We start from the raw sequence: 41268 nt of genomic DNA, 5'->3' as shown, positions 1-41268 counted from the left end.
GCCCTGTCCGGCGGGCCGGGCGGAGGCGGCGGCACCGGGGGCGGAACGGCCGACAGGGCCACCGGGGCATGCGGCGCCCGTGGCGCCGGCCCGGCGGGCCGCGCTCGCGGGGTGCTGCCCGGTGGTGGATGTGCCCTCGGACGGCTGGTCGTCGCGGTTCGCGGGGCCGGTGGGGACCTGGGGGCTCCTGGGCTCCGGGGCCTCCCGCCGGGGGCGCGTGCGTTCCTGGGGCCGGGCAGCGAGCGGCTGCCGGCCTTCGTGGGAGGTGGGCTGCTCCGTCACGCGTGGGATTCCGTCCGTCCGGGCCGGTGGGGCGATGCGATCGCTCTGTCAGGCGCTATACCCGTTCTGGGAGCGCCATGGACAAGGGACGTCGGATCCGTGCTCACCTCGGGCACGGTTCCACCCCCTTGCGGATGACTAACGGTCAGTTCATGTCCGTTGCTCGGGCGTTGCTCCTGGCGACTCCTGGCGCGGGCCGCGGTGGCGTCCGGCGGAGGACGATCCTACGGTTTCCTGCCGGGGGTGCATCAAGGGTCTCATGGAGCCGTGCGCGCCGGGGTGCGATCCCAGTCGGCGGGCAGCGCCGGAACGCCCCAGCGCGGGTCGGGCCGCCAGTCCTCCCAGCCGTCCGCGAACGGCGTCCCCCAGGCCCGGATCAGCTCGACGGCGGCCGCGCCGGCCTCCCGAACCCGCTCCGCCTGTCCGGCGTCCATCAGCCCCGTGCGCTGCGCCTGGGCGAACTCGTCCTCGTCCCGCCACAGCCAACTGCGGTCCGGGTAGACCGAGATGTCCAGGAAGTGGTCCTCGGAGTCCACGCCGCCGGACCACCGCACGTGCGGCGCCTCCAGGTTGACGTACCAGCTGCGGAACTCCCAGCCGTGCTCCCAGAACAGCCACACCGACCACGGGTCGCCGGGCCGCGCCAGCTTCAGCACGCCCATGCCGGCCCACGGCGCGCGGGCGGTGGTGCGGGGCGCGGTGTAGCGGGTCGCGAGCGGCTCGTCGTGCACCGGGCTGCCGTCCAGCAGCACCGGCTTGACGCACTCGGTGCCCGGCGCCATCCAGACCGCGAGCAGCTCGTCGGTGTCCTGCACGACGGTCACCGGACGGCAGATGTGGACATGCCCGTCCCCGTTGTCGCGGTAGCGCCACAGGATCCGGTCCCCCGGCGCCCACCGCGCCGCCTCCGGTGCTCCAGGCTCCGCCTCTGTTCCTGTCGTGTCCGCTGTCATGCGCAGATCTTAGGGCCGCCCCACCCGGTACGTCCGCGACTCCGGTCACCGACGTCGCAGGTCACGGGTGCGGCAGCCACGGGTCACGGGCGGGTCATACGCAGGACGTCCAGGGCCCGGTCCAGCTCCTCCAGCGTCAGGTCGCCCCGCTCCACGTACCCCGACTCCAGCACCACCTGCCGGATGGTCTTCCGCTCCGCCAGCGCCCGCTTCGCGACCTTCGCCGCCTCCTCGTATCCGATGTACCGGTTCAGCGGTGTGACGACGGACGGCGAGGACTCCGCGTACTCCCGCGCCCGCTCCGCGTTCGCGGTGATCCCGTCGACCGTCCGGTCCGCGAGCAGCCGCGCCGCGTTCGCGAGGAGCCGCACCGACTCCAGCAGGTTCTTCGCCATGACCGGGAGCATCACGTTCAGCTCGAAGTTCCCGGCCGCGCCCGCCGTGGCGACCGTCGTGTCGTTGCCCGTCACCTGTGCGGCCACCATCAGAACCGCCTCGGGGACCACCGGGTTGACCTTCCCCGGCATGATCGACGAGCCGGGCTGGAGATCGGGGAGGCTGATCTCCGCGAGGCCGGTGCGGGGACCCGACGCCATCCAGCGCAGATCGTTCGCGATCTTGGTGAGGGACACCGCGACGGTACGGAGCTGGCCCGAGGTCTCGACCAGCGCGTCCCGCGCGCCCTGCGCCTCGAAGTGGTCCCGCGCCTCGGTCAGCGGCAGGCCCGTGACCCGCGCGACCTCCGTGATGACCGCTGCGGAGAACCCGGGCGGCGTGTTGATGCCGGTCCCCACCGCCGTACCGCCCAGCGGCAGTTCCGCCAGCCGTGGCAGCGCCGCCCGCAGCCGCTCCGCCCCGTAACGCGTCTGCGCGGCGTAGCCGCCGAACTCCTGGCCGAGCGTCACCGGGGTCGCGTCCATCAGATGCGTCCGCCCCGACTTGACGACCTCCGCGAACTCGGCCGACTTCCGTCCCAGCGACATGGCCAGATGTTCCAGGGCGGGGATGAGGTCTTCGGTCACGGCCGCCGTCGCCGCGATGTGGATGGAGGACGGGAAGACGTCGTTCGACGACTGCGAGGCGTTGACGTGGTCGTTCGGGTGCACGGCACGGCCGTCGAGGCGTTCGCTCGCCAGGGTGGCCAGCACCTCGTTCATGTTCATGTTGGACGAGGTCCCGGAGCCCGTCTGGAACACGTCCACCGGGAACTGGTCGTCCCACCGGCCCGACGCCACCTCTCCGGCCGCCTCCCGCACCGCCTCCGCGATGTCCGGGTCCAGCACGCCCAGCTCGGCGTTCACCCGGGCCGCCGCGGCCTTGACCTGGGCCAGGGCCGCGATGTGGGCGCGCTCCAGGCGCTGCCCGGAGACGGGGAAGTTCTCCACCGCCCGCTGGGTCTGGGCCCGCCACTTGGCGTGGGCGGGCACGCGTACCTCTCCCATGGAGTCGTACTCGGTCCGGTACCCGTTCCGGTCCTGCTCCTGGGGCTCGCCTGCGTCACTCATGATCGACCCTCAACTTTTCCGTGTTGTCCGGGAGTTGTGAGCACTTGTCCTGTTCCCTCTATTCCCAAGTGCGTTACCAGCCAGTAAAAACCGTGGGTAACCCCACTTCCAGGAGGCGCAATGGCGCGCACCAGACCACGACTCGGATGGGCGGTCGCGACGGCCGCCGCGTTCGCGGCCGTGCTCGGCGGGATGTCCGCTCCCGCCGCCACGGCCGAGTCCCCTCGGACGTCCTCCCGCACCGCCGGCTCCGCTCCGCTCCCCGCCGAGTTGGAGAAGATCCGCGCCGCCGAGGCCGTCGCCCTCTACGGCAGCCCCGGCGAACGCCCGGTCGAAGAGCGGAAGAGCGCGCTGATCTCCCTCGGTGACAGCGAGATCAGCGGCGAGGGCGTCGGTACGTACGAGCCCGGCACCGACGGCCCCGACAACTGGTGCCACCGCTCACCCGACGCGGCCATCCACCGCACCGGAATCCCCGCCGACATCACGTACAACGTCGCCTGCTCCGGCGCGTCCAGCGTCAACATCCGCATCGGCGGCTCCCCGCAGTACGCGGACGAACTGGTCCAGAGCGACAGCCTCGCCGTCAAGGCGCGCAACACCCGGGTCAAGATGGTCCTCCTGGTCGCCGGCGCCAACGACGACCTGCAGTTCGGGCCTGTCATGACCGACTGCGTGACGCGGTACGTCCTGCTCCAGGGGGCATGCGAGCCGAAGTACGCGCCCGGCTGGCAGTCGCGTGTCGACGGCCTCGTCCCCAGGATCGAGCAGACCGTCCGCGACCTGCGCACCGTCATGCGCGACGCGGGATACGGCGACGGTGACTACAAGCTGGTCGTCATGAGCTACCCGAGCCCCATCGGCCCGGACTTCCGCGACAACCCGAACTTCCCCGGCAAGCTCGTCTGCGGCGGCCTCGGATACGACTCCGACACCGTCTGGGGCCGCAACACCGCCGTCCCCGCGTTCGAACGCGGCGTCCGCCGGGCGGCGGCGAGCACCGGTGCGACGTACCTCGACGCGTCCCGGCTCTTCCACGGGCGTGAGGTCTGCATGGACGAGACCTGGGCCCGCGGCCTGTACATCGACGTGACCAAGTTCCCCTGGGACGAGAACTCCGTCCGCCAGTCCTTCCACCCGAACAGGGCCGGGCACGGCGCCTTCGCGTCCTGCCTGACGCAGCTGTACGCGGCCGGGGTGCGGGAGGCGAGCTGCGCGGACCCGGCGTCGACGGGGAAGCCGGTGCTGTGGGCCGGGGCGTGGGACGACAAGTTCGCACCGCTGAGGAACCCGGCGACGGGCAACTGCGTGGACGTCGAAGCGGCGACGAGCCGCAACGGCACGGGGGTCCTCGGCTGGCCCTGCCACGGGGGGCGCAACCAGGACTGGTGGTACGACGCGGAGCGCGGCTCGCTGCACACCGCGCTCACCCACGACCGCTGCCTGGACGTGCCGTCGGCCCGCTACGAGCCGGGCGCGGCGCTCATCGTCTGGAACTGCTCGGGCGCGCCGAACCAGAGGTTCACGCGCACGGAGGACACCCTGCGCCCGTCGGCCGCACCCGACCTGTGCGTGACCCTGGCGTCGGCCAGGTCCCCGCTGAGGCTCCAGCCCTGCGAGCTCGGCGCGGCGGGCCAGCAGTTCACCTAGCGGGCACCCTCTCCGGGCCGGCGGGCGGTGCCCCCCCCGGCCCGGGAAGGGGCGGGGCGGGGACTACCGGCCCGGACGCACCGGGATCGACGTGAACGTCGGCTGCGGCGCCGGGTCCTTGAAGAAGTCGTTGCCCTTGTCGTCCACGACGATGAACGCAGGGAAGTCCTCCACCTCGATCTTCCAGACCGCCTCCATGCCCAGCTCCTCGTACTCGACGACCTCGACCTTCTTGATGCAGTCCTGGGCGAGGCGTGCCGCCGGCCCGCCGATCGAGCCGAGGTAGAAGCCGCCGTGCGCCCCGCACGCATCGGTCACCTGCTGGGACCGGTTGCCCTTCGCCAGCATGACCTTCGAGCCGCCCGCCGCCTGGAACTGCTCCACGTACGAGTCCATGCGGCCCGCCGTCGTCGGGCCGAAGGAGCCGGAGGCGTAGCCCTCGGGGGTCTTCGCGGGGCCCGCGTAGTAGACCGGGTGGTCCTTCAGGTACTGCGGCATCTCCTCGCCCGCGTCCAGCCGCTCCTTGATCTTCGCGTGTGCGATGTCGCGCGCCACTACGAGCGGTCCGGTCAGCGAGAGCCGCGTCTTGACCGGGTACTTGGACAGCTCCGCGAGGATCTCGTCCATCGGCTGGTTCAGGTCGATCTCGACGACGTCCCCCGCCTCCTCGGCGAGGTGCTCGTCCGTCGTGTCTGGCAGGAACCGCGCCGGGTCCGTCTCCAGCTGCTCCAGGAACACGCCCTCGGCGGTGATCTTCGCGACCGCCTGGCGGTCGGCCGAGCAGGAGACCGCGATGGCCACCGGGCAGGACGCGCCGTGCCGCGGCAGGCGGACCACCCGCACGTCGTGGCAGAAGTACTTGCCGCCGAACTGCGCGCCGATGCCGATCTTCTGCGTCAGCTCGAAGACCTTCTCCTCCAGCTCCTTGTCACGGAAGCCGTTGCCGAGGACCGAGCCCTCCTCGGGCAGCTCGTCCAGGTAGTGCGCGGAGGCGTACTTCGCGGTCTTGAGGGCGTACTCGGCGGACGTGCCGCCCACCACGATCGCCAGGTGGTAGGGCGGGCACGCGGCCGTGCCGAGCGAGCGGATCTTCTCCTCCAGGAACTTCATCATGGAGGCCTCGTTCAGGACCGCCTTGGTCTCCTGGTAGAGGAACGACTTGTTGGCGGAGCCGCCGCCCTTCGCCATGAAGAGGAACTTGTACGCCCCGCCGTCCGTCGCGTACAGCTCGATCTGCGCGGGCAGGTTGGAGCCGGTGTTCTTCTCCTCCCACATGGTGAGCGGAGCCATCTGCGAGTAGCGCAGGTTCAGCCGGGTGTACGCGTCGTAGATGCCGCGGGACAGGGCCTTCTCGTCCTCGCCTCCGGTGAGGACGTTCTGGCCGCGCTTGCCCATCACGATCGCCGTGCCGGTGTCCTGGCACATGGGCAGCACACCCGCCGCCGCGATGTTCGCGTTCTTCAGCAGGTCCAGCGCCACGAACTTGTCGTTGGCGGAGGCCTCCGGGTCGTCGATGATCTTCCGGAGCTGGGCCAGGTGGGCCGGGCGCAGATAGTGCTGGATGTCGTGGATCGCCGCCTCGGCCAGCTTGCGCAGTGCCTCCGGGTCGACCTTGAGGAACGTCCGCCCGTCGGCCTCGAAGGTGGACACGCCCTCCTTCGTCACCAGGCGGTAGGGCGTGGTGTCCTCTCCCAGGGGGAGCAGATCGGCGTACGCAAACTCTGGCATGACGGCCATTCCTCACTCGGCAGACAGCGGCGCGGCCTCCCTTGGCAACGCGTCCACAAGCCTAGAACGCTCACGGGCGGCACAGCTTGTGAGGTAGGGCTCACCTGTCGGTGAGGTCGGGCCACCCCGGCTCGTACGGTACTAGTCGCGATCTATCGCGTTTGGCTAACCTGGGCGGGTGGACCTCGAAAAGCAGCCCCAGAAGCAGTCCGAGACGCCCGCCGGGACGCCGGCCCCGCAGCCCGACCGGGCCCCGGCCCCGGCTCCGGCCGCGGCGATCCGGGCCTCGGACGCCGACCGCGACCGGATCGCGGACATCCTCCGCGAGGCCATGGCCGAGGGGCGGCTCGACGCGGCCGAGCACGCGGAGCGTATCGACGCCGTGTACCGGGCCAAGACGATGGGCGAACTGGAGCCGCTCGTACGGGACCTCCCGGCGGCCCGGCCGGGCCCGGCCGCGGCGCCGGCGCCGCAGTCGTACGGCTATGCCGACGAGGCGGCGGACGCTACGGCGGAGAAGCTGATCGCGGTCTTCTCCAGCAACACCCGCCGGGGCCGCTGGCGCATCGGCCCCCGCACCGCCGCGTTCTCCCTGTTCGGCAACATCGAGATCGACCTCACCGAGGCCACCTTCACCCAGCGGCTCACCACCATCAACGCCACCTCGATCTTCGGCAACGTCGAGGTGTACGTTCCCGAGAACATCACCCTGCGCGGCAACGGCACGGGTGTGCTCGGCAACTTCGAGGTGGTCAGCCTGGAGGCGTCGGACCCGGAGGCGCCGGTCGTGGTCCTCAACGGCTATTCGGTGTTCGGGAACGTCGAAGCCAGGCCCAAGCGCGGCAAGTGGATCAAGGACCTGCTGCCCCGCAGCATGCGCAAGCACCTGGACAGCTGAGCGGAGTCCGTGCGGGAGCATCGAGTTTCGGCCGTCCCGCCGTCCGGCCCCTGGAACCTCACGCCACGCAGTGCATAGGCGTGCGTACAGCGGGTAGGGCTTGCAGCATCGTCTCTCTCGCTCCCGTAAGCCGTCGTCAGGAGTAGACCGTGCTGCAACTGCCGCATCAGACCCTCCAGATCGCCGCCGTCCCGGCCCAGCGCGTTCCGGCGCGGGAGGATGACGCCGGCCCCTGGCACACGGAGGCGGTGTGCCGCCGGGATGAGGCGGGACTGTTCTTCGCGCCGTCGAAGGAGCCGACGGCCGCCCGGCTGGCCCGGGAGGAGGCCGCGAAGCGGGTCTGCGCCCGCTGCCCGGTCATGGTCGAGTGCCGCGAGCACGCGCTGCTCCAGCCGGAGCCGTACGGGGTGTGGGGCGGGCTGACGGCCGCCGAGCGCCGCGTGGTGCTGGCCCGCCGCAGGCGCCGTGAGATCGAGCTGAAGAAGGCCGCGTCGGCGGAGCAGCGGATCGCCGCCGCCGGCTGACCCGCGCGGACGGCGACGGACGCGGGTACGGCCTGTACGAGAAAGGGGCGCTCCCACCGCACTGGGGGCGCCCCTTATTCGTCACATGCCGACCGGGCTGATGATCAGAGCGCGCAATCGTTCCTGCGTCTCGCCGCGTTCCTGTGCCTCGCCGTGCGTCACTTCGCGCGGTCGAAGTCGATCTGGCTGTACGCGCGCAGCTTCGACAGCCGGTGCGTGGAGTCGATCTGCCGGATCGTGCCGGACTTCGAGCGCATGACGAGCGACGAGGTGCTGGCGGTCTCCGCGCGGTAGCGCACCCCGCGCAGCAGTTCGCCGTCCGTGATGCCGGTCGCGACGAAGAACACGTTGTCGCCGCTGACCAGGTCGTCCGTGGTCAGCACACGGTCCAGGTCGTGGCCCGCGTCGAGGGCGCGTGCCCGCTCCTCGTCGTCCTTCGGCCACAGCTTGCCCTGGATGACACCGCCCAGGCACTTGATCGCGCAGGCGCTGATGATGCCCTCGGGCGTACCGCCGATGCCCATGAGCATGTCCACGCCGGTGCCCTCGCGGACGGCCATGATCGAACCGGCCACGTCGCCGTCCGAGATGAACTTGATCCGGGCGCCGGTCTCCCGGATCTCCCTGACGATGCCCTCGTGGCGCGGGCGGTCCAGGATGACGACGGTGACGTCCTCGGGCGCGGAGTTCTTCGCCTTGGCGACCCGGCGGATGTTGACCGAGACGGGGGCGTTGATGTCCACGTAGTCGGCGGCCTCGGGGCCGGTGACCAGCTTGTCCATGTAGAAGACCGCGGACGGGTCGAACATGGTGCCGCGGTCGGCGGCGGCGAGCACGGCGATCGCGTTGGGCATGCCCTTCGCGGTGAGCGTGGTGCCGTCGATCGGGTCCACGGCGATGTCGCACTCGGCGCCGGTGCCGTCACCGATGCGCTCGCCGTTGAACAGCATCGGAGCTTCGTCCTTCTCGCCCTCGCCGATGACGACGACGCCGTTCATCGAGACGGTGGAGACGAGGGTGCGCATGGCGCGTACGGCGGCGCCGTCGGCACCGTTCTTGTCGCCGCGGCCCACCCAGCGGCCGGCGGCCATGGCGGCGGCCTCGGTGACCCGGACCAGCTCCAGGGCCAGATTGCGGTCGGGGGCCTCGGGAGAGACCTCGAGTTCGGTCGGCAGTTGATGCTCGGTCATCGGAGCGCACCTTTCTGTACGGCGACGGCCGGAGGTGAAGAGGGTGCTGTGACTCTATCGCCAGGTCGACAAATTGAGCAGAGGGGCCCACGTATGAGCACGCCGCCCTGATGCGACCATAGGGGGCGTGGCAGGTATGCGAGGCAAGCAGACGGTGCGTGGGATGTTCCAGTCGATGGCGGTCATCTGCGCCGCCGCGGCGGTGATCTACATGTTCGTCCCGCACGACGAGAACGTGGACCCGATCCAGCCCGTGGACTACAGCGTCGAGCTGGTGACGGCCCAGCGGGCGGCACCCTACCCGGTGGTCGCGCCCGAGGGCCTGCCGGAGGACTGGCGGGCGACCTCGGTCTCGTACCGGCGCACGGCCGACAACGCCTGGCATCTGGGCTACCTGACACCGGAGCGCGAGTACGTGGCGGTGGAGCAGGCGACGGCGGCGGAGGCGGAGAAGTACATCGCCAGGGTCACGCGCGGAGCGTCCGCCACGGACGGGCGGGAGCGGATCGCGGACCGCGAGTGGGAGCGCTGGGAGGGCGAGAAGTACGACGCGCTGGTCCTCCGCGACGAGAAGGCGACCACGGTGGTCATGGGTACGGCGTCCTTCGAGCGCCTCACGGAGATGGCGAAGGCGCTGAGGCCGGGCGCCGCGCTCTAGCCGTGCTGTCCGGCGCCCGGAGGGCGGCCGCCCCGAAGCGCTCCGGGCGGGGGTGCCCCCGAGGCGCGGCAGCGGGAGCCTGGAGGCGGTGTTCCCGGCGCGGCGGAGGGCGGGAGCAGGGGCCGGTCCCGCATCCGGCGGGCGGCGCGGCGGAAAAGGGGAGCGGCCCCGGCACCCGGAGGGGTGCGCGAGGCCGCCGGTTGCGCGGGGCGGGGCGTCAGACGGTCGTGACGACCTCGTCGTACGCGAGCCGCGGCGCCCGCGGGAACGCCGCGTTCTCCCCCGGCTTCCCGATGTTCACGATCATCAGCGGCGTGTGGTCCCCGTCCAGGAACTCCTTCTGGACGCCCCCGAAGTCGAACCCGGTCATCGGCCCGGCGGCCAGCCCCGCCGCCCGCACCCCGACGATGAAGTACGCGGCCTGCAGCGCCGCGTTCATGCCGGCGGACGCCTCACGGGCCGGGCGCTCACTGAAGAACGCGTCCTTGGCCTGCGGGAACGCGGGGAACAGCCGCGGCAGCTCCTCATGGAACTCGTTGTCCGCCGCCAGGATCGCGGTGAGCGGCGCCGTGGCGGTCTTGGCCCGGTTGCCCTCGGCCATCAGCGGGACCAGCCGCTCGCGGGCCTCGGCCGAGCGGACCAGGGTGATGCGCAGCGGCGTCTGGTTGAACGCGGTGGGGCCGTACTTGACCAGGTCGTAGATGGCCTGGACCTGCTCCTCGGTCACCGGCTCGTCGGAGAAGGTCTGGGCGGTACGGGCCTCACGGAAGAGGAGGTCCTGGGCGGTGGGGTCGAGTACGAGAGACATACGGGGACAAACCTTCCGAGTGGTGAGGAGTCGTGCCGACGACTCCACCGTACGGCGAGTTAGGTGAAACTTCAACTAAACCCTGGGGTGCCCTGCCTCACGCCCCTCTGCGGGGCCCCTACTCGTCCTCGCCCGCTTCCGCCTCCTCCGAGGCCAGCGCCGCGTCCAGGCGGGCGCGGGCACCCTCCAGCCAGTGACGGCACACCTTCGCGAGTTCCTCGCCCCGCTCCCAGAGGGCGAGCGACTCCTCCAGCGTGGTGCCGCCCGCCTCCAGCCGGCGGACGACCTCGATCAGCTCGTCGCGCGCCTGCTCGTACCCCAGCGTGGTCCGCCCGTCGGCGCCCGCCACGCCGCCCGCCCTGTCCGTGCTCTCCGTCGTGTCAGCCGTCATGCGGCCACCCTACGGCCGTCCACCGACAACCCACCCGGCGCGGCTCGGCCAAGCCGCGCCGCCCCTGCGGGCAGGCCCGGCGGACACGCCCCGACTGCCCCCCACGCCGCCGCGACGCCTTGCTCCCCGCACTCCCCCTGCTCCTCCTGGTCCCCCTCAGGCCTCGCCGTCCACGCGCCGCACCGTGAACTCCCCCTCCGCCACCCGCGCCCGCAGCTCCTCGCCCACCGGCGCGTCCTCCGGTGCCCGCACCACCCCGCCGTCCGCACGCTGCAGCACCGCGTACCCCCGTTCCAGCGTCGCCGCGGGCGACAGGGCCACCACGCGCGCGTGGGTGTGGGTCAGTTCCGAGTCCGCCCGGTCCAGCAGATGCCCCAGCACCCGGCGGCCGCGCGCCAGCAGCGCGTCCACCTGCGCCTCCCGCTCCTCCACCATCCGTTGCGGGTGTTCCATCACGGGCCGGGCCAGCGCATGCGCCAGCCCCCGTTCCTCCCGCTCCAGCAGACCCCGTACGCAGCGCAGGGCGCGGTCCCGGAGATGCCGCACCCGCAGCAGCTCCTCGCCCACGTCCGGGACGACCTTCTTCGCCGCGTCCGTCGGCGTCGCCGCCCTGAGGTCCGCCACCAGATCCAGCAGCGGCGAGTCCGGCTCGTGCCCGATGGCCGACACCACCGGCGTACGGCATTCCGCCACCGCCCGCACCAGCTCCTCGTCCGAGAACGGCAGCAGGTCCTCCACGCTGCCCCCGCCCCGTGCCACGACGATCACGTCCACGTGCGGCAGCCCGTCCAGTTCCTTGACCGCCCGCACCACCTGAGGCACCGCGTGCACCCCCTGCACCGCCACGTTCCGCACCTCGAACCGCACCGCGGGCCAGCGCCGCCGCGCCACCTCCAGCACGTCCCGCTCGGCCGCCGACGCCCGCCCGCACACCAGCCCGATCAGCTGCGGCAGAAACGGCACCGGCTTCTTCCGCTCCGCCGCGAACAGCCCCTCCGCGCCCAGGGTCCGCTTCAGCCGCTCCAGGCGGGCCAGCAGCTCCCCGATGCCCACCGGGCGTATCTCCGCCGCCCGCAGCGACAGCTGCCCCCGCGGCGCGTACCACTCCGGCTTCGCGTGCACCACCACCCGCGCGCCCTCGGAGACCACGTCCGCCACCGCGTCGAACGTCTGCCGATAGCAGGTCACGCTCACCGAGATGTCGTGCGACGGATCCCGCAACGTCATGAACACCACCCCGGCTCCCGGGCGCCGCGACAACTGGGTGATCTGGCCCTCCACCCAGACGGCACCGAGGCGGTCGATCCACCCCCCGATGAGCCGTGACACCTCACCGACGGGCAGCGGAGCTTCGGCAGACGTGGTCCTAGGCATAGGGGGAGCGTACGCGCCGTCACTGACAACTCCCGGTGCCCACCCGCGCGGGGGACGCCCGGGCGCTACCCGGGCGGGGGGATCCTCGGCCGTCGCCGCCCGCCCTTACGATGGGGGGCATGACTCCTACGCCTCCTGCCCGCCGGGTCCTCCTCGCCGCTCCGCGCGGATACTGCGCGGGCGTGGACCGTGCCGTGATCGCCGTGGAGAAGGCGCTGGAGCAGTACGGCGCGCCGATCTACGTACGGCACGAGATCGTCCACAACAAGTACGTCGTGCGGACCCTGGAGAAGAAGGGCGCGATCTTCGTCGAGCAGACGGATGAGGTGCCGCCGGGGGCCATCGTCATGTTCTCCGCGCACGGCGTGGCACCGGCCGTGCACGAGGAGGCGAGGCGGGGCCGCCTCGCGACCATCGACGCGACCTGCCCGCTGGTCACGAAGGTCCACAAGGAGGCCGTCCGGTACGCGAACGAGGACTTCGACATCCTCCTGATCGGCCACGAGGGCCACGAGGAGGTCATCGGCACCTCCGGTGAGGCCCCCGACCACATCCAGCTCGTCGACGGACCCGGCGACGTGGCGAAGGTCGAGGTCCGCGACCCGTCCAAGGTCGTCTGGCTGTCCCAGACCACGCTGTCGGTCGACGAGACGATGGAGACGGTCGACGCGCTGAAGGACAAGTTCCCGCAGCTCGTCTCCCCGCCCAGCGACGACATCTGCTACGCCACGCAGAACCGCCAGCTGGCCGTGAAGCAGATGGGCGCGGACGCGGACCTGGTCATCGTGGTCGGCTCCCGCAACTCCTCCAACTCCAAGCGCCTGGTGGAGGTCGCGAAGCTGGCCGGCGCGAAGGAGGCGTACCTGGTCGACTTCGCGGAGGAGATCGACGAGTCCTGGCTGGAGGGCGGCGTCTCGACGGTCGGCGTCACGTCCGGCGCGTCGGTGCCCGAGGTGCTGGTGGAGGGCGTCCTGGAGTGGCTGGCCCAGCGCGGCTTCGAAGACGTCGAGATCGTGAAGGCGGCGGAGGAGTCGATCACCTTCTCGCTGCCGAAGGAGCTGCGCCGCGACCTGCGCGCGGAGGCCGCCGCCCTGACCGAGCAGTAACAGGATGAGCGCCACCCCGGCGCCGTAACGTGGAGTCCATGAACGTCTTCGGAGTGGACATCGGCGGTTCGGGGATCAAAGGCGCTCCCGTGGACCTGGACCGCGGCGATCTGGCCGAGGCCCGCCACAAGGTACTGACCCCGCAGCCCGCGACGCCCTCGGACGTCGCGGGCTGCGTCGCGGAGGTCGTGGCGCACTTCGACTGGTCGGGGCCGGTGGGGGTGACCTTCCCGGGTGTGGTGACCGGTTCCACGATCCGTACGGCCGCGAACGTCGACAAGTCCTGGATCGGCGTGGACGCGGCAGCGCTGCTGGGCGACCGGCTGGGCGGGCTGCCGGTGACCGTCCTGAACGACGCGGACGCGGCGGGCGTCGCGGAGATGACCCACGGCGCGGGGCGGGGGCGCGGCGGGACGGTGATCATGCTGACCTTGGGCACGGGCATCGGCAGCGCGGTCTTCATCGACGGCCGACTCGTCCCGAACACCGAGCTGGGCCACCTGGAGCTGAACGGCAAGGAGGCCGAGCGGCACGCCTCCGTGAAGACCAAGGACGACAAGGACCTGAGCTGGCCGGAGTGGGCGCACCGGGTCCGCAAGTACCTGGCGCACCTGGAGATGCTGTTCAGTCCGGAGCTGTTCATCGTGGGCGGCGGGGTGAGCCGCAAGGCGGAGAAGTTCCTGCCGCTGATCAAGAACGTCCGCGCGGAGATCGTCCCGGCACACCTCCAGAACAACGCGGGCATCGTGGGCGCGGCGATGGCGACGAGGGCCCGCTGACGCGTACGCCGAGGGGCGGCCCGCCTGCTCCGGCCCGAACCCCGGCGGCGGTTTGGCGGCCCCGGCCCCGCGCGGAACCCGCCCCGGCGGGTCAGCCCGGCCGCCGCGGTCCCGCGGCCCGCCCCCGCCGCCCCATCACCCGCACCTTCCGCACACACGTGATCACACCCGCCACCAGCGTCCCCCCGTAGAGCCACCCGGCCTGCACCGCCAGCGCGGTGACCACGGCCATGGTGTGCCCGCCCACCCCGCCCTCGCCACCGGACACGGGGATCACGCCCACGGCGAAGGCGATCGGCACACTGATCGGCGCCGTCACGAGGTCCGCCGCCCGCACCCACAGCGCGGTGAGCGCGCTGACCGGCAGGAAGAGCAGTCCGTACACCAGCGGCGAGCCGTCGAAGAGCAGCAGGTCGAGACAGCCGAACAGCAGCATCGCGGCGGACGCGAACAGCCCGGCGCCGAGCCCGGTCAGCCGGGGTTCGGGCAGCCGCCGCACCGCGGCCACCAGGCCGGGCAGCCCCTGGGTGCGCGGGGGCCGGACACCGGTCGCGCCGCCTCGCCGCGGCCGGGCGGTCGCGGCGCCGGGCCTGCGTGGCAGAAGAGAGGGAGAGGGGGACCGCACGGAGGAGGACTGCGGCGGCCGTACCGGAGGCTGCGGCCGGGCCACCGGGGACTGCGGCGACCGCGGGCGGCGAGGGGGACTGCTCCTTTGCTGCTCCACGGGGACAACGTAGGCCGGGAGCCCGGGAAAAACCGGTACGAGACACGCGTGAGGGGCGACCTTGGCGCGAAGTTCCCGCGGTGTTCCCCGCCCTGGCCGTCACCCCGGTCCGCGGTCCGGCGCCCCGGGCTTGGCCGTTCCCGTCCCCGCGCCCGTAGACTGAGGGGTCGGCCCCATCACCCACACCTCAGGAAGTCGCCAACGTGTCGCTCACGATCGGAATCGTCGGTCTGCCGAATGTCGGCAAGTCGACCCTGTTCAACGCCCTGACCAAGAACGACGTGCTGGCGGCCAACTACCCGTTCGCCACGATCGAGCCGAACGTGGGCGTGGTCGGCGTCCCCGACGCCCGGCTCACCAAGCTGGCCGAGATCTTCGGCTCCCAGCGCATCCTCCCGGCGACCGTCGACTTCGTCGACATCGCGGGCATCGTGCGCGGCGCGAGCGAGGGTGAGGGCCTGGGCAACAAGTTCCTGGCGAACATCCGCGAGTCCGACGCGATCTGCCAGGTCATCCGTGCTTTCCAGGACGAGAACGTCGTGCACGTCGACGGCAAGGTCTCGCCCAAGAACGACATCGACACGATCAACACCGAGCTGATCCTCGCCGACCTCCAGACCATCGAGAAGGTCCTTCCGCGCCTCCAGAAGGAGTCCCGCATCAAGAAGGACGTGGCGCCGAAGGTCGCCGCGGTGGAGAACGCCAAGGAGATCCTGGAGACCGGCACCACGCTCTTCTCCCAGGGCATCGTCCAGGGCGGCGAGAAGGCGGAGCTGCTCCACGACCTGCACCTCCTGACGACGAAGCCGTTCCTGTACGTCTTCAACGTCGACGAGGCCGAGCTGACGGACGAGGCCTTCAAGGACGAGCAGCGCGCGCTGGTCGCCCCGGCCGAGGCGATCTTCCTGAACGCCAAGCTGGAGGCGGACCTGGCCGAGCTGGACGAGGAGGACGCCCTGGAGCTCCTCCAGTCCGTGGGCGCCGAGGAACCCGGCCTGACCACCCTGGCCCGCGTCGGCTTCGACACCCTGGGCCTCCAGACCTACCTCACGGCCGGCCCCAAGGAGGCCCGCGCCTGGACCATCAAGAAGGGCGACACGGCACCCGAGGCGGCCGGTGTGATCCACACCGACTTCCAGAAGGGCTTCATCAAGGCCGAGGTCATCTCCTTCGACGACCTGGTCGCCTCCGGCTCCGTCCCCGACGCCCGCGCCGCCGGCAAGGCCCGCATGGAGGGCAAGGACTACGTCATGCAGGACGGCGACGTCGTGGAGTTCCGCTTCAACGTTTGATCGCATGTATGGAGGCGGCCTGACCTGCGGGAATGTGAGTCAGGCCGTCGCGCTGTCCGCGACAGTCCGCAGAGCGGTTCGACCTGGCCCGGCTGCATTGTGCATTGCGGACCGCGGCGGCGGCCCGGACTCAACCGGCCGTCGCAAGACCGGGGCCTGGTGGTGGATGCCTCGGTGTTCGCATGGCGCGTGACGTTCATGGGCGCCACGGCCGTGGTCTGGCCCCGTCTCTCGCCGGCCGTGCCACCGTCGAGGCGCAGGCTGCCGCCCCTGCCCTTCTTGCGGGCCCGCCCTCTTCGTCGTTCCGGTGAAGGATCGACGTCGGGGTGTCCACGGATGCTGACGCATTGACGTAATGTTTGCGTCAATCTATGGTGAGGACATGCTCTTCCCCACGCCCGCTCTCACCGCCGAGGACCAGCGCGTTCTCGGTGAGATCGAAGACCTTCGTCACTCGTTGCGCCTCCAGGTCCGGTCCACTCCGGCGAAGTGGACCGAAGGGCTGCGTAAGTTCTTGACTGCGGATGCGGTGGCGGCCTCCAACTCGATCGAGGGTTTCAAGGTGTCCACGGTCGACGTCGAGGACCTGCTGGAGGGCGAGCGGGATGTCGACGTCTCCGAGGAGGATCGCGAGGAGACGCTGGCCTATCAGCGGATGATGACCTATATCCAGACGCTGCATGACGTCGCGGACTTCCGATACAGCAAGGAGCTGCTCAACGCGCTCCACTGGATGCTGCAGGGGCACCGGCACACCCCGCGGAAGCCGGCCGGGCAGTGGCGCCGTGGAGCGGTGTACGTGACAGACGCCCGCGACCCCAGCATCGCGGCATATGCGGCACCGGACGCAGCCGAGGTGCCTGCGTTGACGAGTGAACTGGTCGAGTGGCTGAACACGGACGACGGCCCGCACCCCCTGGTGCGGGCCGCCATGGCGCATCTCCACCTTGTTGCCATCCACCCATGGGCGGATGGCAACGGCCGTATGTCCCGATCCCTCCAAACGCTCATGATCGCGAGACAGGGAGAACTGGCTCCCGAGTTCTCCTCGATCGAGGCTTGGCTGGGGCGCCCCGGCAATACCTGGGAGTACTACCGCGAGTTGCAGCGTCGGGGGGCGACCTACCGCCCCGACCAGGATGTCTCCGGTTGGATACGTTTCAACCTCACCGCGTACCACCAGCAGGCGCAGACCGTAAGTAATCGCCTGGATCGTTCGAGTCGGGTGTGGCTCCTGCTGGGTGAGTTCGCGGAGGAGCGGGGGCTGGACGAGAGGGTGGTTTCCGCCCTGCACGATGTGGCGATGTCCGGGCGGGTGCGTCGTACACGCTACGAACGAACGGAGGACCTGAGCCTGCAACGGGCCCAACGCGACCTGCGGGACCTGGTCGCGGGCGAGGTCCTGACGCCGGTCGGCCGCACCCGTGCCCGCTTCTACACCGCCGGACCCGCCTTTCCGGGGTCGGCTCTGGAAGCAGCCCGGACGCCGTTGGCGCTGGCTGATCCGTACACGCGCTGAGGACATCTCGCGAACTGTCGAATCAGTTACGACGGGCGGTGCGGAACAAGTGCACTCGCGGCACGCGTAACTCGTTGCTCGCTCCGCTACTCATGGCCGGCGGAACTGGACCCCGTTGTCCTCCCGGAGTCAGATCGGCCAGATCTTGTACGAGCCGGGCGTTGTGCCCAGTGCGCGGTGCCCGTGGCGCGTGCAGGGGTGGGAGTCGCTCACTGCGCAGTCTCCCCGTGGGCCCCGCCGCCTCGGACCCCCGGCCAGTCCGCAGCCAGTCCGCGGGACACCCGTAAACGGCAGTCGGGAGCCAACGCACGCCAACGAGGAAGTCCGAGGTCAGGGCCCGGCGCGGGGCTCTGCCGCAGGCCAGGATCAGACCTCAGGCGTTCCGCTCAACGTGTAGTCGTGCACATACTCTCGTTAGGTGGTGAGTCAAACGTGCAAGTCAGAGGGGGGCGGGCTCTGAGGAGTCCGACCCCTTCGTCATCACCGTGCTGGATGGGTGCTGGATTTCTGACGCGGAGTCAGCGGGTGATCAGGTCTCGTAAACGGTGGACCGGTGTCCCACGTGAACGACCCAGACCACCAGCTCCCCGTTGTCGATCGTGTAGACGACGCGGTAGTCGCCGACCCGTAGCCGTCGGCGGTCCGGCTGGGACACGAGTGCGGTGGTGTTGAAGCCGAGCGGATCGCTTTCCAGTTCGGTCAGTTTGGCCAGAATGCGCAGCGCCATCTCGCGCGGGATCTTCCGAAGCTCGGCCTGCGCCTCGGGGCGGAAGACGGTTCGGTACTCACTCACCGCGCGCCAGCGTCTCCCTCATGATGTCCTCGATCGGGATGCCGGGTGCGGGGTTGGCCATGCGCTCGTCGATGATCCGATTGATCTCGCGCTCTTCCCACTCCTGGTACTTGCGCAGTACCTCGATGGAGACGACGGCGGCGACTTCCTTGCCCCGGCGCGTGATCACGGTGGGTACGTCGTCGCGATCGGCGCGCTCCACGACCTCGGCGAGGTGGGCGCGCACATCGCGGATGGACTCTATGGGCAGCGGCTGCGTCATGCGCCCAAGTGTACCGAGTGTCCCATGTGTACACAATGGGTCTCCGGCTTGGGTGACGGCCTTCGTCGCGGTCGCGCGTGCTGGATGTGCTGGATGAACTCGCACCGTGCTGGATCGGTTCTGGTTGGGGGCTCCGAGAACAGCGTTTTCACAGGTCGGGGCGCTGCGCTGAAGGTTCCGCTGCAATGTCTGAGCGGGGCCCGGCGCCCGGGGCCGCGGAGGCCGTGACCTGATGGGCGCGGCCCCGTCATGGGGCTCGCGTCCGGTCTGCCCGGGCCGCGCGGCCGAACAGGGCAAATCCTGGCGGAAGCCGATGCTCCGGCGTGCTGGGGTGGAAGGGAGGGGGTGCTCGATGAAGGGGGCGCCCCCATGCCGCAGGTGAATGTGTCCGTGGCCGTGCCGCGGAGTGCCGGTGACGTCTTCGCCTTTCTCGTCGACGGGTGCAATCTCGCGCGGTGGCATTCCGGGGTGGCGGAGATCCGGGCCGAGCGGGGCGGGGGCGAGACGTATCGGTACCGGTTTCCCGGGCGGAGGCGGGAGACCCGGCTGGAGCGGCGGGTGGACCCCCGGGGCCGACGGGTGAGCTTCGTGGGGGAGCGGCTGTGGACGCCGCTGGGGAGCCAGGTGCCGCAGCACGATTTCCGGGTGGCGCCGCGCGGGGACGGGTGCCATGTGGACATCCGGGTGAGTGTGCGGCTGTGGGGCGGGATGGTCGCTCTGTGGCCGGTGGTGGAGATGGGGTGGCGGCGGGACCTGCCCGAGGACGCCCGGCGGCTGCACCGGGTGTTGTCGGAGGGGGGCGGGCCGCGGTGACGGCGGCGGGGCCCGGCGGGTCGTGACCGACGGCTCGGCGGCTCAGGCGCGAAGCCCGGTCGGCCCTGCGGGGCGGCCCGGCTGACGCGCAGCGGGCCTCGGACGGGTGTCATGCGGACGGACGGCGGCTGCGCGGTGGGCGCCGGACCGACGGCCGTGCGGGGCGGGCCCGGTGGCTCGTGCGGGACGGCCCGGCGGCTCCGTGGCGGCGCCGCCGGGCGGTCAGCGGGCCTGTGACGCGATCCAGGTCTCCAGCTGCTCGCGGGTCGTGGACGGGTCCGCGACCAGCTTGGCCAGAGGGTCGTCGTCGAGGGTGGCCGTCGACACGGCCGGGCAGCGATGGCAGGCGGCGACGCCCGACTGGTGCCACCACTTGCACTGGGCGCGCAGATGGCAGCGCGGTACGGGGCGGCCCTCGGCGCCCGACGGGGGCGGGACGGCCGTCACGCGGTCCACCAGGCCGCAGGAGGTGCCGACCCGGTTCCCGCAGTCGCTCACGCAGTGCGACGCGAACCGCAGCACCCGCGTGGGCGGCACGCCCTCCGGCAGCGCGTCCACCACCTGCGCCGCAGGCACCGGCTCCGCCAGATAGCTCACCTGGCCCTCCGGCCCGGACCGCACGCCCAGGACCACCGACTCCGCGCGGTCCGGAGCCCCACTGGGGCACCAGGCCACGGGTGGTTCCGCGCCCAAGGTGTCCTCCTCCATCGTCAGCAGAGGGTGCCGTTCGACTGCGGGGACGCGATGAAGCCCACCGGATTGCCCTGCGCCACCGTCCCGCCGCGGCTCTCCTCCCGGGCCACGGCCTGTTCGAGGCTCCGCGCGAGCTGCTCCGCCGTCGTGATGCGTTCGACAGCCGTGCTCCTCGCCTCCGGCGGTGCCGCCGAGGCGGCGGGGGCGGCGAAGGCCGTCGAGGCGAGACCGCCGGCCAGGGCCGCGGCCACCACGGCCGAACGCAGCGTGGACTTCTTCATTCCGGTCAACTCCCTTGTTGTGTAAAGGAATTGGTGCGGATACACCGTGCCTCCGCCGGGGGTGTTCTGGCAACATTCCGGCGGCCCGGCTTGTTTCGGGACGCTCATGGGACGATGGCGCGATACGTCGTTGCGCCAGGGGGTGTTGATGTCCGCGGCGGGGAACCGGCAGCCGGTGCGGGGCGGGGGCGCGGCTCCCGCAGCCGGGCGGGCCGCCCGGGAACTGCTCGGGGAGGCGCGGCAGTTGTACGGTGCCGCCCGAACACTCATGGACGATCACCGGGGCGCGGTGGACGCGGTGCGGGCCGCGCACGGCGCGCTGAACGACGAGCTGGTGGGGGAGGAGCTGGCCCGCATCCCCGTGCGGCGGATCCAGGAGGCCACCGAGGGGCGGGTGCAGGTCGCCCGGCTGGAGGCCGCGGGGTACGCCACCCTCCTGGACGTGCACGGTGCCTCCCCGCACCGGCTGGAGCGGGTACCCGGGCTCGGCCGGCAGGGCGCACGGCGGGTGCGGGCGGCCACCGACCGGCTCGTCGACGCGGTGCGGGACCTCGCCGTCGTACGGCTCGACCCGGACGACCCGCAGCCCCGCACGACCGCGCTGGCCCGCGCCCTCTACCCGCTGGTGAAGGCCGGACCGGACGCCCGACGGGCCATGGCCGCCGCCGAGGCCCTCGTGGGGGACATGGACGCGGACGCGCTGCTGTCCCGCGCCGGGGCGGCGGGCAGCAGGATGCGGATGCTGTTCACGCGGAGGGAGGGGCGGCGGGCCGCCCTGGAGGCTCTGGCGCGGGTGCGCGACCTGCTGGAGGACGCCGCGCGGGACGGCGTACCGCTGCTGGTGGGGCAGGTGTCCGTGGACCTGCTGCGCGTCCCCGACGAGGTCGAGGCCTGGGTGGACTTCGAGGCCCGGTCGGGCGACTACTACGCGGCGCTCGCGCCGGTCGCGGAGGCCGAGCTGCGGGGCGGGCGGGCCGCCCCGCACAGGCCGGCCGCCGCCGAGGGCTTCCTGCCGCCCGAACTCGCGGAGCGGGTGCGCGCGCAGGAGCTGGACGACATCCACCTGCGGGTGTCCCTGCGCGGTTACCAGGCCTTCGGCGCCCGGTTCGCGCTCGCGCAGCGGCGGGTGATCCTCGGGGACGAGATGGGCCTGGGCAAGACCGTGCAGGCCGTCGCCGCGATCGCCCACCTCGCGGCGCAGGGCGAGACCCACTTCCTGGTCGTCTGCCCGGCCAGTGTGCTGATCAACTGGATGCGGGAGATCCAGACCCGCTCCACCCTCAGGCCCGTCAGGCTGCACGGGCCCGAGCGGGGCGAGGTGTTCACGAGCTGGCGCGAGCACGGCGGGGTCGCCGTGACGACGTACGAGGCACTGCGCGGGTTTCCCGTGCCGGAGAAGTCCGAGAAGCCGGACAAGTCCGAAGGTCCGGAGCGGGGCGAGCAGGGCAGACCGGCCCTGCTGGTCGTGGACGAGGCGCATTACGTCAAGAACCCTCAGTCCCGGCGCTCGCAGGCGGTCGCCGCGTGGAGCCGGCGCTGCGAGCGGGTGCTCTTCCTCACGGGGACACCGATGGAGAACCGGGTGACCGAGTTCCGCAACCTCGTCCGGCCGCTCCAGCCGGAGCTGCTGCCGCAGTTGGCCGGGGTGGACGTGGTGGCCGTCGTGGACGGGTCGCAGGCGTTCCGTACGGCGGTCGCCCCGGCCTATCTGCGGCGCAACCAGGAGGATGTGCTCACCGAGCTGCCCGGGGTGGTGCGTGTGGACGAGTGGGAGGAGCTGAGCCGGAGCGACCGGACCGCGTACGGGACGGCTGTTGCCTCCGGGCGATTCCCGGCGATCCGCCGGGCCGCGTACGCCCGTCGGCGGGACTCCGCGAAGCTGGCGCGGCTGCGGGAGATCGTGGCGGACGCGGCGGACAACGGGCTGAAGGTGGTCGTCTTCTCGTACTTCCGGGAGGTGCTCACGGCGGTACGGAACAGCCTCGGGCCCAGCCGTACGCTCGGCCCGCTGTCGGGCAGCCTGTCGGTCGAGGAGCGGCAGGAACTGGTGGACGCGTTCGCGGCGCGGCAGGGGCACGTGGTGCTGCTCGCCCAGATCCAGGCGGGCGGCGTCGGGCTGAACCTGCAGGCCGCGTCGGTGGTGATCCTCTGCGAGCCGCAGACCAAGCCGACCCTGGAGTACCAGGCCGTGGCCCGCGTCCACCGGATGGGGCAGGTCCGGTCGGTGCGGGTGCACCGGCTGCTGGCGACGGACAGTGTGGACGAGCGGCTGGTCACCGTACTGGAGGGCAAGTCGCGGCTGTTCGACGCGTACGCGCGGCGCAGCGATGTGGCGGAGGCGCTGCCGGAGGCGGTGGACGTCTCGGACGGGGCGCTCGCGCGACGCATCGTGGAGGAGGAGCAGGCCCGCCTGGGGGTGGAGGGCCGGGCGTGAGGGAGCCGCTGCGCGCGGTGACGCCCCGGGCTCCGGCAGCAGGGCGTCCGCGGCGATGGTGACGTCGAAGGGCGCGGTCCGCTGCGGCGTCCCCCCGGAGGATCCCGTCGGGCGCAGACGCGTCGGCCGCCCGGTCCGTCTCGTGGACGTGGACGACGGGCGCTCCGCGCTCCTCCTCCACGCGCCAGGAGTGCGGGATGCCTGCCGGCGCGTGCGTGCGGAGCTCGACCACGGGTCCCGGTCCACGGCCCCGGGCGGGACCACCTGCACGGCCGGCGGGACCTCCTCGGGCGCGTACCGGGTGCCGCCGGGATCGTCAGGCGCGGTGGTGACGAGGGCGTCCGGCTCCGGGCGGTTGCGCTGGTCGAGGCGCATGGTGGTCTCCCGGTCGCCGTCCGGGTCTTCCGGCGCCTCGTTCATGAGTGTGGTCGCAGCGCCGTGACGAGGCGCCCGTGCCGCGATCGCTGCGGGTGACCGCGAGAACGAGAGCTCCGTCGATCAGCTCGGTGCGGTGCGGCGCCTGCGGAAGTCTGCCCGGGCCCCGGCGAACCAGCCTCCCGGGCGCGGACGCATCCGGTCGGGCCGTGCGGTCATGTTCGGCGCAGGTCGCGAAGGCCCTCTCGGCGGCTGTCCGCTCACCCGTCGAGCGCGCGCTCCCCCGCCGGCCCCGTCTTCGCTCCCGCCCCGCACAGCGGCACGACCACCTCGCCCGCCGGCGGGTCCGCGGAGACCGCCGCCCAGCAGGCGCAGCCTGTCGGCTCCACGTACAGCCCCCGGGCGGCCAGGTCCCGCTGGGCTGTCCGGATCTGGTCGTCCGTCACCGTACGGAATTCGCCACCCGATGCACGGACCGCGCGCAGGATCTGGCGGGCGCGGGGCGGGGCCGGGATGGCGATGCCCTCGGCCGGGGTCGGTACCGGGAGGGCGGGGATGATGTCCTCCGCGCCCGCCCGGTGGGCCTCCGCCAGGGGCGCCACCGCCGCCGCCTGGACGGCGATCAGGCGCGGGCGCCGGGCGATCAGCCCGTGGGCGTGCAGCTCCGCGGTGGCCAGGGCCGCACCCAGCAGCAGGGTCCCGTTGCCGACCGGGACGGCCAGAGCGTCCGGCAGCCGGCCGCCGAGGTCCTCCCACAGTTCGTACACGTAGGTCTTGGTGCCGTGCAGGAAGTACGGGTTGTAGACGTGCGACGCGTAGAACGTGCCCGGCTCGTCCGCCGCCGCCCGGGCCGCGTCCGCCGTGGCCTCCCGGTCGCCCGCGACCACCTCGACCCGCGCCCCGTGCGCCCCGATCTGCTCCAGCTTCTTCGGGGACGTCGCCTCCGGCACGTACACCGTGCAGCTCAGCCCGGCGCGGGCGCAGTACGCGGCGACTGCGGTGCCCGCGTTGCCGCTGCTGTCCGCGACCACCCGGCGCGGCTGGAGCCGCCGCGCGAGTTCGGCCAGCAGCACGGCGCCCCGGTCCTTGAACGACAACGTCGGCATGAGGAAGTCGAGTTTGGCCGAAACCGTGTCGGTGAGCCGGACGAGCGGCGTACGCCCCTCCCCGAGGGAGGCGTACGGATCGGCCAGCGGCAGCGCCTCCGCGTACCGCCACAGGGAGTTCACCCGGCCCGGGAGTGCCGCCCGGTCCACGGCGCCGGCCGTGAACTCCAGGTCCCAGGGGCCGCCGCACTTCGGGCAACGCCAGGTCAGCTCCGAAGAGGAGGAGCGGGCTCCGCATGTCGGGCAGAGGTAGTGCGCGTCGACGGTCATGGTCCTCAGCATGTCAGTTGTGCGGCACACGCGTTCGGGGCGGCTCGGCACCCTTGTGTGATTCCTATGGATCGGTCAATCTTTCGGTTGACCGGCGCATGACAGTCCGATGTCGTACAGGGGAGTACGGCGCGACATGCGTGATTGTCATGAACCTGTCTTCCCCCACAGTGACGCACCACCTATGAGGAGGACCCCTCACATGTCCGTGATGCGTACGCCACGGCGCAGAGGCGCCGCAGCAAGTGCCATAGCCGTCGCCGCCCTCGCTCTCGGCTCCCTCTCCGCCCTCCCGGCCGCCGCCGCCGGCGCCGAGGGCACCATCCAGTACGCGGGTGACCCGAAGGCCGTTCCCGGCAGCTACATCGTGACTCTCGACGAGTCCGCAGCCGACTCGGACAAGGCGTCCGGCAAGGCCGTCGCCAAGCGGTACGGCGCGAAGATCAAGAAGACGTACACCGCGGCCCTCAACGGCTACGCGGTGGAGCTGTCCGAGGCACAGGCGAAGAAGCTCGCCGCCGACCCGGCCGTCGAGTCCGTCGTCCAGGACCGCGTCTTCACGGTCAGCGGCACCCAGCCCGGCCCGCCGTCCTGGGGCCTGGACCGGCTCGACCAGCGGAACCTGCCGCTGAACCAGAGCTACACCTACCCGGAGCCGGGCGGCCAGGGTGTCACCGCGTACATCATCGACACCGGTGTGCGCATCACCCACAACGACTTCGGCGGCCGTGCCTCCTACGGCTACGACGCCATCGACGACGACAACACCGCCCAGGACGGCCACGGCCACGGCACCCACGTCGCCGGTACGGTCGGCGGCTCCGCGCACGGCGTGGCCAAGAAGGCGAAGATCGTCGGCGTCCGGGTGCTCAACAACCAGGGCTCCGGCAGCACCGCGCAGGTCGTCGCCGGCATCGACTGGGTGACCCAGAACGCGGTCAAGCCGGCCGTGGCCAACATGAGTCTCGGTGGCGGCGCCGACACCGCCCTCGACAACGCCGTCCGCAACTCCATCTCCTCCGGCGTCACCTACGCCATCGCGGCCGGCAACTCCAACGCCAACGCATCCAACTACTCCCCGGCCCGGGTCACCGAGGCCATCACGGTCGGCTCGACCACCAGCTCCGACGCCCGCTCCAGCTTCTCCAACTACGGCAGCGTGCTGGACATCTTCGCGCCGGGCTCCTCCATCACCTCGACGTGGAACAGCAGCGACACCGCCACCAACACCATCTCCGGTACGTCGATGGCGGCCCCGCACGTCGCGGGTGCGGCGGCGCTGTACCTGGCCGAGAACCCGTCGGCCAGCCCCGCCCAGGTCTCCAGTGCGCTGACGTCCGCCGCCACCACCGGCGCCGTCGGCAGCCCGGGCAGCGGCTCCCCGAACCGGCTGCTGTACGTGGGTGAGGGCGGCGAGGAGCCCCCGCCGCCCACCGGCGACCGCTACGAGAACACCGGCGACTACGCGATCAACGACAACTCGACCACCGAGTCCCCGATCAGCGTCACCGGCCGGTCCGGCAACGCCCCGTCCGGGCTCAAGGTCGAGGTGAACATCAAGCACACCTACATCGGTGACCTGCGCGTCCAGCTCGTCGCGCCGGACGGCACCGCCTACACGCTGAAGGATTACGGCACCGGCGGCAGCAGCGACGACATCAACACCACGTACACCGTCGACGCCTCCTCGGAGAGCGCCAACGGCACGTGGAAGCTGAGGGTCCACGACAACTACTGGTGGGACACCGGGAAGATCGACTCCTGGGCCCTGACCTTCTGATCCCGCTGATCCCGCTGATCCCGGCGGTCTCGGTGATCCCGGGACGGTGAGCGTGGGGCGGGCGCCTTCCGGGCGTCCGCCCCACGCCGTGTGCCGGGGCGGGGGCGGTGCCGTGACCGTCAGGGCGAGCGCGTACGATGCGCGCCGCTCACGCATGTGATCGCCACCGTTCCGACAGGAGTCCCACCCCCGTGTCATCGCCGTATCCCCAGCCCCCGGTTCCGGCCCCCGCCCCGGCCAGGACCAACGGGCTCGCCGTCGCCTCCCTGGTCACCGGTCTGCTCTGTCTCATACCCCCGCTCGGCCTGGTCCTGGGGGCGGTCGCGCTCCGTCAGATCAAGCGCCGCGGCGAGCGCGGCAAAGGGCTGGCCGTGGCCGGTGCCTCGCTGTCCCTCGTCGTCACCCTGCTCATCGCGCTCGGCCTGGTCTCCGGTGCCTTCGGGAAGGCGTGGGACGGGCTGCGGGAGGTCCGGGACGAGGTCGCGAGCAGCGGATCCGCCTTCGGACTGCGCGCCGGGGACTGCTTCGACCAGCCGGGCGGAGTCGTGGAAGAGCAGGAGGTCGAGCGCGTCAAGCACGTCGAGTGCGACGAGCCGCACGACGCCGAGGTGAGCGGGCGGTTCCGTCTCCAGGGCTCCGAGTACCCCGGTGCCGACGCCATCGAGAAGGCGGCCGAGGAGCGCTGCGCCAAGCTGGACGAGGACTACGCCATGGACACCTGGGCGCTGCCCGCCGACACGGTGTCGTACTACTTCCACCCGACCGTGGAGAGCTGGCGCACCCTCGACGACCGCACGGTGACCTGCGCCCTGGCCGCCGGCTCGGGCAAGCTGACCGGCTCGCTGCGCACCGACGCCACCACGCTCGACCCCGGCCGGCTGACCTTCCTCCAGGCCGTGAACCCGGTCGAGGCGGTGCGCTACGAGCAGCCCGAGGCCGACCCGGACACGGACCTGAAGGCGAACACGCAGTGGGCCGGACGGATGGAGAAGGCCCTGGGCGCGGCGGTCGAACGGCTCAAGGGGCACACCTACTCCGGGGCGGCGGCCGGGCCGGTCGCGGAACTGGGCGAGGAGCTGGCGAAGGCGCGCGGGCTGTGGGCCAAGGCGGCCACGGCGCCGGACGCGGACGCGTACTGGGAGCGCTACGACGTGGCGTACGACGCCGCGCCCCTGGACCTCGGCCGGGAGGTACGCAAGGCGCTGAACCTGGGGACGACACCGCCGGGCGAGCAGGCGGACTGAGCGGGCGGGCCTGGCGGGCCGGGCGGCCATCCGTGACGGGTGGCCGCGACGGGCGGTCCGAGCGAGGATGGGCCGCCCGGGGTCTACCCTCGGTAAGCAGGCCCTCAAACTGGGCATCATCACTTCGAGTGAAACTCTGGCCCACGCTTGCGGCGCTCAACATCGGGTTGCGAATCTGTAGCTGTCTGTCAACCTGATGGGAGTGGCCAGTGACATTCGGTGAGCAGCCCGCCTATCTTCGCGTGGCGAGCGATCTCCGGCAAAAGATCGTCAACGGCTCGCTGCCGCCGCACACCCGGCTCCCCTCGCAGGCCCGCATCCGCGAGGAGTACGGCGTCTCGGACACGGTCGCGCTGGAGGCCCGCAAGGTGCTGATGGCCGAGGGGCTGGTCGAGGGCCGCTCCGGATCGGGGACGTACGTGCGGGAGCGGCCCGTGCCGCGCCGGATCTCCCGCTCCGGCTACCGCCCCGCGAACGGCTCCGTCAACCCCTTCCGCCAGGAGCAGGCGGCCGACGGGGCGCGCGGCACCTGGGAGTCCGGCAGTGAACGGGAGGCCGCGAGCGCGGACGTGGCCGTCCGGCTCGGCATCGCCCCCGCCGACCCGGTGATGCGTACGCGGTACGTCTTCCGGGACGGCGGTGAGGCGGTGATGCTCTCGACCTCCTGGGAGCCCTTGGCCGTCACGGGCCGCACACCCGTGATGCTGCCCGAGGAGGGGCCGCTCGGCGGCTGCGGTGTGGTGGACCGGATGGCCGCGATCGACGTGGTCGTGGACAACGTGACCGAGGAGGTGGGGGCCCGGCCCGGACTGGCGGAGGAGTTGCTGGTCCTCGGTGGGGTGCCGGGGCACGTGGTGATGGTCGTCGCGCGGACGTACTTCGCGTCGGGGCGGGCCGTCGAGACGGCCGACGTCGTCATTCCGGCCGACCGCTTCCGCGTGGCCTACCACCTGCCGGTGCGCTGACCGCCTGACGGGCCGCCGGTCGCGTATCGGCAAGTCCTGGGCAAGGGCTCCTGGCTGGAAGTGTGTCTCTTCGTGTAAACCCGTATCCGCTGTGTGAAGGTCAGGCGTAGGGTCAGGCATATGCGGATTGCGGTTTCATCGGAATCCTTGGAGACGTGCGACCCGGCGGGGGGAGCGGCGTGATGCCTGACAGTAGTACGACCCTGCTCTGGCAGGTCATTCGGCAGGACGACAACGGCAACCAGTACCGGGTGGGCCGGTACGCGACGAGGGACGAGGCGCAGCGGGTCGTCGACCGGCTCGACGTGCGAGGACACAAGCAGCTCTACTGGGTCGAGCGCATCGGCGAACCCGCGCGCTGACCTGTACGTCCGTGGCCGGAGTGTCCGCCCGGTACGCTCCGGCGCATGACGGACGTGACGGATCGTGTGGTGGTCGCCGGAGCCGTGTACCACCAGGGGCGGCTGTTGGCCGCGCGCCGAAGTGCGCCCCCCGAGCTGGCCGGCCGCTGGGAGCTGCCCGGCGGCAAGCTGGAGGCCGGCGAGGGCCCGCGCGAGGCCCTCGTGCGGGAGCTGCGCGAGGAGCTGGGCATCGAGGCGGAGCCGGGTGAGCGGATCCCCGGTGAGTGGCCGCTCGGCCGGGGCTATGTGCTGCGCGTGTGGACCGCGCGGGTGCGCTCCGGCGAGCCGCGCCCCCTCCAGGACCACGATGAGCTGCGCTGGCTGGCCCGTCATGAATGGGACAGCGTGGAGTGGCTGGATCAGGATGTTCCCGCGGTCCGTGAGGCCGTGCGCCTCCTCCCTTCTGACGCTTCCTCCTGACATGCGATAGTCCACGCCCGATTCGGGTATCTAGGGATTAACCCGCCCGAATCGGGCGTGGCGTGGGCCTGCTCGTGGGCCGGGGGAAGAGCCGGGGAAGTGAGCCGCGTGATCGACACCCAGGGCGCATGCGCCGAGTGGACCTTCCCCGCCGAGCCGGACTCGGTGCGCACCGCCCGCCGCGTCGTCCGTGACACCCTCCGCGCGTGGCGGCTTGAGCAGGACCTCGGCGACCTGACGGTGCTGCTGGTGAGCGAACTGGTGACCAATTCCCTGCGGTACGCGTACGGGCCGATCGGGGTACGGCTCCTCCGCGTCCCGCCGGAACACGACGGGCAGCCGTGGCCGGAGGCGCACCCGGAGCACGGTGGGCACCCGTCCCCCGCGCTGCTCGTGGAGGTCTCCGATCCGCTTCCGGATCCGCCCCGTGAGCGGCTCGCCGGGCCCGAGGACGAGGGAGGCCGGGGGCTCCAGCTCGTGGCCTGCTCCGCCCGCCGCTGGGGCACGCGTAAGGGCAGGTCGGGCAAGACGGTGTGGTTCGAGCTGGCCCTCCCTGGTTAGGAACAGGGAAGGAACAACGATCACTTCCGGCTCGGCGGAAAGCCAACGAGACCACCCTGTGATCGTGAACGGCGTGCCGACGGGGGCCGTAGTGCTGAATACTGCGGGAATGGCCGGTCCGGTGCGGTGAGCTGGAGGGGACGGTCGCGTGAGCGAGACACCTGAGACGGCGAACGGCGTCATGTGGCAGAGCAGCCCGCCTGGCTCGATCTACGACTACATCAGAGTCGCGTCCTTCTCCATCGGCCCCGACGGGCTCGTCGACCACTGGAGCCTGCGGGCAGCCGAGATGTTCGGCCTCTCGGCCGGCGAGGTCCGCGGGATGGACCCGGTCGAGGCGCTGATCCCCTCGGAGTTGCGCCCGCGCGGGCACCGGAAGGTCGCGGAGGTGCTCGACGGCAAGGAGTGGACCGGGCTCGTCCCCTTCCGCATCCCCGGAGAGCGGTTCGCCCACGGCCTGGCCGAGGTGTACGTCATGCCGACCGAGTCCGAGCACGGCGAACGCGGGGCGCTCTGTGTCGCGTTCGACGTACGTGCACTACGCCGAATAGAGACCGACCTGGCCTCGTCGCAAGCCATTTTCGGCCAATCACCCTTCGGGTTTCTGCTGTTCGGTACGGACCTGACGGTCCAGCGGGCCAACCAGCGGTTCGCCACGGTCTTCGGCGGCACCGCCGCCGACCACCAGGGGCGGACCGTGCACGACTACCTGCCCCGGCAGGAGGCGGACCGGATGACCGACGCGCTCCGGAAGGTGCTGGCGACCGGGGAATCCGTCACAGACCTCCAGATCGTCGGCGCGGTGCCCGGCGGGAGCGAGCGCCGCCACTGGTCCATCAGCCTCTACCGGGTGCACAGCGGCTCCGGGCGCCCGGTCGGCGTCGCCGGACTCGGCATCGATGTGACGCGGCGCCACAACGCGGCGCGCGAGGCCGCCAGAGCCCGCCGCAACCTGGCGCTTCTGGACGAGGCCAGCGCCCGCATCGGCAACTCCCTGGACCTGGAGACCACCGCCCGCGACCTGCTCGACGTGGCCGTCCCCGGCTTCTGCGACCTGGCGTCCGTCGACCTGTACCAGGGGCTGCTCAGCGGTGACGAGCCCCCGCCGGGCCGGCCGGCCGGCCACACCGCCCAGCTCCGGCGGGTCGCCTTCGCCAGTGCCGTCTCGGACGCCCCGGCCGTGCCCGCGACGGCCGGGAGCGGTGGGGAGCGGCGGGTGTGGGGCGAGTGCTGCGCGGGGGAAGGCGGCGGGAAGCCCGCGCACGTGGGGGCCGTGCACCGGTACGCGTTCAACTCGGCCTGCGCCAAGGCCCTGCGGACCGGGCGGCTCACCCTGGTGCCCGGTGCGGACGGGGGGATCGTGCACTCCACGCTCGTCGTGCCGATGGTCGCCCACGACACCGTCATAGGACTCGTCCAGTTCTCCCGGGCCAAGGGCAGCGAGCCCTTCGGGGAGCGTGACCGGGCGCTCGCCGTCGAGCTGGCCGCCCGCGCGGCCGTCTGCATCGACAACGCCCGCCTCTACCGCCGCGAACACGAGCGCGCCCTGATACTGCAGCGCAGCCTCCTGCCGCCCGGCGACCCCGAGGCGGCCGGCCTGGACATCGCCTGCCGCTACCTGCCGGGCAACGCCGCCAACGAGGTCGGCGGCGACTGGTTCGACGTCATCGAACTGCCCGGACACCGCACGGCGCTCGTCGTCGGTGACGTCATGGGGCGCGGACTGCGCGCCGCCGTCGCGATGGGCGAACTCCGCACCGCCGTACGGACCCTCGCGCAGCTCGACCTGGAACCCGCCGAGGTGCTGTCCCACCTGGACGAGATCGCCCGCGGCCTCGGCGCGCCCTCCCCGCGGGCCCGCACCAAGGGGCCCGAGCTGTCCGAGGTGTATCTCGCGACCTGCGTCTACGCCGTGTACGACGCGGTCACCAGGCGCTGTACGTTCGCCAACGCGGGCCATCTGCCGCCCGTGCTGGTCGAGCCGGGCGAGGAGGCGCTGCTCCTCGACGTACCGCCGGGGATGCCGCTCGGGGTGGGCGGGGAGCCGTTCGAGGAGGTCGAGGTCGAGCTGCCCGAGGGGGCGCTGCTGGCCCTCTACACGGACGGGCTCGTCGAGTCCCGCGACCACCCGCTGGACGAGGGCCTGGAGGCGTTCCGGCGTGCGCTCGCGCGTTCCGGGCGGCCGCTGGAGGACGTCTGCGACCACGTGCTGGGCACCCTCGACACCCGGCACGGCCAGGACGACATCGCCCTGCTCATGGCCCGTATCCGGGGCATGCCCGCCGAGTCCGTCGGGGACTGGAGGCTGCCGCGCGAGCCCCGCTCGGTGGGGCGGGCCCGGGAACTGGCCCGGGACCGGCTGGCGGCCTGGGGGCTCGACCCGCTGGTGGACACGGTCGAACTGCTCGTCAGCGAACTCGTCACCAACGCCCTGCGGTACGGGGAGGGCGAGATCCGGCTGCGGCTGCTGCGGGACCGCACGCTGGTGTGCGAGGTGTGGGACGCGGGGTTCGTCCAGCCGCGGCGACGCCGCGCCCGCGCGGAGGACGAGGGCGGGCGGGGACTCCAGCTGGTCGGCATGCTCAGCGCCGGCTGGGGGTCCCGGCGGACTCCGCGGGGCAAGACCGTGTGGTTCGAACTGGCGCTGCCGGACGACGGGGGCGCGGTGCGGGAACCGACGGTGGACGAGCTGCTGGACATGTTCGGGGACTGAGGCTGCGAGCGCGGCGGGTGCCGGCCGGTGCGGCCCGTGCGGGGTGGGGCCGGAGCGCGGGCTGCCCGGCCGCAGGCCCGTTCCGCCGCGCCCTTCCCGGGTTCTCGTCCTCGCTTGAGCAGGGACACCCCGTCGCCCCGCGGAAACGACTCCCCACAGCGAGACCTGTGGTCGTGCGCCCGCAGCGGAGAAGCGCGCGGAGGGGCGCCCCCGGCTCCGGCGGTGCCGACACCCGCCCTGAGCCTGGGCCCGCAGGCGTCGCCGTGAGGAGGTGAGGCCCCGCAGCGACCTCGCCCTATCCGCCGGAGGGCGCGGCGCCCCCGACGAAGCGCCGGTCAGGGCGCCGCCCCGGCCCGCGCACGCGGTGCGCCCCGGTCGTTCAGCCCGCCGACTTGAGCGCGGCCAGGCGGGACTCGATCTCCGCCGGGTCGGCCAGGGTGTCGGTCCGTTCGAACTGGGTGTCCAGGGAGGACACCGCGATCTCCTGCTTGCCGAGGGCCTTCGCCTCCTCCCGGCGCACCTTGTCCGCGAACCGCCGCAGCTCGCCCGCCGGGTCCAGCAGGTCCACGCCGCGCAGCGCGTCCAGCATCCGGGTGCGGGCCGCCGCGTCACGGCGGGCGCGGGCCGCGGGCTCGTCGCGGTGCGCGTGCAGTTCGGCCAGCCGCTCCCGCACCCGGCCCAGGCCCGCCTCCAGCAGGGCCAGCGCGTCCCGCTGCGAGGCGATCAGCGGCTCGGCCGCCCAGGCGTCCCGCTCCGCCCGGAGCTGGTGGCCCAGCGCCACCTTCGCCAGGTGGTCGAACCGGTCGGCCAGCCCCGCCCGCTGGGCCGCGCGCAGCTCGTCGGCCTTCGCACTGGCCTCCCGCGCCCGCTCGCCCCACCCCCGGGCCGCTTCCACGTCCTCCTGGTGGTCCGCCTCCAGCAGGCGCAGGTCGACGGCCGCCGCCGCCACGGCGGCCTCCGCCGCCCGGACGGTGTCCGTGTACTCGCGGACGAGCTGCTCGTACAGCCGCTCGGGGTCCTCGGCCTGTTTGAGCAGCGCGGTGACCTCGGCCTTCGCCAGCCGGGAGACGCGGGCGAGGATGGAGTGCTGGGTCATGACACCTCTCCTGACGGGTTGCCGGGCCCCGCTGCCGTCCGCCCCCGGGTCGCCGGGCCCCCGAAGCGGGCCGGGCCGCCCCCGGGAAGGAGGATTCCGCCCAGGACGGCCAGGGCGGTCAGGTCCGGGCCGGTCGCCGTCGCGGGCGGCGGCCCGTGGAGCCGTACGTCCTGCTCGGCCAGGGCCTGCGCCGAGCGGGCCAGACCATCCGCCCCCTGCGCCAGCGGCAGCGCGTCCTCCCGGTGCTCCAGGGTCTCCGCCCCCACCGCCGTCTCGGCCTCCGCGAGCTGCCGCCGCGCCTCCGCCAGCCGGGTCCGGGCGGGGGAGCGCACCACGCCCCGGTGCGTCGCCACGTACTCCCCGGCCGCGCCCACCGCCGAGCGTGCCGACAGCAGCGCCAGCCCGAGGAAGGCCCGCGCCCGCCGCGCGACCTCGCCGGGGCCCCGCACCTCCGCGAGGGCCGCGTCCAGCGCCGCGTCCGCCTCGCACACCCGGCGCAGCGCGTCCACCGGGTCGTGCCGGTCCGCTTCGACCGACTGCCGTACGTCTCCGAGCACCGCCTCCAGCCGAGCCGTACGGCCCCGCAGATCGGCCCGGCTCATCCACTCCACCAGCTCGGTCTCCGCCACCCCGGCCAGCACCTTCTGCGCCGCCGCCAGGTCGGCCTCCGCCTCGGCCAGCGCCCCCGGCAGCCGCCCCGCCGACTCCGCCAGCTCCATGGCCCGCCGGTCCACCGCCTCCACCAGGCGCGCCGCCTGGTCCAGCGCTCCCTCGGCGGCACGCAGCTCCCGCACCGCGTCCGCGCCGGGCGCGAGTGCCCGCGCCAGCCGGTCCGCCGCGAAGTCCAGCCGGGCCCGGGCCTGTTCCGGTGCCGTCGCCACAGGGGCCGCCGCGGACTCGGCGTACCGCCGCCGTATCGCCACCAGAGCCGCCTCGGCCGTCCCGAGCCGGGCGTCCAGTTCCCCGTGCAGCCGCCGCGCGGCGCCCACGGCCTCGGGGGCGGCGCCCGGCAGCCCGCGCAGGGCGTCGGCGTCCGGGGCCGCGTCGTCCAGGGCCGCGTCCGCCTCGGCGCAGCGCGCCAGCACCTCCTCGAGCATCGTCCGCCGCGCCACCTCGTCCTCGAGCCGTGCGTCGTCCACCTCCTGGCGCAGGTGGAACGCCGCCGTCAGCTCGGCCTCCGCGTGCGCCAGCGCCTCCGCGCAGCGGCGCGCCGCGGTGTGTCCGGCCAGCGCCACCGCGAAGCCCAGCTCCTCGCGGCTGGTGCGTACCGCGTCGTCCGTCGCGACGAGCGCGTCGCGCGACCTGGCGTCCAGCTCCGCGACCTCCGGGACCGGGACTCCGCCGTGCGGGGTGGTGCGGGTGGTGGTGCGGCGGCGGCGTGTCAGGTACGTGTAGGCCGCGACGGCGACGACCGCGGCGAGCAGTACCAGCGGCAGCACGAGGTCCACGCCCGACGTTCCCACACCTGTGAGGCTAAGCCGGGGCGGGGGCCGCCGCGACCGGGCGAAGGTCCCCGCGGCTCCGCCGCCGGTCCCCCCGAGGGCCGGCCGTCACCCCCGCCGCCGGATCCGGTTCCCCAGCCACACCAGCGGGTCGTACTTCCGGTCCACCGCCCGCTCCTTCAGCGGGATCAGCGCGTTGTCGGTGATCCTGATCTCCTCGGGGCACACCTCGGTGCAGCACTTGGTGATGTTGCAGTAGCCCAGCCCGTGCTCCTCCTGCGCGGTGCGGCGGCGGTCCAGGCCCTTCTCGGACGCCGCGTCCAGGGGGTGCATGTCCAGTTCCGCGACGCGCATCAGGAAGCGCGGGCCCGCGAAGGCCGGTTTGTTGTCCTCGTGGTCCCGCACCACGTGGCAGGTGTCCTGGCACAGGAAGCACTCGATGCACTTGCGGAACTCCTGGGAGCGGGCGACATCCTGCTGGTGCATCCGGTAGTCGCCCGGCGCCAGCCCCGCGGGCGGCACGAAGGCCGGGACCTCCCGGGCCTTGGCGTAGTTGTACGACACGTCCGTGACCAGGTCCCGCAGCACCGGGAACGCCCGCAGCGGGGTGACCGTGACCGTCTCGTCCCGGGTGAACACCGACATGCGGGTCATGCACAGCAGCCGGGGCCGCCCGTTGATCTCCGCGCTGCACGAGCCGCACTTGCCGGCCTTGCAGTTCCACCGCACCGCAAGGTCCGGTGCCTGGGTGGCCTGGAGGCGGTGGATGATGTCGAGGACGACCTCGCCCTCGTGGACCTCCACCCGGAAGTCCTCCAGACCGCCGCCGTCCGCGTCCCCGCGCCACACCTTGAAGTGAGCCTCGTACGGTCCCTGTCCCTGTCCCTCGGGCGACGTCATGCGCTCAGCTCCTCCTCCGCGAGGTACTTGACCAGCTCCTCCTTCTCGAACAGGTCCAGGAGGTCGGGGCGGATCGGCTCGGCCGCCGTCCGTTCCAGGGCGATCCGGCCGCCGTCGGCGAAGTCCGCGTCCGCCAGGCGGCACAGCAGGTTCGCCCTGCGCCACTCCCGCGCCATCGAGGGGAAGTCCTCCCGGGTGTGCCCGCCCCGGCTCTCCGTGCGCTCCAGTGCCGCGCGCGCCACGCACTCGCTGACCAGCAGCATGTTCCGCAGGTCCAGCGCCAGGTGCCAGCCCGGGTTGAACTGCCGGTGGCCCTCGACCGCGGCCCGCGCAGCCCGCGCCCGCAGCCCGGCCAGCTTCTCCAGCGCCCGTTCCATCTCCTCCGCCCGGCGGATGATGCCGACCAGGTCGTTCATGGCCTGCTGGAGTTCCTGGTGGAGGGTGTACGGGTTCTCCGCCGGGCCCTCGCCGGCCGTGCCGTCCGCGCCGAAGGGGCGCAGCGCCTCCCGTGCCGCCTCCGCGACCAGGTCCTCGGCCACGCCGGGGCGCGCGGTCACCCCGGCCGCGTACTCCGCCGCGTGCAGGCCCGCCCGCCGCCCGAACACCAGCAGGTCCGACAGCGAGTTGCCGCCCAGCCGGTTCGAGCCGTGCATACCGCCCGCCACCTCACCGGCCGCGAACAGCCCGGGCACCCCGACCGCCGCGGCCGTGTCGGAGTCGACCGCGACGCCGCCCATCACGTAGTGGCAGGTCGGGCCCACCTCCATCGGCTCGGCCGTGATGTCGACATCCGCCAGCTCCCGGAACTGGTGGTACATCGACGGCAGCCTCCGCCTGATCTCCTCCGCCGGGAGCCGGGACGACACGTCCAGGAACACCCCGCCGTGCGGGGAGCCTCGCCCCGCCTTCACCTCCGCGTTGATGGCCCGCGCCACCTCGTCGCGCGGCAGCAGCTCCGGCGGGCGGCGGTTGTGGTCCGGGTCGTCGTACCAGCGGTCGCCCTCGTCCGCCGTCTCCGCGTACTTCTCCCTGAAGACGTCCGGGATGTAGTCGAACATGAAGCGCCTGCCCTCGGAGTTCCTGAGCACCCCGCCGTCGCCGCGCACGGACTCGGTGACGAGGATGCCCTTCACCGACGGCGGCCAGACCATGCCCGTCGGGTGGAACTGCACGAACTCCATGTTCAGCAGCGGCGCCCCGGCCAGCAGTGCCAGTGCGTGGCCGTCGCCCGTGTACTCCCAGGAATTGGAGGTCACCTTGAACGACTTGCCGATCCCGCCCGTCGCCAGGATCACCGCCGGGGCCTCCAGCACGAAGAAGCGCCCGGACTCGCGTTCGTAGCAGAAGACACCGGAGACCCGGCCGTCCGGGTCCTTGAGGATCCGTGTGACCGTGCACTCCTGGAAGATCTTCAGCCGGGCCTCGTAGTCGCCGTACTCCTCCTTGTCCTCCTGCTGGAGGGAGACCGTCTTCTGCTGGAGGGTGCGGATCAGCTCCAGGCCCGTCCGGTCGCCCACATGGGCGAGGCGTGGGTACTCGTGGCCGCCGAAGTTGCGCTGGGAGATGCGCCCGTCCTTCGTACGGTCGAAGAGGGCGCCCCAGGTCTCCAGCTCCCACACCCGGTCCGGCGCCTCGCGCGCGTGCAGCTCGGCCATCCGCCACTGGTTGAGGAACTTGCCGCCCCGCATGGTGTCGCGGAAGTGCACCTGCCAGTTGTCGCCCGGGTTGACGTTGGCCATGGACGCGGCGATGCCGCCCTCGGCCATCACCGTGTGCGCCTTGCCGAACAGAGACTTGCAGATCACAGCGGTACGGGCGCCGCGCTCCCGGGCCTCGACCGCCGCGCGCAGCCCGGCGCCCCCCGCACCGACGACCACGACGTCCCACTGCTGCCGTTCCGCTTGCGTCATCAAGAAGGCACCCTTTTCTAGAAGAAGCGCGGGTCGTCGAAGGCACCGGTCGCGAGCAGGTACACATACAGGTCCGCGACGGCGACGCTCAGCAGGGACGCCCAGGCCAGCTGCATGTGGCGGGCGTTCAGCCGCCCCACCCAGGTCCACGCGCGGTAGCGGACGGGGTGCTTCGAGAAGTGCCGGAGCCTGCCGCCGACGATGTGCCGGCAGGAGTGGCAGGACAGGGTGTACGCCCAGATCAGCACGATGTTGACCAGGAACACGACCGTGCCCAGACCCATGTGGCCCCAGGCGTAGGAGGCGTCCCGGAAGGCCAGCACCGTGTCGTACGTGAGGATTCCGGCGACCGGCAGGGCGGCGTAGAAGAAGTACCGGTGGATGTTCTGGAGGATCAGCGGGAAGCGGGTCTCGCCGCTGTACGCGCGATGCGGCTCGGCCACCGCGCAGGCCGGGGGAGACGCCCAGAAACCCCGGTAGTAGGCCTTGCGGTAGTAGTAGCAGGTCAGCCGGAAGCCGAGCGGGAAGACCAGGATCAGCAGGGCGGGGGAGAGGCTCCACCAGCTCCCGAAAAGCGCCCAGTTGGGGCCGTCCTGCATGGGGACGCAGTTCTCCGCGAGGCAGGGCGAGTAGAACGGGGAGACGTAGGGGGCGGCGTAGTAGTCGGCGTTCGCGAACGCCCGCCAGGTCGAGTAGACGACGAAGGCGAGCAGTCCAGCCGCGGTGGCGGCGGGTGCCAGCCACCACCTGTCGGTACGGAGGTGGCGGGCCGCGATGGCGGCCCGCCCCGGGCTGTGCACACCTGGCGGTTCAGTACCTGTGGCCAAGGGGCCCTCCGGGAGTGACGGTTTCTCCTGCTGCGGGCGTGCAGTGTGTGTCGCCGTGTCGCCGATTCGCCGTGCCGCCCGGGGCCGGTACCGCCGTCCCCGCCTCGGGGACACGTCCCTCCGCCAGAGGGGAACCCCCGGGGCGGAACGAGCGGGCGCGGCGGGGCGGCCTTCAGGCCCGCAGGGCTGCCGGACGGTCACCCCTGCCCGCCCCGGCGCGGAACCGCGGCGGGCCGGCGCTACGGCGCGTGCCGCCCCGGGTGGCCCAGGCCCTCGTCCTCCGCGCCGCGCCACTTGGACGCGTCATACGGCGTGTCCGGCACGGACACCATCGGCTCGGCCGCGGGCCGCTGCGCGGTCCCGGACGGCGGCGGCTGGGTCCCCTTCTCCCGCGCCAGATCCCGTTCGAGCTGTCCCACCGAGCGGACCAGCTCGTCGAGGCTGCGCTTGACTGCGGTCAAATCGTCCTGGAGCGACATTCGTTGCCCTCACTTCCGCGAATCGCGGGCGGCTGACACGCGCCTGGAAGTGTCGCGTGTCACGCCCCTCGTTGTGAAGTGCGCGTGCACGGATTCCACTGTTCCGCGTGCACCGCTTCCGGACACCTCGGGCGGAGACATTGGGCCGCACGGGTGGGCTTCGGGGCCCGTGTCGACGTGTCGCCGCCGCTTCGCCCTCCGTGTCGTCTTCAGTGTATGGGCAATAGGTGTGATCATCTCTAAATTCCCGAACCGGACGAAGAGGTACACGTCATGTCCCAGGTCGGCGCCCGCCCCACCAGGACCGCCGCGCTTCTCACGAGCGGGGTCCTCGCCGTCTCCGTGCTCGCCGGCTGCGGCTCCGGGGACGAGGAGAACCGCTCCGAGGCCGCCGCCCCCGTGGATATCGCGCCGACAGCGCGCGACCGCACCGCCGACGGCGGAACCCTCCGCTGGGCCGTCGACGCCCTGCCGAGCACGCTGAACGCCTTCCAGGCGGACGCCGACGCCGCCACGAGCCGGGTCACCGGAGCCGTGCTGCCCACGCTCTTCACCCTCGACGAGCGCGGCAGGCCCCGGCTCAACCCGGACTACCTGGAGTCCGCGGAGATCGTCGAGCGCGAGCCCCGGCAGGTCGTGCTCTACAAGCTCCACCAGCAGGCCGTGTGGAGCGACGGCCGGGAGATCGGCGCCCCCGACTTCGTCGCCCAGTGGCGCGCCCTGAACGGCAGGAACAGCGCGTACTGGACCGCCCGCAACGCCGGTTACGAGCGCATCGCGAAGATCGAGCGCGGCGCCGACGACCTCCAGGTCCGGGTCACCTTCAGCAAGCCCTACGGTGACTGGAAGGCGCTGTTCTCACCGCTCTACCCCAAAGAGGTGATGGGCTCGCCGGACGCCTTCAACGACAGGGCCCGCACCAAGCTCGCGCAGACCGCCGGGCCCTTCCAGATCAAGGCGACCGACAGCAAGGCCAAGTCCGTCACCCTGGTCCGCAACCCGCGGTGGTGGGGTGCCGCACCCAAGCTCCAGACCCTGGTCCTGCGCGCCGTCCCGCGCGAGAAGCGGGCCGCCGCCCTCGCCGGGGGCACGCTCGACATCGCGGAGATCGATCCCTCCGTGGCCGCCCGGATCGCCCGTGCCGCCAAGGACGCCGGGGGCGCGGGGCCGCTCGCCCACGGGCCGGGCGTCACGATCACCCCGGCCGACGCGATCCGGTCATGGGCGGTCGCCTACGGATCCGACGAGGACAAGGCCGCCGAGGAGCGGGAGGCCCGCGAGCAGAACCAGGCGGCCTTCGCCGCGTACGCCGCCGAGCAGGCCGCCCTGCGCGGCTACGTCGTCCGCAAGACCCTGGAGCCCGCCTACACCCAGCTGGCCCTGAACGGCGAGGCCGGGCCGCTGGCCGACGAGCGGGTGCGCCGCGCGGTGGCCCGGGCGCTGGACCGGCAGGAGCTGGCCGAGGCGGTGCTGGACCCGCTGGGGCTGCCCGCCGAGCCGGTCGGCTCGCACCTGGCGCTGGCCGGGCAGGCCGCGTACGCCGACAGCAGCGGCGCCCTGGGCGGACAGGACACGGAGGAGGCCCTCGCGCTGCTCGCGGACGCGGGCTGGACCACGGCGGGCGCGCGGGCGACGGCGACGCCCAAGGACGGGACGAAGGCGGGCGCGGAGGCGTCGAAGGCCCCGGCCTCCGGGTCGCCGTCCGGGCCGGGCGGGGCGGCCTCCGGCAGCCCGTCGCCGACGGCACGTGCGGCGGCGGAAACGGCCTCCGACAAGGCCGCCGACCGGGCCTCCGACGAGGGCCTGTACATCGTGGGCGACGACAAGAGCGGCGACGACGCCAGGAGCGGCGACGAGAAGAACACGCACATCCTGGCCCCCGCACCCGTGGCCGCCCTCCACAGCGCCCTCGTGCGCCAGGCCCGCGCGCTCACGGAGGCCCTGACCGGCGCGAAGGCGGAAGCCGCCGCGGGCGGGGCCGACGGCGAGGCCGACGCCAAGGACGGCTCCGGCCCCGGCCAGACGGCCAGGGCCGACGGAGTTCCCGGCGCCTACGCCCCCCGGGGCACCGCCGCCCCCGCCCCCGCCGATCCCGAGTCGGCGCGGGCCGCCGCCGGGCCGC

At 72.5% G+C, this 41268-nt stretch carries 37 protein-coding genes and 1 pseudogene (1 of these 38 cut by a window edge); 18 read left to right on the top strand and 20 right to left on the bottom strand.

The window, feature by feature from the left end; translation table 11 throughout:
• From I3F58_RS11400 to I3F58_RS11390, 3 genes and pseudogenes are all read right to left on the bottom strand, one after another.
• Nucleotides 1-282 (bottom strand): annotated as a pseudogene (locus I3F58_RS11400) (serine/threonine protein phosphatase); the annotation flags it as partial.
• A gap of 257 nt (nt 283-539) precedes the next feature.
• The gene (locus I3F58_RS11395; protein WP_240108205.1) at nt 540-1235 is read right to left on the bottom strand and encodes a DUF402 domain-containing protein; all 696 of its coding nucleotides are present in this window, start codon (nt 1233-1235) and stop codon (nt 540-542) included.
• A gap of 83 nt (nt 1236-1318) precedes the next feature.
• Nucleotides 1319-2740, bottom strand: a complete 1422-nt coding sequence (locus tag I3F58_RS11390; RefSeq protein WP_240108204.1) for an aspartate ammonia-lyase — start codon at nt 2738-2740, stop codon at nt 1319-1321.
• A 120-nt stretch (nt 2741-2860) separates the two neighbouring features.
• On the opposite strand from I3F58_RS11390, the gene I3F58_RS11385 reads away from it, so the two are divergent.
• Complete coding sequence (locus tag I3F58_RS11385) at nt 2861-4390, top strand: ricin-type beta-trefoil lectin domain protein (RefSeq protein WP_240108203.1); 1530 nt, start codon at nt 2861-2863, stop codon at nt 4388-4390.
• Nucleotides 4391-4453: 63 nt separating this feature from the next.
• Here the strand turns inward: I3F58_RS11385 and I3F58_RS11380 are convergent, their stop codons facing one another.
• Nucleotides 4454-6127: a fumarate hydratase gene (locus I3F58_RS11380; protein ID WP_240108202.1), complete on the bottom strand. Its 1674-nt coding sequence runs from the start codon at nt 6125-6127 to the stop codon at nt 4454-4456.
• 169 nt (nt 6128-6296) lie between these two features.
• Between I3F58_RS11380 and I3F58_RS11375 the strand changes: the two genes are divergently transcribed.
• Complete coding sequence (locus tag I3F58_RS11375) at nt 6297-7016, top strand: DUF1707 domain-containing protein (RefSeq protein WP_240108201.1); 720 nt, start codon at nt 6297-6299, stop codon at nt 7014-7016.
• A gap of 149 nt (nt 7017-7165) precedes the next feature.
• Nucleotides 7166-7540, top strand: a complete 375-nt coding sequence (locus I3F58_RS11370) for a WhiB family transcriptional regulator (protein ID WP_240108200.1) — start codon at nt 7166-7168, stop codon at nt 7538-7540.
• Nucleotides 7541-7698: 158 nt separating this feature from the next.
• Here the strand turns inward: I3F58_RS11370 and glpX are convergent, their stop codons facing one another.
• Nucleotides 7699-8730 (bottom strand): class II fructose-bisphosphatase, encoded by a 1032-nt coding sequence (gene glpX / locus I3F58_RS11365; protein WP_240108199.1) that lies wholly within the window; start codon nt 8728-8730, stop codon nt 7699-7701.
• A 136-nt stretch (nt 8731-8866) separates the two neighbouring features.
• Here glpX and I3F58_RS11360 point away from each other — a divergent pair, with 136 nt between their 5' ends.
• Nucleotides 8867-9388, top strand: coding sequence for a DUF4245 domain-containing protein (locus tag I3F58_RS11360; RefSeq protein WP_240108212.1), 522 nt, complete (start codon nt 8867-8869; stop codon nt 9386-9388).
• 217 nt (nt 9389-9605) lie between these two features.
• Here I3F58_RS11360 and I3F58_RS11355 read toward each other — a convergent pair whose 3' ends face one another.
• The 3 genes from I3F58_RS11355 to xseA form a co-directional block, all read right to left on the bottom strand.
• Complete coding sequence (locus I3F58_RS11355; protein ID WP_240108198.1) at nt 9606-10196, bottom strand: malonic semialdehyde reductase; 591 nt, start codon at nt 10194-10196, stop codon at nt 9606-9608.
• A 118-nt stretch (nt 10197-10314) separates the two neighbouring features.
• Nucleotides 10315-10587 (bottom strand): exodeoxyribonuclease VII small subunit, encoded by a 273-nt coding sequence (locus I3F58_RS11350; protein WP_240108197.1) that lies wholly within the window; start codon nt 10585-10587, stop codon nt 10315-10317.
• 156 nt (nt 10588-10743) lie between these two features.
• Nucleotides 10744-11961 carry an exodeoxyribonuclease VII large subunit gene (gene xseA / locus I3F58_RS11345; protein WP_240108196.1) on the bottom strand — a complete coding sequence of 406 codons (1218 nt, stop codon included), beginning with the start codon at nt 11959-11961 and terminating at the stop codon, nt 10744-10746.
• A gap of 119 nt (nt 11962-12080) precedes the next feature.
• Between xseA and I3F58_RS11340 the strand changes: the two genes are divergently transcribed.
• Entirely contained in the window at nt 12081-13067 is a 987-nt protein-coding gene (locus I3F58_RS11340; RefSeq protein WP_374207952.1) for a 4-hydroxy-3-methylbut-2-enyl diphosphate reductase, read from the top strand.
• A gap of 38 nt (nt 13068-13105) precedes the next feature.
• The gene (gene ppgK / locus I3F58_RS11335) at nt 13106-13846 is read left to right on the top strand and encodes a polyphosphate--glucose phosphotransferase (protein WP_240108194.1); all 741 of its coding nucleotides are present in this window, start codon (nt 13106-13108) and stop codon (nt 13844-13846) included.
• A gap of 91 nt (nt 13847-13937) precedes the next feature.
• Here the strand turns inward: ppgK and I3F58_RS11330 are convergent, their stop codons facing one another.
• A complete protein-coding gene (locus tag I3F58_RS11330; protein WP_374207951.1) occupies nt 13938-14570 on the bottom strand; it encodes a DUF6542 domain-containing protein in 633 nt (210 codons plus the stop codon).
• A gap of 203 nt (nt 14571-14773) precedes the next feature.
• Between I3F58_RS11330 and ychF the strand changes: the two genes are divergently transcribed.
• Both ychF and I3F58_RS11320 read left to right on the top strand, forming a co-directional pair.
• On the top strand, nt 14774-15862 hold the full coding sequence (gene ychF, locus I3F58_RS11325; RefSeq protein ID WP_240108193.1) for a redox-regulated ATPase YchF: 1089 nt from the start codon (nt 14774-14776) through the stop codon (nt 15860-15862).
• Nucleotides 15863-16244: 382 nt separating this feature from the next.
• A complete protein-coding gene (locus I3F58_RS11320; protein ID WP_240108192.1) occupies nt 16245-17381 on the top strand; it encodes a Fic family protein in 1137 nt (378 codons plus the stop codon).
• 529 nt (nt 17382-17910) lie between these two features.
• Here the strand turns inward: I3F58_RS11320 and I3F58_RS11315 are convergent.
• Both I3F58_RS11315 and I3F58_RS11310 read right to left on the bottom strand, forming a co-directional pair.
• Nucleotides 17911-18174 carry a type II toxin-antitoxin system RelE/ParE family toxin gene (locus I3F58_RS11315; RefSeq protein WP_240108191.1) on the bottom strand — a complete coding sequence of 88 codons (264 nt, stop codon included), beginning with the start codon at nt 18172-18174 and terminating at the stop codon, nt 17911-17913.
• Nucleotides 18167-18436 (bottom strand): type II toxin-antitoxin system Phd/YefM family antitoxin, encoded by a 270-nt coding sequence (locus I3F58_RS11310; protein WP_019434848.1) that lies wholly within the window; start codon nt 18434-18436, stop codon nt 18167-18169. Before I3F58_RS11310 ends, I3F58_RS11315 begins: the two co-directional genes overlap by 8 nt.
• Before the next feature lie 369 nt (nt 18437-18805).
• Here I3F58_RS11310 and I3F58_RS11305 point away from each other — a divergent pair, with 369 nt between their 5' ends.
• Nucleotides 18806-19249 carry an SRPBCC family protein gene (locus I3F58_RS11305; protein WP_240108190.1) on the top strand — a complete coding sequence of 148 codons (444 nt, stop codon included), beginning with the start codon at nt 18806-18808 and terminating at the stop codon, nt 19247-19249.
• Between the two features lie 222 nt (nt 19250-19471).
• Here the strand turns inward: I3F58_RS11305 and I3F58_RS11300 are convergent, their stop codons facing one another.
• Complete coding sequence (locus I3F58_RS11300) at nt 19472-19942, bottom strand: hypothetical protein (RefSeq protein ID WP_240108210.1); 471 nt, start codon at nt 19940-19942, stop codon at nt 19472-19474.
• A 17-nt stretch (nt 19943-19959) separates the two neighbouring features.
• Nucleotides 19960-20223 carry a hypothetical protein gene (locus tag I3F58_RS11295; RefSeq protein WP_240108189.1) on the bottom strand — a complete coding sequence of 88 codons (264 nt, stop codon included), beginning with the start codon at nt 20221-20223 and terminating at the stop codon, nt 19960-19962.
• Nucleotides 20224-20371: 148 nt separating this feature from the next.
• Here I3F58_RS11295 and I3F58_RS11290 point away from each other — a divergent pair, with 148 nt between their 5' ends.
• Nucleotides 20372-22657 (top strand): DEAD/DEAH box helicase, encoded by a 2286-nt coding sequence (locus I3F58_RS11290; protein ID WP_240108188.1) that lies wholly within the window; start codon nt 20372-20374, stop codon nt 22655-22657.
• Between the two features lie 635 nt (nt 22658-23292).
• Here I3F58_RS11290 and I3F58_RS11280 read toward each other — a convergent pair.
• Entirely contained in the window at nt 23293-24408 is a 1116-nt protein-coding gene (locus I3F58_RS11280; protein ID WP_240108187.1) for a pyridoxal-phosphate dependent enzyme, read from the bottom strand.
• Nucleotides 24409-24610: 202 nt separating this feature from the next.
• Between I3F58_RS11280 and I3F58_RS11275 the strand changes: the two genes are divergently transcribed.
• The 7 genes from I3F58_RS11275 to I3F58_RS11245 all read left to right on the top strand — a co-directional run bounded on the left by I3F58_RS11275 (nt 24611) and on the right by I3F58_RS11245 (nt 32492).
• On the top strand, nt 24611-26188 hold the full coding sequence (locus I3F58_RS11275) for a S8 family peptidase (RefSeq protein ID WP_240108186.1): 1578 nt from the start codon (nt 24611-24613) through the stop codon (nt 26186-26188).
• A 191-nt stretch (nt 26189-26379) separates the two neighbouring features.
• Nucleotides 26380-27432 (top strand): DUF4190 domain-containing protein, encoded by a 1053-nt coding sequence (locus I3F58_RS11270; protein ID WP_240108185.1) that lies wholly within the window; start codon nt 26380-26382, stop codon nt 27430-27432.
• A gap of 209 nt (nt 27433-27641) precedes the next feature.
• Nucleotides 27642-28397, top strand: a complete 756-nt coding sequence (locus I3F58_RS11265; RefSeq protein WP_240108184.1) for a GntR family transcriptional regulator — start codon at nt 27642-27644, stop codon at nt 28395-28397.
• Between the two features lie 182 nt (nt 28398-28579).
• Nucleotides 28580-28759 (top strand): SPOR domain-containing protein, encoded by a 180-nt coding sequence (locus I3F58_RS11260; RefSeq protein ID WP_240108183.1) that lies wholly within the window; start codon nt 28580-28582, stop codon nt 28757-28759.
• 45 nt (nt 28760-28804) lie between these two features.
• Complete coding sequence (locus I3F58_RS11255; RefSeq protein ID WP_240108182.1) at nt 28805-29218, top strand: (deoxy)nucleoside triphosphate pyrophosphohydrolase; 414 nt, start codon at nt 28805-28807, stop codon at nt 29216-29218.
• 99 nt (nt 29219-29317) lie between these two features.
• A complete protein-coding gene (locus tag I3F58_RS11250; protein WP_240108181.1) occupies nt 29318-29779 on the top strand; it encodes an ATP-binding protein in 462 nt (153 codons plus the stop codon).
• A 181-nt stretch (nt 29780-29960) separates the two neighbouring features.
• Complete coding sequence (locus tag I3F58_RS11245; protein WP_240108209.1) at nt 29961-32492, top strand: SpoIIE family protein phosphatase; 2532 nt, start codon at nt 29961-29963, stop codon at nt 32490-32492.
• A 379-nt stretch (nt 32493-32871) separates the two neighbouring features.
• Here the strand turns inward: I3F58_RS11245 and I3F58_RS11240 are convergent, their stop codons facing one another.
• The 6 genes from I3F58_RS11240 to I3F58_RS11215 form a co-directional block, all read right to left on the bottom strand.
• Nucleotides 32872-33588: a PspA/IM30 family protein gene (locus tag I3F58_RS11240; protein WP_240108180.1), complete on the bottom strand. Its 717-nt coding sequence runs from the start codon at nt 33586-33588 to the stop codon at nt 32872-32874.
• Nucleotides 33585-35051 carry a hypothetical protein gene (locus tag I3F58_RS11235; protein ID WP_240108179.1) on the bottom strand — a complete coding sequence of 489 codons (1467 nt, stop codon included), beginning with the start codon at nt 35049-35051 and terminating at the stop codon, nt 33585-33587. The genes I3F58_RS11240 and I3F58_RS11235 overlap by 4 nt, the downstream gene beginning before the upstream one ends.
• Nucleotides 35052-35138: 87 nt before the next feature.
• A complete protein-coding gene (locus tag I3F58_RS11230) occupies nt 35139-35930 on the bottom strand; it encodes a succinate dehydrogenase/fumarate reductase iron-sulfur subunit (RefSeq protein ID WP_240108178.1) in 792 nt (263 codons plus the stop codon).
• Complete coding sequence (locus I3F58_RS11225) at nt 35927-37840, bottom strand: fumarate reductase/succinate dehydrogenase flavoprotein subunit (protein ID WP_240108177.1); 1914 nt, start codon at nt 37838-37840, stop codon at nt 35927-35929. The genes I3F58_RS11230 and I3F58_RS11225 overlap by 4 nt, the downstream gene beginning before the upstream one ends.
• Before the next feature lie 17 nt (nt 37841-37857).
• Complete coding sequence (locus tag I3F58_RS11220; RefSeq protein ID WP_240108176.1) at nt 37858-38667, bottom strand: hypothetical protein; 810 nt, start codon at nt 38665-38667, stop codon at nt 37858-37860.
• 239 nt (nt 38668-38906) lie between these two features.
• A complete protein-coding gene (locus tag I3F58_RS11215; RefSeq protein WP_374207950.1) occupies nt 38907-39128 on the bottom strand; it encodes a hypothetical protein in 222 nt (73 codons plus the stop codon).
• 291 nt (nt 39129-39419) lie between these two features.
• Here I3F58_RS11215 and I3F58_RS11210 point away from each other — a divergent pair, with 291 nt between their 5' ends.
• Nucleotides 39420-41268, top strand: the 5' portion of a protein-coding gene (locus I3F58_RS11210) for an ABC transporter substrate-binding protein (RefSeq protein WP_240108174.1). The gene runs 542 nt beyond the window's last position; the window shows 1849 of its 2391 coding nt (coding positions 1-1849); the start codon lies at nt 39420-39422; its stop codon lies beyond the right edge, outside the window.

The sequence above is a fragment of the Streptomyces sp. MUM 203J genome (genome assembly GCF_022414595.1).
Taxonomy (GTDB): Bacteria; Actinomycetota; Actinomycetes; order Streptomycetales; family Streptomycetaceae; genus Streptomyces.
This window is presented reverse-complemented; position numbering and strand designations above follow the sequence as displayed.

Excerpts from the sequence above, each read along its gene's own strand:
- I3F58_RS11395 (WP_240108205.1), bottom strand. The coding sequence starts at position 1,235 with ATGACAGCGGACACGACAGGAACAGAGGCGGAGCCTGGAGCACCGGAG.
- I3F58_RS11390 (WP_240108204.1), bottom strand. The coding sequence starts at position 2,740 with ATGAGTGACGCAGGCGAGCCCCAGGAGCAGGACCGGAACGGGTACCGG.
- I3F58_RS11385 (WP_240108203.1), top strand. The coding sequence starts at position 2,861 with ATGGCGCGCACCAGACCACGACTCGGATGGGCGGTCGCGACGGCCGCC.
- I3F58_RS11380 (WP_240108202.1), bottom strand. The coding sequence starts at position 6,127 with ATGGCCGTCATGCCAGAGTTTGCGTACGCCGATCTGCTCCCCCTGGGA.
- glpX (WP_240108199.1), bottom strand. The coding sequence starts at position 8,730 with ATGACCGAGCATCAACTGCCGACCGAACTCGAGGTCTCTCCCGAGGCC.
- I3F58_RS11360 (WP_240108212.1), top strand. The coding sequence starts at position 8,867 with ATGCGAGGCAAGCAGACGGTGCGTGGGATGTTCCAGTCGATGGCGGTC.
- I3F58_RS11355 (WP_240108198.1), bottom strand. The coding sequence starts at position 10,196 with ATGTCTCTCGTACTCGACCCCACCGCCCAGGACCTCCTCTTCCGTGAG.
- I3F58_RS11350 (WP_240108197.1), bottom strand. The coding sequence starts at position 10,587 with ATGACGGCTGACACGACGGAGAGCACGGACAGGGCGGGCGGCGTGGCG.
- xseA (WP_240108196.1), bottom strand. The coding sequence starts at position 11,961 with ATGCCTAGGACCACGTCTGCCGAAGCTCCGCTGCCCGTCGGTGAGGTG.
- I3F58_RS11340 (WP_374207952.1), top strand. The coding sequence starts at position 12,081 with ATGACTCCTACGCCTCCTGCCCGCCGGGTCCTCCTCGCCGCTCCGCGC.
- ppgK (WP_240108194.1), top strand. The coding sequence starts at position 13,106 with ATGAACGTCTTCGGAGTGGACATCGGCGGTTCGGGGATCAAAGGCGCT.
- I3F58_RS11320 (WP_240108192.1), top strand. The coding sequence starts at position 16,245 with ATGCTCTTCCCCACGCCCGCTCTCACCGCCGAGGACCAGCGCGTTCTC.
- I3F58_RS11310 (WP_019434848.1), bottom strand. The coding sequence starts at position 18,436 with ATGACGCAGCCGCTGCCCATAGAGTCCATCCGCGATGTGCGCGCCCAC.
- I3F58_RS11305 (WP_240108190.1), top strand. The coding sequence starts at position 18,806 with ATGCCGCAGGTGAATGTGTCCGTGGCCGTGCCGCGGAGTGCCGGTGAC.
- I3F58_RS11295 (WP_240108189.1), bottom strand. The coding sequence starts at position 20,223 with ATGAAGAAGTCCACGCTGCGTTCGGCCGTGGTGGCCGCGGCCCTGGCC.
- I3F58_RS11290 (WP_240108188.1), top strand. The coding sequence starts at position 20,372 with ATGTCCGCGGCGGGGAACCGGCAGCCGGTGCGGGGCGGGGGCGCGGCT.
- I3F58_RS11280 (WP_240108187.1), bottom strand. The coding sequence starts at position 24,408 with ATGACCGTCGACGCGCACTACCTCTGCCCGACATGCGGAGCCCGCTCC.
- I3F58_RS11275 (WP_240108186.1), top strand. The coding sequence starts at position 24,611 with ATGTCCGTGATGCGTACGCCACGGCGCAGAGGCGCCGCAGCAAGTGCC.
- I3F58_RS11260 (WP_240108183.1), top strand. The coding sequence starts at position 28,580 with ATGCCTGACAGTAGTACGACCCTGCTCTGGCAGGTCATTCGGCAGGAC.
- I3F58_RS11255 (WP_240108182.1), top strand. The coding sequence starts at position 28,805 with ATGACGGACGTGACGGATCGTGTGGTGGTCGCCGGAGCCGTGTACCAC.
- I3F58_RS11245 (WP_240108209.1), top strand. The coding sequence starts at position 29,961 with ATGTGGCAGAGCAGCCCGCCTGGCTCGATCTACGACTACATCAGAGTC.
- I3F58_RS11240 (WP_240108180.1), bottom strand. The coding sequence starts at position 33,588 with ATGACCCAGCACTCCATCCTCGCCCGCGTCTCCCGGCTGGCGAAGGCC.
- I3F58_RS11230 (WP_240108178.1), bottom strand. The coding sequence starts at position 35,930 with ATGACGTCGCCCGAGGGACAGGGACAGGGACCGTACGAGGCTCACTTC.
- I3F58_RS11225 (WP_240108177.1), bottom strand. The coding sequence starts at position 37,840 with ATGACGCAAGCGGAACGGCAGCAGTGGGACGTCGTGGTCGTCGGTGCG.